A 52,708-nucleotide genomic window follows, 5' to 3' on the forward strand; every position below is an offset into this window, starting at 1 on the left:
GGGATGGTTGAAAAATTAGAGAGAATATCGATTCTGTTCAGCTTTGCGGATCAAGCTCCAATATCGGCATTAGATTTGTCGTCGTTTATTTATGACATCAATCGCCTATATGTAATGAGTGTAAATTCGCCGGGATATGAGGACGCGAGGAAATTTGTAAACTTTGGAAGGAATAGCTTTAAAGTACAAAAAAGTAACCAACTAACAATTAAACGCATTCGATTTGAGTCGCCAGGTTTAATCGAAGTCATAGCGGCAGTTTCGGTGGGTGCGGGCGGACTTTGGGCATTTATACAAGCTCTGGAGCGCATAGCTTCATGGCCAATGAACCGGGAGAAGCTTCGGCTCGAAATCGAAAAACTTAAGCGTGATGTGGGCACGCCGCCTCAAACACCGCAGCAAACCAGAGTCGAGCCCTACTTAGAGCAACCGCAGGTCCGGAGCGCGGTGAGGCAGTTGGAGGCCAATCCTATCAAACCTCTCGACATTCAATTGCGGCCAAGCCCTGACCGGTAGCGTAGATAATGACATCTTGCCAATCATTAAACGCGCCGGAAATCCGTGGGATACGTTAGCCCAAGTTCAATGGTGGGGGCCGCTCCCCTCCCGGCTCGGTCCAACCGCCTCAGCCTGCCGGTGTCAGCATCCGCCCCAGCGGCCGGCCGCCCAGGATGTGCACGTGGAAATGCGGCACTTCCTGGCCGGAATGCGGGCCCATATTCGTGATCAGCCGGTGGCCGGGCTGCTCCAGGCCGAGCGACTTCGCGACCGCGCCGACGGCGCGCCAGAAGCCCGCGATCTCCTCCGTCGTCGCACCCGCGTGGAAATCGGCGGCGCTGACATAGGGGCCTTTGGGGATCACCAGGACGTGGGTCGGCGCCAGCGGGTTGATGTCGTGGAAGGCGAGGGCGAACTCGTCCTCATGCACCTTCTTGCAGGGAATCTCCCCGCGCAGGATGCGCGCGAAGATGTTTTGCGGATCATAGGGGGGAAGGCCGGTGACGCTCATGCGGCGCAGGTTAATGCAGGAAGCGCGCCGATGGAATCAGCCGTGATTCACCCCTCCCCCGCCTGGGCCAGGATGCGGCGGGCGCGGATGAGGATGGGCTCATCCACCATCAGCCCATCCACCACGAAGGAGCCGCGGCCCTCGCGTGCCGCCTCTTCGCCGGCGGCGAGCTGGCGGCGGGCCAAGTCGAGTTCGGCCGCGCTCGGTGAAAACCCCTCATTCAGGATGGGCACGAGCGAGGGGTGGATGCAGCTCGCCCCCACCAGCCCGGCGCGCTTGGAGCGGGCGACGAGGGCGCGCACCTTCTCGGCGTCCTTGTAGTCGGCGACGGTGCCGAGCGTGCCGAGCGGGGCCACGCCCGCCGCCACCGCCGCCAGCACCATCTGCCGCTTGGCCATGGCGATGATCTCGTCATCCGCCGCGGCGCCACATTCGGCGGCGAGGTCCTCGGCACCGATGAGCAGGCCCGCCACACGCGGTGAGGCACGGGCGATTTCGTGCAGCGAGCGCAGCGCGGCCGCGGTCTCGACCATGGGGATGATGCGCATATGGCCGGTCAGCAATTCGCAGGCGAGCTGGACGTGGTCCGGGCCCAGCACCTTGGTGAGCAGGATGCCGTCCGCACCGGCGGCCACCGCGGCCTCGATATCCCCCACAGCGAGGCGCAGCGGGCGGTTCACGCGGACCAGCACCTCGGAGCCGCCGGAGCGCGCGATGGGGATGGCGGTGGCGAGCGCGGCGCGGGCCTCGGCCTTGCGCTCATGCGGGATGCTGTCCTCGAGGTCGAGCAGGATGGCATCCGCGCCGGCGGTCGCGGATTTCTCCACAAAGCGCGGCACATTGGCCGGCACGTAGAGCATGGAACGCCAGATGCGGGCCATCACTTGGTCTCCCCGTCGAGCACGATGCGCGCGGCGCGCAGGCGTGCGAGTTCCTCGGCACCCAGCAGCGGGGCGAGCAATGCGTCATTGTCCTGGCCCAGGCTCGGAGCCGGGTTGCGGAGGATGCCGGGTGTCGCGGAAAGGCGCGGCACCTCGCCATGCATGGGCAGCCAGCCGCCGGGTATCTCGGCATCCGGCACTTCGATCAGCGCCTCGCGGCCGGCGACGTAGTGGTCCTGCTCCAGGCCGGCCACGTCCATGATGGGGCCGATGGTGACGCCGTCGCGGTCGAACTGCGCCAGCGCCTCCTCCATGGTGAGCTGCGCCACGGCGTCACGCACCACGGCGTCGATCTCCTCGATGTGGCGGATGCGGTCGCTGTTGGTGCGGAAGCGTGGGTCCTCCACCAGCTCGGGGCGGCCGATGCTCTTCATCAGCTTCACGAAGATCGCCTGGGTGGAGCTGGAGAGGCCGACCCAGCCGCCATCCTTGGTCTGGTAGGCGTTGCGCGGCGCCGTGTTGGTGCTGCGGCTGCCGGTGCGCGGCTTGAGCTTCCGGGTGATGCGGTAATTCGCCATCTGCGGCTCGAGCACGGAGAAGATCGGCTCGAAGAGCGAGAGGTCCACCACCTGGCCCTGGCCGGTGCGCTCGGCATGGCGCAGCGCGATGAGGGTGGATGCCGAGCCCATCAGGCCCGCATAGGCGTCGGCCATGAACATGGGCGGCAGGACGGGCGGGCGGTCCGCATAGCCGTTGATGGCGGCGAAGCCGGAATAGCCTTCCACCAGCGTGCCGAAGCCCGGCTTATGCGCGAAGGGGCCGGTCTGCCCCCAGCCGGAGACGCGCACGATGACAAGGCGCGGGTTGAGCGCGTGCAGGGTCGCGGGGGAGAGGCCCATCTCCTCCAGCACGCCGGGCCGGAAACTCTCGACGAAGATGGCGGCGGTCTCTGTGAGGCGCTTCACCACGGCGATCGCGTCGGGCTGGCGGAGGTCGAGGCAGATGCTGCGCTTGTTGCGGCACCAGGTCTTCCAGGACGTCTCGACGCCGCCGACCTTCCAGGCGCGCAGCGAATCGCCGGCGGGAGGTTCGACCTTGATGACCTCGGCGCCCTGGTCGCTCAGCATCTTGGTGAGCATGTTGCCGGCGACGAGGCGGGAGAGATCCACCACGCGCAGGCCATCCAGCGCGCCTGTCGCCGCCGCGTCGAATTCGCGCCGCGTGAGCATTTCTTCCCCGTTTCCCCACTGCATTGATCGCGGCCGACGCTATGGGCCAGTCTGGATCGGGTCAATGCGGAGGCGGCACAGGTGGCATACGAGGCGAAGCGCGATTTCATCGGATATGGCGCAAACCCGCCCGACCCGCGCTGGCCGGGGGGCGCGAAGCTCGCACTGAACTTCGTGCTGAATGTGGAGGAGGGCTCTGAGCCCTCGGTGCAGGATGGCGAGGGGTTTTCGGAGACGAATCTGAGCGAGGCGCATGGGCGCAACCAGATCCCGAAGGGCCGGGATCTGGCGGCGGAGACGCTGTTCGAATACGGCAGCCGCGTGGGCTTCTGGCGCGTCACGCGGATGTTCGCCGAGCGCGGCCTGCCGCTCACCATGTTCGCCTGCGCCCAGGCGCTGGAGCGCAATCCGGAGATCGCGGCGGCGATCCGCGCGTCGGGCAATGATGTCTGCTCGCATGGCTGGCGCTGGATCAAGCATTTCGAGCTGGATGAGGCGACGGAGCGCGAGCACATCGCGCGCGCCGTCGCCTCGCTGGAGCAGACCACGGGGCAGAGGCCTTCGGGCTGGTATTGCCGCTATGGACCCTCGGTGAACACGCGGCGGCTGGTGGCCGAGCATGGCGGCTTTCTCTACGACAGCGACCATTACGGCGACGAACTGCCCTTCTGGGTGACCATCGAGGGCCAGGGCCACCTGATCGTCCCCTATTCGATGGCGACGAATGACGCGAAGTATTTTGGCTCCATCGGCAATGGCGAGCAGTGGTTCGGCTACATCCGCGACGCCTTCGACACCATGCTGGATGAGGGGCGGCGCGGACGGCCGGCGATGATGTCAGTCGGGCTGCATCCGCGCATCACCGGCCAACCGGCGCGGGCGGCGGGGCTGCGGCGCCTGCTGGACCATGTGATGGCCCAACCGGATGTCTGGGTGGCGCGGCGCGAGGACATCGCGCGGCATTGGGTGGACACGCACCCCTATCCGGGGCGTGGTCTGAACGAGTGAGAATGGCGGCGCTGGGGATATGGCCTCGAACGCCGGGCGCCTGCCCGGCGTTCGACGGCAGCCGAGCTAATCCGCCCGGATGCCCGCCTCGCGCACCAGGCGGCCCCAACGTTGCACCTCTGCCTCCATGAAGCTGCGGGAGCGGTCGGGCTCCCAGCCCAGCATGTCGAAGCCGCCCTCCTCGCCGCGGCGGCGCAGTTCACCGTCGCGCATGGCAAGCTGCGTGGCGCGACTGATCTCCGCCAGCACGGGGCGCGGCACGGCGGTGTTGGTGAGCATGGCCGTCCAGTTGGTCATCTGCAGGTCGGGCGCGTTCGCCTCCAGCACGGTCGGGATGTCGGGCACCAGGCGGTGGCGCGTGGGGCTGGTCACGGCAAGGCCGCGCAGGCGCCCACCCTGAATCTGCGCGAGGCACTCGGGCAGGTTGGAGACCATGAAGTCGAGATTGCCGGCGACGAGGTCGGTCACGCCCGGCGCGCCGCCGCGATAGGGCACATGGGTGATGTTGCCGCCGGCGCCGGAGACGCGGCGGAAGAGTTCGAGGCCCAGATGCGGCGGCGAGCCATTGCCGGAGGAGCCGCCATTGAGCACGCGCGAGCGGGACTGGGCGATCAGGTCGGCGAGGCTGCGCGCCGGATTGTTGGCGTTCACCACGACGACGAGCGGCAGAGAGCCGAGCACCGAGACGGGAACGAAATCCCGCATCAGGTCATAGGGCGCGTTGGGGAAGAGGCTGACATTCACCGCATGCGTCAGCGTGATGGCGAGCAGGGTATGGCCATCGGGCGGGGATTTGGCAGCGGCGTCGGCGCCGATCAGCGCATTGCCGCCGGCCCGGTTCTCGACCACCACGGGCCGGCTCCAGATCTCGGAGAGCTTCTGGGCCACGAGGCGCGCCATGATGTCGGTGAGGCCGGCCGGGGTGAAGGGGACGATGTAGCGCACGGCGCGGTCGGGGAAGGCGGGCGCGGGCTGCGCCTGGGCGAGCATGGGAAGGCCGAAGGGCAGGCCGAAAGCCGCCCGGCGGGTGATGGACATGGATGTTCCTCCGATGGGCGATCCTTGCATTCCGGGGGCGCCCTTATCCCCGAGTGTAGGCGAAGCGAGGGGCTGTTTGGCAAGCTGCGGCGCCTCTGGCGTAATGACCGCGAACGAAGAGGAACCGCCCGATGACCGACGCCTTCCCGCTGCCCAGCGCCAGCCCTGCCGAACTGGGCCTTGATCCCGCCAAGCTCGATCTCCTCTGCGCCCGGATCGAGGCGGACATCGCGGCCGGGCATCACCCGGGCGCGCAGGTGGCGCTGGCGCGTCACGGGAAGCTCGGCTTCTTCCGCAGCTTCGGCGCGGCGCGCCACGGCGTACCGGCGAACGACGCCACGCTCTGGCTGCTCTACTCCAACACCAAGGTGATCACGGCCGCCGGCCTCTGGGCGCTGGCGGAGGAGGGACGGCTGCGGCTGAGCGACACGATCGCGCAGTATCTCCCGGGCTTCGAGGCCGGCGGCAAGGGAGGCATCACCTTCGTCCAGCTCCTGACCCATCAGGCCGGTTTCCCAAGCGCGGAGGTGCCCGCCGCCGCCTGGGAGGATGCGGCCCTGCTGCGTGAGGTGGTCTGCGGCTTCCAGCTGGAGTGGGAGCCCGGCAGCAGCGTGCGCTACCACCCGGCTTCGGCGCATTGGGTGGCGGCCGCGGTGATCCGCGCTGTGACCGGCGAGGACCATCGCGCCTATCTGCGGCGCCGCATCATCGCGCCGCTGGGGTTGGAGGGGGAGCTTTTCGTCGGCGTACCGCCGGAGGTGCAGCCGCGCACCGTGGACATGCATGATGTGGACGGCTCGGTCCGCATGCCGGAGGGGACGGCGGCGCATCGCGCCGCCGGCATTCCGGGCGGCGGCGGCTATGGCACCGCGCGGGCGATGGCGGCCTTCTACCAGGCGCTGCTGAACGGCGGCGCGGTGGCGGGGCGGCGCATCCTCTCACCGCGGATGCTGGGCTATGCCATCCGCAACTACACGGGCGACCGGCCGGATGAGTACAACGGGATGCCGATGCATCGAGGGCTCGGGCCACATCTGCGCGGCGAGACGGCGGGCATTCGCGGGCTGGGCGACATCGCGCATCCCGGTACCTTCGGGCATGGCGGCGTCGGCTCCTCCTATTGCTGGGCCGATCCTGCTTCGGGCGTGTCCTTCGCCTTCCTCTCGAACACGCGCCAGGCGGAGGAATTCCATGGGGCGCGGATGAACACGTTGAGCGACCTCGCCCACGCGGCCATCATTTCGTGAGGAGGCGCACCAGCCCGTCGAGCTGGTCCAGGTCCTTGTAGGCCAGCATCACCTGGCCGCCACGCCGGCCGTGGCGGATCGTCACCTTGAGGCCAAGATGGCCGCTGATCTGCCGCTCCAGCGCGCGTGTCTCGGCGTCGGATTTTGGCTGGCGCGGCGCGGGGCCGACATTCTTCGCCGCCGCCAGGGCTTCGGCCTGGCGCACGTTCAGCCCGCGATCCACCACCTGGAGGGCGAGGGCCACGGGATCCTTCGCCGTGAGCAGGGCGCGGGCATGGCCGGCGGTCAGCGCGCCCTCGCGCAGCAGGTCCCGCACGCGCTCGGGCAGGTTCAGCAGGCGCAGGGTGTTGGCGACGTGCGGGCGGCTCTTGCCCACGGCGCGGGCCAGGGCTTCCTGCGTGAGGCCGAACTGCTCGGTGAGGCGACCATAGCCCTCGGCCTCCTCGAGCGGGTTGAGGTCCTGCCGCTGGAGATTCTCGACGAGGCCAGCGGCCATCGCTTCGCGGTCGGAGAATTCGCGCACCAGGGCCGGCACTTCGTGCAGGCCCGCCGCCTGGGCGGCGCGCCAGCGGCGCTCACCGCCGATGATCTGGTAACGGTTGGATTTGGACTTGGCGGGGCGGACCAGGATGGGCTGCAGCACGCCGTGCTCGCGGATCGAGGCGGCGAGTTCGGCCAGGGCGGCCTCGTCCATTGCCTCGCGCGGCTGGAAGGGGCCGGGCTCGATGGCGCTGACCTGCAGGGTCCGCAGGCCGGGCGCGCTGGCGCTGACGGCGGCGGCATCGCCCAAGAGGGCGGAGAGGCCGCGGCCGAGGGCGGGGGGTTTGGTCATCGGGCGGCCTCCTCGGCCATCCTGGGGTTCAGCCCCGGATGGTCACACTCAACACGGATCAGGATTCGCGCTCCAGATCATTCTTCGCCAGCTCGCGCAGCCGGGCACGGTGGCGGCGCAGGAATTCGGCGGCAAGGCGGGTATAGGCCTCGGCGCCGGGGGAGCGGGGGTCGTAGAAGGTGACGGGCAGGCCGTGCGACGGTGCCTCGGAGACGCGGACATTGCGCGGGATCACCGTGTCGTACACCTGGGACTTGAAGAAGCCCCGCACATCCTGCGCCACGGCCTCGGCCAGGTTGTTCCGGCGGTCGAACATGGTGAGGACGATGCCGTCGAGTCGCAGCTTCGGGTTGAAGCCGGCGCGGACGCGATCCAGTGTCTGGATGATCTGCGAAACGCCTTCGAGGGCGTAGAACTCGGCCTGGAGCGGAACCATGACCGATTCCGCCGCCACCAGCGCGTTGAGGGTGAGCAGGCCGAGCGACGGCGGGCAGTCGAGCAGGATCCACTCGACGCCCTTGAGCGCGGCGGCCCCTTTCTCGAGCGCGTCGCGCAGGCGGGTCTCGCGCTGGGCGAGGTCCACCAGCTCCAGCTCGCCGCCGGCGAGATTCGGGTCGGCCGGGATGATGGAGAGATTGGGGATGGCCGTGGGGCGCAGCACCTCGGCCAGCGGGCGGCCTTCGACCAGCATGGCGTAGCTGCCGGCGCCGCGGGCGGCGCGGGCGATGCCGAGGCCGGTGGAGGCGTTGCCCTGGGGATCGAGGTCAATGAGCACGACGCGCTGGCGAGCGGCGAGGGCCGCGGCCAGATTCACGGCCGTCGTGGTCTTGCCGACGCCACCCTTCTGGTTGGCGAGGGCCAGGATGCGGAAGGTGGCGGGGTCAGACACCGGCAGGGCGTATCTCGCTGAGGCGGAGGATGGTCGCTTGTGCGTCGGTGCGGCTTTGGAACCGCTCCGTCCGCATAAGCCAACGCGGCGCGGCAGCCGTCAACTCCGCCTCGGCATTCCGGCCCTTCAAAAACACCGCGACGCCGCCTGGCGCCAGGATTCGCGCGGCATGGCCGAGCAGATCGTTCAGTGGGGCGAGGGCGCGGGCCGTCAGCACCTGGATCTTCGGCAGGCGCGCGGCCTCGATTCGCGAAGGGTGAACGCGCACATGGTTGAGGCCGAGCGTGCGGGCCGCCTCCATCAGGAAGGCGCATTTGCGCCGGTCGGATTCGACCAGGTGGGTCTCCTCCTCTCGCCCTATGGCGATGACCAAGCCGGGCAGGCCGCCGCCAGAGCCGATATCCGCCAGCGGGCCGGGCGGCAGGAGGGGGAGCATCTGCCACGAATCCAGGATGTGGCGGTGCCAGGCCTCTTCCTCCGGCACGGCGGCGATCAGGTTGATCCGCGCGTTCCAGGCGAGCAGCAGGCGCAGATACGCCCGGAGCTGCGCCTCTGTTTCACGTGGAACATCGAGGCTGGGCAGGTCAGGCTGTTTCACGTGAAACACCTCGCCGCAGATGCACCGCGAGTGCGGCGATGGCCGCCGGGGTGACGCCAGGGATCCGCCCGGCGCCGCCCAGGGTGGCGGGGCGGGCGCGCTGCAGGCGGTCCTTCATCTCGTTGGAGAGGCCGGCGATCTCGGCGAAGTCCACATCGGGCGGGATGGCGAGCGCTTCCTCGCGCTCCAGCAGGGCACGCTCTCCCTCCTGGCGGGCGAGGTAGGGGCCGTAGAGCGCTTCGGCCTCGACATAGGCGCGAACCCGGCGCGGCAGGTCGCGCAGCCACGGGAAAAGACGCTCCGCCGCCTCGCCGGACATGGCGGGCAGGGCCAGCGTATCCAGGGCGCTGCGCCAGCGGCCATCCTGGTTCACCGCGACACCCGCGGCGGCATAGGCGGCAGGCGTCGCGCCCTCGGTCCGGGCCCGGTGCAGCGCCTCCGCCACATCGGTCGCGAAGGCGCGGTGCAGGGTGGAGCGTGCCGGACCGACACAGCCCCAGCCGATGCCCTTCTCCGTCAGGCGCATCCCGGCATTGTCGGCGCGCAGGCTGAGGCGGTACTCGGACCGCGCGGTGAGCATGCGGTAGGGCTCGCTCACGCCCTGCAAGGTCAGGTCATCCAGCAGTACGCCCAGATAGGCCTCCGCACGGCTGAGCGTGGCGGGCGCGGCGCCACCGCCCGCGACATGCGCGGCGTTGACCCCAGCGAGCAGTCCCTGCGCGGCTGCCTCTTCATAGCCGGTCGTGCCGTTGATCTGCCCGGCCAGGAACAGGCCGGCCAGCGCCTTGCACTCCAGCGTCGGGCCGAGCGCGCGCGGGTCCACGTGGTCGTATTCGATCGCGTAGCCGGGCCGCAGGATCACGGCCTGCTCCAGCCCCGGGATGCTCGCGATCATCGCGCGCTGCACATCCTCGGGCAGGCTGGTCGAGATGCCATTGGGATAGACCGTCGGGTCATCCAGCCCCTCTGGTTCCAGGAAGATCTGGTGCCGCTCCCGCGATGCGAAGCGCACCACCTTGTCCTCGACCGAGGGGCAGTAGCGCGGGCCCACACCCTCGATGCGCCCGCCATAGACGGCGGAGAGGTGCAGGCTGCCGCGAATAATCTCATGCGTGCGGGCAGTGGTGTGGGTGATGCCGCATTCCACCTGGCGGTTGGCGATGCGCTCGGTCATCCAGGAGAGCGGTTCGGGCTCCGCGTCGCCCGGCTGCATCTCCAGGCTGGCCCAGTCGATCGTCCGGCCATCGAGGCGTGGCGGCGTGCCGGTCTTCAGCCGGGCCAGCGGCAGGCCAAGGCGCTCCAGCGCCAGGGCCAAGCCCACTGCCGGCGCCTCGCCCACGCGGCCGGCCGGAATGCGCTGCTCCCCGATATGGATCACGCCGCGCAGGAAGGTGCCGGTAGTGATGACCAGCGCGCCGCAGGCGATGCGCCGTCCCGTGCCGGTCACGAGACCCTGCAGGCGGCCGCCCTCGATCACCAGATCTTCGGCCGGATCGCCGAGGATGGTCAGGCCGTCCGTCTCCGCCAGCAGCGCCTGCACCGCCTCACGGTAGAGCCGCCGGTCGGCCTGGGCGCGCGGGCCGCGCACGGCGGGGCCCTTGCTGCGGTTCAGCAGCTTGAAATGGATGCCGGCCGCATCGGCCGCGCGGCCCATCAGCCCATCCAGCGCATCCACCTCGCGCACGAGATGCCCCTTGCCGACGCCGCCGATGGCCGGGTTGCACGACATCTCGCCGAGCTTCGCCGGATCATGCGTCAGCAGCAGGGTGCGCGCGCCACACCGGGCCGATGCCGCCGCCGCCTCGCAGCCGGCATGGCCACCGCCCACCACGATCACATCGAAGCGCATGTCCCACATGGCGCGGCCTATAGCAGCGCCAGCGCGACAGCGCGATTCACCGCGTGCTCACTTGCCGATGCAGAATTCGCCGAACACCACGTCCAGCACCTGCTCGACATCCACGCGGCCGGTGAGGCGCCCCAAGGCGCGCAGCGCGCGCCGCAGCGCCTCCGCGCGGAGCTCGGGCAGCGCAGCATCGGGCAGGCGGGAAAGCTCCTCCACCGCCTCGCCCAGCGCGGCCCGGTGGCGTGGGCGGGTCAGCACGGCGCCATCGGCCAGCCCCGCCCGGGCCGCCGCCGCTTCCTCCAGGCGTTGCCGCAGCGTTGCCAAGCCCTCGCCGGACCGCGCCGAGACGGGCAGGGCGCCTTCCAGCCCCGCATGCGGCAGGTCGGCCTTGTTCAGCACCACCAGCGCATCCGGGCCGCGCAGCGCCCGGGTGGCCTCGTCCGGCGGCGCATCGGCCGCGAAAACCAGCAGGCGCAGATCGGCCGTCTCCGCTCGCGCCAGGGCGCGGCGGATGCCCTCGGCCTCGATCTCGTCGGACGCCTCGCGCAGGCCCGCCGTATCGGCCAGTGTCACCGGCACGCCCGCCAGGATCATCCGCACCTCCACCACATCCCGCGTGGTGCCCGCGCGTGCCGAGACGATGGCCGCCTCACGCCCGGCCAGTGCATTGAGCAGCGAGGACTTGCCCGCATTGGGCGCGCCCAGGATGGCGATGGTCAGGCCCTCGCGCAGCTTCTCGCCACGATCGCCCTCGGCCAGCAGCGTCGCCATCTCGGCGCGCAGTGTGGCCGCATCCGCCTCCACCCGCGCGTCGAGGTCGCCCGGCAAGTCTTCCTCCTCGAATTCGATGAAGGCCTCCTGCCGCGCCAGCAGCTGCGTCAGGCGGGTGGCCCAGGCGGCATGGCGCGCCGCCAGCCCGCCTTCCGCCTGGCGCAGCGCCTGGCGCCGCTGCGCCTCCGTCTCGGCCGAGATCAGGTCGGCGATGCCCTCGGCCGCCGTCAGGTCCATGCGGCCATGCAGGAAGGCGCGGCGGGTGAATTCGCCGGGCTCCGCCGGGCGGGCGCCCAGCGCCGCCAGCGCCTCGGCCACCGCCGCGATCACGGCCGGGCCGCCATGCAGGTGCAGCTCCGCGCTGTCCTCGCCGGTATAGCTGCCAGGTGCGGGGAGCCAGAGCACCAGGGCCCTGTCCAGCGCCACCCCCGCATGGCGCAGCAATCGCAGGCTGGCCCGGCGCGGCGCCGGCAGCGGGCCGGCCAGTGTCGCCAGCACCTCGCCCGTGCCCGCCCCCGAAAGACGCATCACCGCGACCGCGGAGCGCCCGGCCCCGGTGGCGAGTGCGAAGATCACGCTCACGGCTTGGCCGGGAGCACGTCTTTCTCGGTCAGCATCAGCCGTCGCGCGCGGCCCCCGGCCACGAGATGCGCCGCAAGCACCTCATCCACATCCTCGCGGGTGCGGACCTGGTACCAGATGCCCTCCGGGTAGATCACCAGCGTCGGCCCGAACTCGCAGCGGTCCAGGCAGCCCGCCTGGTTGACGCGCACGCCCTTGAGGCCGAGCTCCTTGGCGCGAGCCTTCATGTAGTCGCGCAGCGCCTCGCTGCCGCTGGCCGCGCAGCTGCCGCGCTTGTGGCCGTCCGGCCGGCGGTTGCAGCAGACGAAGACATGCGCCTCGAAATAGGGCGGGGGGTCTGCCTCGGCCATGCGGCCTCCTTCGGGTGATGTTCGGCTCCCATGTAGCAAGCCCGGCCCAGGGGGGAAGGGAGGGGATGCTTGACGCCGCCCCCCTCCGGGTGCTGCATCCCGTCACGCGCGCAACATAGGGAAACATGCCGCAACTCTCGCTCCACACCCCGCTTGGCGAGGTCACCCTCTCGGAAGAGGACGGGGCCATCGTCGCGCTCGACTGGGGCCGCGGCAGCGAGCAGGAGGCGACACCCCTGCTGCGCGAGGCGCGGGACCAGCTGCACGACTATTTCGACGGCAGGCGCGTGCAGTTCCAGCTGCCGCTGGCGCCCCACGGAACGCCCTACCAGCGCCGCGTCTGGTCCGCCCTGCGCGCCATCCCGGCCGGGGAAACCCGCAGCTATGCCGAGATCGCGCGCGAGGTCGCCTCGCACCCGCGCGCCGTGGGGCAGGCCAATGGGCGCAACCCCATTCCCATCCTCATCCCCTGCCACCGGGTGGTCGCGGCCAATGGTGCGCTGGGCGGGTATTCGGGCCTGGATGGGCCTGAGACGAAGCGCTATCTCCTCGCGCTTGAGGCGCGAAGCCTGAACCTGCCCTTCCCCTCATCTTTCTGAACCAGGAACTCCTCCATGAACCACGCCATCCGCGTCCATGAATACGGCGGCCCCGAGAAATTGCTGTGGGAGGAGGTGCCCCTGCCGCACCCCAAGGCGGGCGAGGTGCTGATCCGCCAGAAGGCGGTGGGGCTCAACTACATCGACGTCTATTTCCGCACCGGCCTCTACAAGGCCCCCTCGCTGCCCTTCACCATGGGCATGGAGGGCGCGGGCATCGTCGAGGCGATCGGCGAGGGCGTGACCGAGGTCGCGGTCGGGGATCGCGTCGCCTATGCCTCCGGCCCCATGGGCGCCTATGCCGAGGCCCGCACCAACAAAGCCGACCGCCTGGTGAAGATCCCCGAGGGCATCAGCTTCGAGCAGGCCGCCTCGATGATGCTGCAAGGCATGACGGCCCAGTACCTGCTGCGCAGCACCTACCGCGTGAAGTCGGGCGAGACGATCCTGATCCATGCGGCGGCCGGCGGCGTCGGTCTCATCATGGTGCAATGGGCCAAGGCGCTCGGCTGCACCGTCATCGGCACCGTCAGCACCGAGGCCAAGGCCGAGCTGGCCCGCGCCAATGGCTGCGATCATGTGGTCCTGGCCGGCGAGGACCTGCCCGCCGCGGTCAAGCGCATCACCGGCGGCGCCATGCTGCCCGTCGTCTATGACAGCGTGGGCCGCGACACCTTCACCGCCTCGCTCGACTGCCTGGCGCCGCTCGGCATGATGGTCAGCTACGGCAATGCCTCGGGCGCCGTGCCGCCGATCGACATCGGCATCCTCGCGGCCAAGGGCTCGCTCTACCTGACGCGGCCGACGCTCGGCTCCTACACGATGAAGCGCAGCGACCTCGAGCATGTCGCGGCCGAGCTCTTCGACGTGGTGAAGTCCGGCGCGGTGAAGCTGCAGATCAACCAGCGCTACGCGCTGAAGGACGCGGCCCAGGCCCATCGCGACCTGGAAGCCCGCAAGACCACCGGCAGCACCGTCCTGCTGCCCTGAGGCGGGTGGTGCTGCGCCCTCAGCGCAGCACGAAGTAGCGGTAGCGATAGGCCTCCGTGAGTCCCAGCCCCGCCTGGAGCGCCACGGAGGCCGTGTTCGTAATGGCCACCTGCGCAAAGCAGGTCTTCGCGCCCAGCCCCTCTCCCCAGGCCGCAGCCGCGCGGATCATCCGCTGCGCCAGGCCGCGCCGCCGGAATTCCGGCCGCACCGCGAGGTCGAAGATCCCGGTGAAGCGGCCATCGCAGGTGGCCGACATGGCGGCGGCCGCCCGCCCCTCCTCCTCCAGCACGAGCCAGGTGGCGGGAATGGCGAAGAGCGGTACCGCCTCCTGCTTCTCCGCCTTTCGCGCGGCGGATTGGTATTCCACCGTGCCCAGCACATCGAACCAGGTGGCATCCGGCGCGGTGAGGATCCGGACAGCCGGATCGGCCTGTGCCGCCACCCGGCCATGGGTGACATGGCTCTCATCCGCCTCGGCCCAGCCGCCCGCGCGCAGCAGCGCCTCCAGCCCCGGCGGATCGAGCGGCGCGGAGCGGAAGCGCGGCGTCATGCCGAGGCGCCGGTAATGCGCCGCTACGCGGGTGACGCGCTGCGCCAGTTCGGGATCGGGCGCGGGATCGAGGGAGCAGGCGGCATTCGCCCGCCCCGTCCCGCCCAGGAAGCTGCGCACGACGAAGGGGCCGTCGAAGACGACGCGCGGCGAAGGCAACGCGTTGAGCGTGGCGCGCTCCAGCGCATGCACGAGGGAGAGGTTCATACGGCCTCCCGCGCCAGCTCCGCCATGGCGGTCTGGTAGGTCCGGTCGAACAGCGCCTCGAGGCCAGGATTCACGCCGCGCAGCCCGGCCGCCACGCGCCCCGCCCAGCCGACATACTCGACGCGGCGCGCATGGTTCCAGGAGGCCGGCGGCGCGGAGACGATGGCGCGCAGGTTGGAGATCTTGTCGGCCAGCTTCACCATCTTGGCGGCGGCGGATTTCTTCGGCGCCTGCGAGACCTGCAGCGCCTTGCGCATCTCCTTCGGCAGGCTCTTGTCGTCGGAGACCTCGGCCACGATGCCCGCGACCTCCGCGCCGAAGCGCGCGGCCAGCGCTTCCAGCGTCACCGGCTCGGGGTCATCTGTGCTGTCCTCCACCGTGTCGTGCAGCAGGGCGGCGAGGATGGCGGCCTCCGGCGCATCGTGCTCGGCGAGGATCTGCGCCACTTCCAGCGGGTGGTTGATGTAGGGCTCGGCCGCGGCACCCTTGCGGCGATGCGTGGCATGGACGGCGGCCGCGAAGCTCGCGGCCGCCAATAGCTTCGCGCTCAAGCGCCTACCTGTTGCCCCGCTGCGGCGTCGTGATGACGCCGGTCGCGGCACCCACCGCGCCGCCCGTCAGCGCGCCGATGGCGGCACCCTGGCCGCCGCCGGCGATGGCGCCGATCGCCGCGCCCGCGCCGGCACCGATCAAGCCGCCGCCGGCGGCCCGCTGGGCGGGGTCATTGGGATTGGTGCAGGCGCCCAGGGACAGCAGGGCGCAAAGGCCGAGCGCCGTGAAAGCGTGTCGCATGATGGTCTTCTCCTTGTTTGGCGGAAACCGACCCGCCGGGCGGCGGGTTGAAGCGGCGCCGATGCTTCCCGGTCATCGGATCAATTTCCCGGATGATTGGCAATCTCCCGCTGCCGGAACAGCGGGCCCAGGGGCGGCCAGGCGCCCCGGTAGCCATCGGCCGGCACTCCCCGAGGCGGGGCACAGCCCGCCAGCAGCCCAAGCAGCAGCAAAGGGAGCACGATCTTCGGCATGGCGTGAGCGTGACGGCAAAATGGGGCGGGATCATGCCCGCCCCTGCCCCATTCATGGCCCCATTCTTGGCCCCGTTCCTGGCAGGGCGATGCCCTGCCGGTCCGGCCCTCAGGTGTTCATCGCGTCGAAGAAGTCCTGGTTCGTCTTGCTGTATTTCAGCTTGTCGGTCAGGAATTCCATCGCGTCCTGCGTGCCCATCGGGTTCAGGATGCGGCGCAGCACCCACATCTTGCTGAGCGTGCCGCGATCCACCAGCAGCTCCTCCTTGCGGGTGCCGGACTTGGTGATGTCGATCGCCGGGAAGACGCGCTTGTCGGAGAGCTTGCGGTCCAGGATCAGCTCGGAATTGCCGGTGCCCTTGAACTCTTCGAAGATCACCTCGTCCATGCGGCTGCCGGTGTCGATCAGCGCGGTGGCGATGATGGTGAGCGAACCGCCCTCCTCGATGTTGCGCGCCGCGCCGAAGAAGCGCTTGGGCCGCTGCAGCGCATTGGCGTCCACACCACCCGTCAGCACCTTGCCCGAGGAGGGCACGACGGAGTTGTAGGCGCGGCCGAGGCGGGTGATGGAGTCGAGCAGGATCACGACATCCCGCTTGTGCTCGACAAGGCGCTTGGCCTTCTCCAGCACCATCTCCGTCACCTGCACGTGGCGCGTCGCCGGCTCGTCGAAGGTGGAGGCCACGACCTCGCCGCGCACGGTGCGCGCCATGTCGGTCACTTCCTCGGGCCGCTCGTCGATCAGCAGGACCATGAGGAAGACGTCGGGGTGGTTCGCGGTGATGGACTTCGCGATGGATTGCAGCATCACCGTCTTGCCGGTGCGCGGCGGCGCCACGATCAGCGCGCGCTGGCCCATGCCGATCGGCGCGATCAGGTCGATCACGCGGTGCGTGTTGTCCTTCTGCACGCCCTTCGGCGTCTCCTGCCCCTCGATTTCCATCTTGAGGCGGCGCGTCGGGTAGAGCGGCGTCAGGTTGTCGAAGTTGATGCGGTGGCGCAGCGCCTCGGGCGGCTCGAAATTGACCGCGTTCACCTTGAGCATGGCGAAGTAGCGCTCACCATCCTTGGGCGCGCGGATCTGGCCTTCCACCGTGTCGCCGGTGCGCAGGCCGAAGCGGCGCACCTGGGCGGGGCTGACATAGATGTCGTCGGGGCCGGGCAGGAAGTTCGCCTGCGGGCTGCGGAGATAGCCGAAGCCGTCGCTGAGGATTTCCAGCGTGCCTTCGCCATAGATCGCCTGGTCGTTATCGGCGAAGGTCTTGAGGATGGCGAACATGATGTCCTGCTTGCGCAGGATGGAGGCGTTCTCGACGCCCAGCTCCTCCGCGAATGCGAGGAGTTCGGGCGGCGTCTTCGCCTTGAGTTCAGAGAGGTGCATGCAGCATCCGGAGTGTGGATCGTGGGGAAGACGCCGGGGGCGATGTCATGGGCCCCGCAATTCGTGCCGCGCGCAGGGGCTTCGGCGAATTCGGCGGTCGGGAGGGAGGGATCGGCCCGCGAAGGACCGACCGGACCAAGGTAGGCACCCCTGGCCGCCGCGTCAACGTCTCCCTGCTGCCCCCCCCCATTGGGGGGGCCTCAGCGGGGGCCGCTCAGAAGGGCTTCACGATGACCATGATGACGATGACGATCATCAGCAGCGTCGGCACCTCGTTCATGTAGCGCCAGTGCCGCTGCGGGAAGATCCGCTCGTCGCGCTCGAAGGCCTTGCGGTGCTTCGCCAGGTACATGTGGAACCAGGTCATCGCCAGCACGCAGAGCAGCTTCACGTGCCACCAGCCCGAGGTCCAGGAGACGACGCCCGGCGTCGCCACCAGCATGAGGCCGAGGAGCCAGGTGACGATCATGCTGGGGTTCATGATGGCGCGCAGCAGCAGGCGCTCCATCTTCTTGAAGCGCTCATGCTCCACCCCGCCGCCCTGCGGGATCTCGCAGTGATAGACATAGAGGCGCGGCAGGTAGAACAGCCCTGCCATCCAGGCCATCACGGCCATCAGATGGAAGGATTTGACCCAGAGATAGGCGGGGGCAAGGAAGTCCAAGGTCAGTTCCCCTTGAGGATGGCGGCGACGAAGGCATCCAGATCATCGCCCGGAAAGAGATGGCCGGGAATGCCCGCGGCGGCGGCGGCCTCGAGATCCGTCGCGCGGTCACCGATCAGGAAGCTCCCGTCCCGGCGCAGCGGGAAATGCGCGAGCCAATCCTCGATCATCCCTGGGCCCGGCTTGCGGCGGGGGCTCTCGCGGCGATAGCGCGGCGCCTCGGCCGCCGCGTGGAAGGGGCAATAGGCGAAGCCGTCGAGCCGGGCCCCGGCCGCCCGCGCCTCGTTCGCCATCCAGTGGTGCAGGCGGCCAACCGCCGCCTCGTCATAATAGCCGCGCGCCACGCCCGCCTGGTTGGTGACGATGCAGACGGCGAAGCCCGCCGCGTTCAGCCGCCGCAGGGCCGCCATCACGCCGGGTATCCAGCGCACCTCCTCGATCCGGTGCGGGTAGCCGGTATCCTCGATCAGCACGCCGTCGCGGTCGAGGAAGGCGCCCGGGCGCCGCTGGTCCGTCATCTCCATGCCACGCCGATAGCATGGCGCCCCGGCGGCGGGCAGCGCTGGCCTTCTCGCGCCGGGAGGATTAGAGGTGCGCCCATGCAGCCCGTGACCCGACGCGCCGAGATCGCCCGCAAGACCGCCGAGACGGACATCACCGCCCGGCTCGACCTCGACGGTACCGGCCGCGCCGAGATCGCGACCGGCATCGGCTTCCTCGACCACATGCTGCACGCGCTGACGCGCCACGCCCTGCTCGACCTGGCGCTGAGCGCCAAGGGCGACCTGCACATTGATTTCCACCACACGGCCGAGGATTGCGGCATCGTGCTGGGCCAGGCCATCAAGGCCGCGCTGGGTGAGAAGCGCGGCATCACCCGTTTCGGCCAATGCCTGATGCCGATGGACGAGGCGCTGGCCGAATGCGCCATCGACATCTCGGGCCGCCCCTTCCTCGCCTGGAGCGTGACCTTCACGCGTGACAAGGTGGGCGAGATGGACACGGAACTCTTCGAGGAGTTCTTCCGCGCCCTGGTGATGAATGCGGGCCTGACCTGCCACATCACCCAGAAGGCCGGCACCAACGCGCACCACATCGCCGAGGCCTGCTTCAAATCCTTCGCCCGCGCCCTGCGCATGGCCATCGAGCCCGATCCGCGCCAGCTGGGCGCCATCCCCTCCACCAAGGGCGTGCTGGAGGCCTGATGCGGAGCTGGACCGTCCATCTCCCGCCCGGCGCCGCCCGCGGCTCGGTGCCTGCCACCGGGCTCAAGCAGCCGCCGGTGCTGATTCCGGAGGGGTTCTCCTTCTGGGCCTTCCTCTTCGGCCCCTTCTGGCTGTTCCGGCATCGCGCCTGGCTGGCCGGGTTCGGGGTGCTGGTCGGCCTCGTCGTGCTGAACCTGCTGCCCGACCCCTATGGCATCGCGGCCGCGCTCGCCGCGCATCTGCTGCTCGGCTTCCAGGGCCAGGACCTGCGCCGCTGGGCGCTGGGCCGCCGCGGCTGGACGCTCGCGCATGTCGTCCAGGGGCAGGATGCCGATGGCGCGCTGGCCCGCCTGCTCCAGGCCGAGCCGCGCCTCCTGCCGCTCTACGCGGGTGAGGTGGCGCGATGAGGGTCTCCGTCATTGATCCCGGCTCGGGCAACCTCGCCTCGGTCTGCCGTGCGCTGGAACGCGCCGCCGCCGGGCCCATCACCGTCGAGATCACGCGCGAGCCGGAAACGCTGATCCACGCCGACCGCATCATCCTGCCCGGCCAGGGCGCCTTCGCCGCCTGCCGCGCCGGGCTGGACGCGCTGGAAGGCATGGTCGGCGCGCTCTATGAGCAGGTGCAGGTCCACCGGAAGCCCTTCCTCGGGATTTGCGTCGGGATGCAGTTGCTGGCCGAGCGTGGCCTGGAGCACGGCTCCACCCCCGGCCTCGCCTGGCTGCCCGGCGAGGTGGCCGAGATGGACCCCCGCGCGCCCGACGGCACCCCCCTGCCCCTGCCGCAGATGGGCTGGAACGCGCTCGACTTCACACCCGGCGCGCATCCGCTGCTGGAGGGTCTGGTCCCCGGCGATCACGCCTATTTCGTGCATTCCTACGCCTGGCGCGGCGGCGAGCCGGCGGATGTCCTGGCCACCACCGATTATGGCGGCCCTGTGCCGGCCATCCTGGGCCGCGGCAACATCGTCGGCACGCAGTTCCATGTCGAGAAGAGCGCCGGGGTCGGCCTGCGGATCCTGGCCAATTTCCTGCGATGGACGCCCCGGATGGAGCCGACGTGAGCGCCGACCCCGCCGCCACCGAGGTGCACCGGCTCGAGGTCGAGCGCGTGGACATGCTCGACCCGCATGACCTGGCCGACCTCTGCGAGGCGACCAATGCCGCCATCGTGGAGGGCGGCGGCTTCGGCTGGGTGGAGGCGCAGAGCCGCTCCGCTCTCGAACGCCATTTCCGCGGCGTGATGCTGGTGCCCGAGCGCGAATTCTTCATCGCGCGGCTGGATGGCCAGGTGGTGGGCAGCGCGCAGCTCGTCCGCCCGCCCCGCAACAACGAAGCGCAGGGCTTCGCCGCCCAGCTCACCCACGCCTTCATCGCGCCCTATGCGCGCGGCTTCGGCCTCGCGCGGCTGCTGGTGCGCCGCGTCGAGGAGCGCGCGGCGGCCATGGGCATCCGCGTGCTCAACCTCGATGTGCGCGCTACGCAGGAGAGCGCCATCACGCTGTTCGAGCGGCTGGGCTATGTGCGCTGGGGCAGCCACCCCGCCTATGCGCGCGTGGGCGGCGAGACGGTGGCCGGCTTCTTCTACTACCGCCTGCTGGAGCCGCAGCACGGCCGCAGCACGGCCGATGCCCTGGGACGGATCAAGACGTGAGCGGCTTCACCCTCTACCCCGCCATCGACCTCAAGCAGGGCCGCGTCGTCCGGCTGCAGCGCGGCGACATGGCGCAAGCCACCATCTACGCCGAGGATCCGGCCGAGCAGGCCTGCGTCTTCGCGGCCGATGGCTTTCAGTGGCTGCATGTGGTGGACCTCGACGGCGCCTTCGCCGGCAAGCCCGCCAATGCCGAGGCGGTGGCGCGCATCCTGGCCGCGGCCCCCATGCCGGTGCAGCTGGGTGGCGGCATCCGCAACATGCCGACGGTCGAGGCCTGGCTGGAGGGCGGCGTGACCCGCGTGATCCTCGGTTCCGCCGCCGTGAAGGATCCGCATTTCGTGCGCGAGGCCTGCCGGCATTTCCCGGGCCGCGTCGTCGTCGGCATCGATGCGCGCGGCGGGATGGTGGCGACGGAAGGCTGGGCCGAGACCAGCACGCTCCCCGCGCGCGACCTGGCGCTGCGCCTGGAAGATGCGGGCGCCGCCGCGATCATCTACACCGACATCGACCGCGACGGCATGCTGAGCGGCGTGAATGTCGAGCAGACGCGCGCGCTGGCCGCGGCGCTGGAGACGCCGGTCATCGCCTCGGGCGGCGTCGCCTCGCTGGCGGACCTCGAGGCGCTGAAAGCGGTGGCGGCGGATGGCATCGCCGGCTGCATCCTGGGCCGCGCGCTGTATGACGGCCGGATCGTCCCGGCCGAGGCACTGGCGCTGGCGGCGGGCTGAGCGGCGCCGTCGCGCTTGTCACCAAGCCATCGCTTGACGCACCGCGAAAAACGCCGCAATCGCCTTGCCCCAGGATCATCCGGATACCTGGACAAACCGGGAATTCATCCGTGCTCGCGCTCCGCATCATTCCCTGCCTCGATGTGAAGGAAGGCCGCGTCGTGAAGGGCGTGAACTTCGTCGCGCTGCGCGACGCGGGCGACCCGGTCGAGCAGGCCCGCGCCTATGACGCGCAGGGCGCGGACGAGCTGACCTTCCTCGACATCGGCGCCACGCATGAGAACCGGGATACGATGTATGACGTCGTCTCCCGCACGGCGGCGCAGGTCTTCATCCCGCTCACCGTGGGTGGCGGCGTGCGCAGCGTGGAGGATATCCGCAAGCTGCTGCTGGCTGGCGCCGACAAGGCCAGCATCAACTCCGCGGCGGTGAGCGACCCTGACCTGGTGCGCCGCGCGGCCGAGGCCTTCGGCAGCCAATGCATCGTCGTCGCCGTGGATGCGAAGAAGGTGGCGGAGGGCCGCTGGGAGATCTTCACCCATGGCGGCCGGCGCGAGACCGGGCTGGATGCGGTGGATTGGGCGCGCCGGATGGCGAGCCTGGGCGCCGGCGAGATCCTGCTGACCTCGATGGATCGCGACGGCACGAAGCAGGGCTTCGACCTCGACCTGCTGCGCCGCGTGGTGGGCGCGGTGCGCGTGCCGGTGGTGGCCTCGGGCGGCGTCGGCGCGCTGGATCATTTCGTCGAGGGCGCGCGGGCCGGGGCCACCGGGCTGCTGGCGGCCAGCGTGTTTCATGATGGCGTGTTCCGCATCGAACAGGCCAAGGATGCCTTGGCGGCGGCGGGCCTGCCCGTGCGCCGCGTCCGGGAGATGGCGTGATGGCGAAGGCCACGAAGAAGAAGGCGGCGAGCAAGTCGGCCAAGCCCGCGAAGGCTGGCAAGCTGCCCGTGCCGAAGAACATCCCGGCGAAGAAGGCGCGCATCCCCAAGGCGGTGCTGAAGGCCGAGGCGGCGCATCTCAAGCCGCTCACCTTGCCCGAGGATGGTGACGCCGCGGTGCTGGACCGGCTCTGGGCCACCATCGAATCGCGCCGCCTGGCCGGCGATGCCGCGACCTCGCATTCCGCGCGACTGATCGCGCGCGGCACGCCCAAGGTGGCGCAGAAGCTGGGCGAAGAGGCGGTGGAGCTGGTGATCGAGGCGGTGGCCCGCAACCGGCCCGCCATCATCAGCGAATCGGCCGACGTGCTCTACCACCTGATGCTGCTGCTGGTGGATGCCGGCATCACACCGGCCGAGGTCTGGGCCGAGCTGCGCCGGCGCGAGGGGATTTCCGGCATTGCCGAAAAGGCCTCCCGCCCCCGCCCCAAGGCGCTGCTGGCGATCGCGCAGACGACCAAGCTGCCCTGACGGGTCCGATCCTCCTCGGCGGAACGCTCAAGGTGTGAACGGGCTCCGCCGCATGGCGACCCTCACCTTCGGCTAAGGGTGACGATGTAGCGGCAATCCTCCATGCCGGAGGGGTTGTGGAATTCGCAATCGCGCGGCGTCGTCAGGTCATAGGCCAGCGCATCGCCGGGGCCGAGGGTGGTTTCCTCCTCGCCCTCGCGGATGATGAGCGTGCCGGATTCCAGCCAGACCACCTGGCCGCGCAGGAAGCGGTAGGACGCCGCCGGATAGGCGATGCGCGCGCCGGGCGGCAGTTCCACCTGCACCAATTCGGGCTCCGCGCCGGGCGGCGAGAGGGCGCGGCGGCGATAGCCGGTGCCCGGGTCGGTCCAGAGCTGCTGGCTGGCGGCGCGGGAGACGCGCCCACCCCCCGCATCGCCCTCGGCGCGTGCCAGCAGGGCGGAGATGGTCAGCCCCAGCGCGCCTGAAAGGCGGCCGAGCAGGGCCGCGGTGGGGCTCGCTTCGGCCCGCTCGATCTTGCTGATCATGGCGCGCGAGACGCCGGATTCGGCCGCCAGCGTGGCGATGGACCAACCGCGCGCCTCCCGCTCGCGCCGGATGCGGCGGGCGAGGAGGTCATCCAGGTCTGTCATGATGGTGGACATGTGACCATTTTAGTGGATGATGCGGGACATGACCAGCATCGGCCACAATGGCGGTCCGCCGCTCGAAGATGAAGGGACCGCCTGGCGCGGCTGGGTCTGGCGCCGTGCCCACAAGAAGGCCTGGAAGACCCCGCCACGCGAGATCGCGCTGCGCCGCCTGGCGCGCGCGGAGGAGCTGGGGATGAGCTACAAGGAATACACGCTGGAGATCCTGGAGCGCGGAAAGTTCCTGTGATGCGGGGTCCAGCCCGGACCGTCAGACCAAGCATGGGCCCACCGCGGCCGGCGGCGCCCGGCGCTTGAGGGCGTCAATCACTCCCCGCGCAGGGGGCGGGCCATCAGCGCCGCCAGCGCGCCCTGCACGTCGAGCCGCCCTTCCAGCACCGCCACCACCGCCGCGCAGATCGGCAGTTCCACCCCGGCGGCGCGGGCGCGCTCGAGCAGGGCGGGTGCGGTGGCGATGCCCTCGGTCACGCCCGCGCGGCCGGCCAGCGCCTGCGGCAACGTCATCCCCCGCCCCAGGGCGAAGCCGAGCGAGGCGTTGCGGCTGGAATGGCCCATGGCCGTGAGGATGAGGTCGCCGAGGCCGGAAAGCCCCGCCGCGGTCTCCGCCCGCCCGCCCAGGCCGATGACCAGGCGCGAGAGTTCCGCCAGCCCGCGTGTGATCAGTGCCGCCCGCGCATTCTCGCCGAGCCCCGCGCCGGTTGAGATCCCGGCGGCGATCGCCAGCACGTTCTTCGTCGCGCCGCCCAGCTGCACGCCGAGCACATCCTCGCTGCCATAGAGCCGCAGCGCCTGGCCGGAGAGCAGCCCCTGCGCCGTGGTGACCAGCGCCGGGTCGCGCGCCGCGACCACGCTCGCCGCCGGCAGGCCCGCCGCCACCTCATGCGCGAAATTCGGGCCGGAGAGGATGCCGCCCGCCAGATCGGGTCGCGCCTCGGCCAGCACCTCCAGCGGCAGGCGCAGCGTGTCGGCCTCCAGCCCCTTGCAGACCAGCAGCAGCGGCGGCAGGCCGCGCGGCAGGCGCGCCAGCACGGCGCGCAGCGGCTGCATGGGCACGGCGAGGACGCCGAGTGCTGCGCCCTGTGGCGTCAGGTCATGCGTCACGCGCAGCGCGTCCGGGAAGGGCGCGCCCGGCAGCAGCCGGGCATTGACCCGCGCGCGCTGCATCTCCTCCGCCCGCGCCGCATCGCGCGCCCAGAGCGTCACGCCATGGCCGAGCCGCGCGGCATGGATGGCCAGCGCGGTGCCCCAGGCGCCCGCGCCATAGACGATGACCTCACTCATCGGCGATCCGCGTCAGCGCCCATCCGGCGCCCTCCTCCGCTGACAATGCTGCGCGCAGCGCCGCCAGTATGGCGCGCGCCGCTTCCTCGAAGCCATAGGGCGGATTCACGACGATGAGGCCGCAGCCATTGAGCCGCGCCGCGTCCAGCGGCTCACGCAGGTGCAGCTCGGCCGCCAGCACGTCCCGCACGCCGGATTCGGCCAGCGCGGTGTGGAAGGCGCGGCCCGGCGCGCGGCCCTTGATCGGATACCAGGCGGCCTGCACCAGCCCGCGCGCGCGGCGCGAGACCTCGGTGATGGCCGCTGTCAGCCGTTCATACTCGCCCGGCTGCTCGAAGGGCGGGTCCATCAGGACGAGGCCGCGCTTCTCCGGGAAGGGGGTGAGGGCGCGCACCGCCTCGAAGGCGTCGCGCCGGTGGACGGCCACGCGGGGATCGCGGCGGAACAGCGCGCGCAGCGTGGCGTGGTCCTCCTCATGCAGCTCGACCAGCGCGAGCCGGTCCTGCGGGCGCAGCAGGGCGGCGGCCAGCGCGGGCGAGCCGGGATAGCCGCCATCGGCGCGCACCAGCTCCAGATACTCGGCCAGCGGTCCGTCCGTGATGCCGGAGAGCTGGCCGATTCCCGCCTGCCATTCGCCCGTGCGCTGCGCCTCGTCGCTCGCCAGGTCGTAGCGCCCGATGCCGGCATGGGTGTCCAGCACGCGGAAGGCGGCCGGCTTGCGCGCCAGGGCGCGCAGCAGCCAGACCAGCAGCGCGTGCTTCATGCAATCGGCGAAATTCCCGGCATGGAAGGCGTGGCGATAGTTGATGTTCAGGCCCTCGCGCGGCGGCCGTCAGATCGGCAGGGTCGCGCCATGCGGGAAATCCTGGCCGAGCAGCGCGAGGATGGCGGCGCCCACCTCCTCCGGCTGGCGCAGCTTCGTCGGGTCCTCGCCCGGGAAGCCCGCCGCGCGCAGCTTGGTGGCGACCGGGCCCGGGTCCACCAGCGCGACCTTCAGCGGGGACATCGCGACCTCCGCCGCCCAGCAGCGCACGAGATTGGCCTGGGCGGCCTTGGCGCTGCTGTAAAGGCTCCAATAGGCCGTGGGCTCCTCCACATGCGAATCATGCAGGAAAAGCGCGCGGCCGGCGGGCGCCGCGCGCAGCGGCGGGTCGCAGGCGCGGATCAGGCGATAGGCAGCGGTGGCGTTCACCGCCAGGCTCTCGCCCCAGTCGCGCGGCGGGATGTGCCCGGCCGGCGTCAGCTTCGCCAGCAGGCCCGCCGCATGCACCAGGATGTCCAGCCGGCCGAAGCGCTGCACGATGGAGGGGCCCAGCATGTCGAGCTGGTCGGCCTCCTTGATGAAGTCGAGCGGCAGGAGCGTCGCCGCCCCGCCTGCCGCGCGGACGAGGTCATCCGTCTCCTCCAGCCCGCCCTGGCTGCGCGCCATGAGCACGACATGCGCGCCGGCCGCGGCCAGCGCCAGGGCGGTGGCGCGGCCGATGCCGCGCGAGGCGCCGGTGATGAGCGCGACCTGTCCCCGCATGGTCACGCGCCGGCCTTGAGCAGGCTGCCGCGCGCCTCGGTGTTGTCGGTGCGGTCGGTGAGCGGGATGGCGTAGTCGCCGGTGAAGCAGGCGTCGCAATAGGCCGGCGCCGCCGGGTCCCGCCCCTCGCGGCCAAGCGCGCGGTAGAGGCCGTCGATCGAGATGAAGGCCAGGCTGTCCACGCCGATCAGCTTCGCCATGGCGGCGAGGTCATGCTGCGCGGCGAGCAGCTCGCTGCGCTCCGGCGTGTCGATGCCGTAGAAGCAGGAGTTGATGGTGGGCGGCGAGGAGATGCGCATATGCACTTCGGCCGCGCCGGCCTGGCGCACCATCTCCACGATCTTCTTCGAGGTGGTGCCGCGCACGATGCTGTCATCCACCAGCACCACGCGCTTGCCCTCCAGCATGGCGCGGTTCGCGCTGTGCTTCAGCTTCACGCCGAGGTGGCGGATCTGGTCCGTCGGCTCGATGAAGGTGCGGCCGACATAGTGGTTGCGGATGATGCCGAGCTCGAAGGGAATGCCGGCCTGCACGGCATAGCCCATGGCGGCGGGCACGCCGCTGTCGGGCACCGGCACCACCACATCCGCCGCCACATGGCTCTCGCGCGCGAGTTCGGCGCCGATGCGCTTGCGCGTCTCATAGACCGGCGTGCCCTCGACCACGGAATCGGGGCGCGCGAAATAGATGTACTCGAAGATGCAGAAACGGTTCTCGGCCTTGGGGAAGGGCTTCACCGAGCGGATGCCGGCATCGTCGATGATGACGATCTCGCCCGGCTCGATGTCGCGCACGAATTCGGCGCCGACGATGTCGAGCGCGCAGGTCTCGCTGGCCAGCACCCAGCCATCGCCCAGGCGCCCCAGCACCAGCGGCCGCACGCCCAAGGGGTCACGCGCGCCGATCAGCGCGCCATTGTGCAGCGCCACCAGCGAATAGGCGCCCTGCACCTGCTTCAGCGCGTCGATCAGCCGGTCCAGCACGGTGGAATAGAGGCTGATGGCGATGAGATGGACGAAGACCTCGCTGTCCGTCGTGGACTGGAACAGGCAGCCGCGGCGCACCAGTGCGCGCTTCAGCACGGCGGCGTTGGTCAGGTTGCCGTTGTGACCGACGGCAAAGCCGCCGAACTCGAAATCGGCGAAGAGCGGCTGCACGTTGCGCAGTGCCGTCTCGCCCGTCGTCGCGTAGCGATTGTGGCCGATGGCGGCGCGGCCGGGCAGGCCGGCCATCACCTTGGCATCGCCGAAGATGTCGCCCACCAGGCCGAGGCCCTTGTGGGAATGGAACATGCCCGCGTCATCCAGCGTGACGATGCCCGAGGCCTCCTGCCCGCGATGCTGCAAGGCGTGCAGGCCGAGGGCGGTGAGCGCCGCCGCGTCCTTGTGCCGCCAGATCCCGAAGACCCCGCATTCCTCATGGAACTTGTCGTCATCACCCGGGAGGCCAAACCCAGGGGCGGCTGCGGCGGGAAGGGGCATGGGAGTGACCTTCAGCTTCGGTTTCGGGCAGGCGGACGCATCAGGTCCTCCTGCGTGGGCACGCGGCGTTCCGGCGGTGCAGCGATGCGGGGGCGATACTCCTCCGGCATCAGGCCGACAACCCACCGGGCCCCATCCACCACATAGGGCAGCGCCCGGGCCTCCTGCACGGGTTCGGGCCAGCGCTCGATGGCGGGGACGAAGAGCCCCGCGAGCACATAGGCCAGGACCGCGATGAAGGCGCCACGCGCCAGACCGAATATGGCGCCCAGGGAACGATCCACACCCCCCAGAGGGCTGCGCTGCACGCTGCCCGCCAATGCGTGGATGAGCAGCTTCAGCACCACCAGCACCACCAGGAAGACGCCGCCTACCGCCACGCCATCGGCCAGCCAGTCGGGCTCGATCGTCCCTTCCATGAGGGGCTTGATGTGGTCGAGCAGTGCGAAGCCGGCCAAAGCCGCGCCGATCCAGGCGGCGATGCCCAGGAACTCCCGCACGAAGCCGCGCAGGAAGGACAGGATGGCGGAGGCCACCATCACGAGGAGAAGGATGCCATCCGCCCAGGTCATGCTGCGCTGCCATGTAGCGGGGGCAGCGATTCCTGTCACCTTGGGGTCATTCGCGCGTCCGCTTCAGCGTCCCGGCGGCGAAGGGGGCCACCAGATCGGCCAGGTGGCCCACCTCGGTCAGGCGCAGGCCCTCGATGGCGGCGGGCGGCTTGTTGCCGCGCGCGACCCTCCGCGGCAGCACCGCGGCGGAGAAGCCGAGCTTCTGCGCCTCGCGCAGGCGCTGCTCCGCCTGGGAGACCTGCCGGATCTCGCCCGAAAGGCCGACCTCGCCGAAATACACGGCGTCGGGGTCGGTCGGCCGGTCGGTGATGGCGGAGGTGAGTGCCGCCGCCACGGCCAGGTCCGCCGCCGGCTCATTGATCCGCAGGCCGCCCGCGATGTTCAGATAGACGTCGGATTGCCCGAAGCTGAGCCCGGCGCGGGCCTCCAGCACGGCCAGCAGCATGGAGAGCCGCCCGCCCTCCCAGCCCACCACCTGCCGGCGGGGGGAGCCGCCATTGCTGGGCGAGAGCAGCGCCTGCACCTCCACCAGCACCGGCCGCGTGCCCTCCAGCCCGGCGAAGACGGCCGAGCCCGAGATGTTGCCCCGCCGCTCGGCCAGGAAGAGCGCCGAGGGGTTGGTGACCTCGACCAGGCCGCCCTCGGTCATTTCAAAAACGCCGATCTCGTCGGTCGCGCCGAAGCGGTTCTTGGTGGCCCGCAGGATGCGGAACTGGTGGCCACGGTCGCCTTCGAAATAGAGCGTGGCGTCCACCATGTGCTCCAGCACGCGGGGGCCGGCCAGCGTCCCCTCCTTCGTGACGTGCCCCACCAGCACCAGCGCGAAGCCGCGCGCCTTGGCGCAGCGGATCAGCTCCGCCGCGCAGGTCCGCACCTGCGCCACGGTGCCGGGCGCCGAATCCAGCGCGTCCAGCCACATGGTCTGGATCGAATCGATGACGACGAGGGTCGCCTCCGTCTCGGCCTCCAGGCTTGCCAGGATGTCGCGCAGGGCGGAGGCGGCGGCGAGCGCCATGGGGGCCTCGGCCAGGCCCAGGCGGCGCGCGCGCATCCGCACCTGGGCCACCGCCTCCTCGCCCGAGATATAGAGCACGCGCTTGCCCGCCATCGCCATGCGTGCGGCGGCCTGGAGCAGGATGGTGGATTTGCCGATGCCCGGATCGCCGCCCACCAGCACCGCGGAGGCCGGGACGAAGCCGCCGCCCAGCACGCGGTCCAGCTCGGCGATGCCCGTCAGGTGTCGGGGCGGCGGGGCGCTCTCCCCCGCGAGGCCGACGAAGCTGATGCCCCGCCCGGGCGGGGCCTTGCCGGCGGGCCCCGGCGCGCGGGGGGCCGTGCTCTCCTCGACCAGGGTGTTCCATTCGCCGCAGCCATCGCAACGGCCCTGCCACTTTGGGTGCGTTGCGCCGCAGGATTGGCAGGTGAAGCGGGTGCGGTCCTTGGCCATGCGATGGAACATAAATAGAACGCAACCGCCCCGCAAGGGCGCCGGGCCGATAGGCGGCGCCGATGGGTGGCGTCGCCGGAACAGATTGGCCGCGCCCCCGAATGCGGCCTAGCTTGCGTTCATCGGAGCGGCGGTCCCGCCCACCGAGACGGACCCGAAGGAGCGACTGAGATGAGAAAGCACCTGTTCACCGGCCTGGCCGCCGCCGCGATCGGCATCCTGCCCCTCGGCGAGGCTTCGGCCCAGGGCAACTCCTACTGCAACGGCATGGTCCAGGCGGCGAGCTTCTACAGCACGACCCACGCCACCCCGACGCGCAGCACCGTCTCCTACTTCGTGATCATCCAGAGCATGGTCGAGCAGTCGCTGCAGATCGAGGTGACCTTCCGCGACACGCGGAACATCGTGATCCCCGGCGGTGGTGGCCCGCATGGCCGCCGCCTCGGCCCCTGGGGCACCTCGCAGCCGATCCAGATCGGCGTGGCGACGCTGGCCAATCCCTCGGGCACCGGCGGGCTGAACGTGCCGCATGACCTGGCCGCCGGCACCACGGTCACCTGCCGGGTCCTGCACCGCTCGGGCGCCTGAGTCCGGCCGGCCACCCCTCCTCGGGATGAGTAGCCGCAAGGCGGCTCGTCCGAGCAGGTCGTCGCGCCACTTCCCCATCCCAGGCGCGGCGGCAACCCCGGCGGGGTGATCCCCCCCATTGGCCCCGCCGGGGGCCCTGTTTCCGGGCGGCCTCAACCCATGCGGCACGAGGCGCCGAGGCCGCGCAGCAGCGTCTCGGGCGGCAGGCCGGCGGATTGCTCCTCCGGCAGGCGGAGCGCGAAGACCGTCTGGCCCTGGCGCACCAGCATCAGCGGCAGGCCCATCTGCGGCCGCCCGCCGCCCGTCATCAGCACGGGCTGCAGCAGGATCGCCTCGCCGGTGCGATTGGCGACGGCCACGCTGATGCCCGTCGCGGCGCGGCCCGGCGCGTGCTCATGCCATTTCGGGCTGACGGCCAGCACCTCCACGCGGCCCCCGCACAGGGTGCTCGCGCCCAGGGCGGGGCCGGCGAGAAGGCAGGCGAAGGCCGAGAGGGCCAGAATGCGGCGCATGGGATCGCTCCATCCAACTGAGAACGTTCCCGTCCTATGGGATGAAGGTTAACCGCCGCCTAAGCGCGGCCTGGCCTCAATCGCCGCGCAGCGCCGCCCCGGCGGCGAGCGGCGCGAGCGGGGCCGCCAGCGCCAGGATCGCGGCTTCCAGCAGCAGGTAGGGGCGGGGCGGCAGGCCGCTCGCCGCCGCCTCGATGGCCGCCGCGCCGAAGATCACCGCGGGGATGGAAAGCGGCAGGACCAGCAGCGGCAGCAGTACGCCGCCGCGCCTGGCACCCAGCGTCAGCGCCGCGCCCGCCGCGCCGAAGACCGAGAGGATGGCCGAGGCGAGGCCGAGCGCCAGCATCGCGGCGGGCCAGGCCTCGGTCGGCAGGTTGAGCAGCGCGGCCGCCAGCGGCGTGGCCAGCACCAGGGGGATGCCCGTGGTGATCCAGTGCCCCAGCGCCTTCACCGCCGCGATGCCCGCCGGATGCAGGCCCGAGAGCAGGAGCTGGTCGAGCGAGCCATCCTCCGCCTCCGCGCCGAACAGCCGGTCGAGCGGCAGCAGCGCCGCGAGCAGGGCGGCCGCCAGCAGCACGCCGGGAGCGAGGCGGGCCAGCAGCTCGGGCGAGGGGCCGACGCCGAAGGGGAACATCGCCGCCACCAGTACGAAGAACATCACGGCCGAGAGCGTATCGGCCGGGTGGCGGATGGCGAGGCGCAGCTCGCGGAGCAACAGCGCGATCACAGCCGGAGCTCCCGTGCGTCGGGCAGCGGCAGGGGCAGGTGAGTCGCCGCCAGGATCATGCCGCCCGCGGCGCGATGCGCGGCGAAGAGCGGCCCGAGGCGCGCGACCGAGGCCGCGTCCAGCCCGACCGAGGGCTCGTCCAGCAGCCAGAGCCGGGCGGGCGCCAGGGCCAGCCGCGCCAGCGCCAGCCGCCGCTTCTGGCCGGAGGAGAGCACCCGCGCCGGCAGCTCGGCCAGCGGCGTGAGGTCCAGCGCCTCCAGCGCCGCCGCCACCTCGCCGCCCCAGAGGCGCGCGAAGAAGGAGAGGTTCTCGCGCGCCGTCAGCGCGGGCTTCAGCGCATCCTGGTGGCCGATGTAGCGCGTGCGCGCGCCATGCGCCGGCAGGTCCGCCAGACAATCGGCGCCATCCCAGGCCAGGCTTCCTTCCGCCGCCGGAATCAACCCCGCGAGCAGCCGCAGCAGGGAGGATTTGCCCGCGCCATTGGCGCCGGTCAGCAGCAGGGCCTCGCCTGGGGAAACCGCGAAGGACAGGCCGGCGAAGACAAGGCGTTCCGACCGCCAACAGGCCAATTCTCGCGCTTCGAGCAGGGCGGCCTCCATGGACCTCTCCACAAGGCCATGCTTAAAAGCGCGGCGCAAGAGTGAGGAAGAAAATCATGAACGGGACCGACACCCTGAAGACGGCGCGCCAGCTCTCCGTGGATGGCAAGACCTACCACTACTTCAGCCTGCCTGAAGCGGCCAAGCAGATCGGCGACATCTCGCGCCTGCCCTTCTCGCTGAAGGTGCTGCTCGAGAACGTGCTGCGCTTCGAGAATGGCCGCAGCTACACGGTGGATGACGCGAAGGCGATCGCCGAATGGGTGCAGGCCGGCCATTCCGAAAAGGAAGTCCCGTTCAAGCCGGCCCGCATCCTGCTGCAGGACTTCACCGGCGTCCCCGCCGTGGTGGACCTCGCCGCCATGCGCGACGCGCTGCTGAACCTGGGCGGTGACCCGCGCAAGGTGAACCCGCTGGTCCCCGTGGACCTCGTGATCGACCACTCGGTCATGGTGGACGTCTCGGGCAGCGCCAGCGCGCTGCAGAAGAACGTGGACATCGAGTTCGAGCGCAATGGCGAGCGGTACGAGTTCCTGCGCTGGGGCCAGGAGGCCTTCAACAATTTCCGCGTGGTCCCGCCCGGCACCGGCATCTGCCACCAGGTGAACCTGGAATATCTGGGCCAGGTCGTCTGGACCAACAGCGTGGCGGGCGAGACCTATGTCTATCCCGACAGCTGCTACGGCACGGACAGCCACACGACGATGATCAACGGTCTGGGCGTGCTGGGCTGGGGTGTCGGCGGCATCGAAGCCGAGGCCGCGATGCTCGGCCAGCCCATCGCCATGCTCATCCCCGACGTGATCGGCTTCAAGCTCTCCGGCAAGCTCAAGGAAGGCGTGACCGCCACCGACATGGTGCTGACCGTGACCCAGATGCTCCGCAAGAAGGGCGTGGTCGGCAAGTTCGTCGAATTCTTCGGCCCCGGCCTCGCGCATATGCCGCTGGCCGACCGCGCGACCATCGCGAACATGGCCCCCGAATACGGCGCCACCTGCGGCTTCTTCCCCGTGGACGAGATGACGCTGAGCTACCTCACGCTCTCGGGCCGTGACGAGCACCGCATCAAGCTGGTGCGCGAATACTGCAAGGCGCAGGGCATGTTCCGCGACGAGAACACGCCCGACCCCGTCTTCACCGACACGCTCGAGCTCGACCTCTCCACCGTCGAGCCTTCGATGGCCGGCCCGAAGCGCCCGCAGGACCGCGTGGCGCTGGTCAATGTCGGCGCCTCCTTCGCCAAGGACCTCGCCGCCGGCGCCATGGGCGTGCCGGGCGACGAGGCGAACAAGCGCGTGAAGGTGGCCGACGCGAATTTCGACCTCGGCCATGGCGATGTGGTGATCGCCGCCATCACCTCCTGCACCAACACCTCGAACCCCTATGTGCTGGTCGCCGCCGGGCTCGTGGCACGTAAGGCGCGCGCCAAGGGCCTGAAGCCGAAGCCCTGGGTGAAGACCTCGCTCGCCCCCGGCAGCCAGGTGGTGACGGATTACCTGGACGCCGCCGGCCTCTCGGCCGACCTGGACGCCATCGGCTTCCAGACGGTGGGCTATGGCTGCACCACCTGCATCGGCAATTCCGGCCCGCTGCCGGATGCGATGGTGGACGCCATCGAGGAGAACAAGCTGGTGGTCGCCGGCGTGCTCTCGGGCAACCGCAACTTCGAGGGCCGCGTGCACGCCAATGTGCGCGCGAACTACCTCGCCTCGCCGCCGCTGGTCGTCGCCTATGCGCTGGCCGGCACGGTGAAGCTCGACATGGGCAAGGATCCGATCGGCATCGGCAGCGACGGCAAGCCCGTCATGCTGGCCGACATCTGGCCCACCCAGGAAGAGGTGAACGCCACCGTCCATGAGGTGCTGACGCGCAAGATGTTCATGTCCCGCTACTCGGACGTGTTCAAGGGTCCGAAGCAGTGGCAGGCCATCAAGGTGGATGCGGGCAGCGACACCTATCGCTGGAATGCCGGCTCCACCTACGTGCAGAACCCGCCCTATTTCGAGGGCATGACCATGGATGTGAAGCCGCTCGCCTCCGTGCAGGGCGCGCGGGTGCTGGGCCTGCTGGGTGACAGCATCACGACGGACCACATCTCGCCCGCGGGCAACATCCGCAAGACCAGCCCGGCCGGCGAATATCTGCTGGAGCACCAGGTCCGCCCGGCCGACTTCAACAGCTACGGCGCCCGCCGCGGCAACCACCAGGTCATGATGCGCGGAACCTTCGCCAATATCCGCATCAAGAACGAGATGGTGCCCGGCATCGAGGGCGGCATCAGCAAGCACTACCCCTCGGGCGATGTCGCGCCGATCTATGACGTGGCGATGCGCTACAAGGAGGAGGGCGTTCCGCTCGTGGTCTTCGGCGGCAAGGAATACGGCACCGGCTCCTCCCGCGACTGGGCGGCCAAGGGCACCTTCCTGCTGGGCGTGAAGGCCGTGATCGCCGAGAGCTTCGAGCGCATCCACCGCTCGAACCTGGTGGGCATGGGCGTGCTGCCGCTCGTCTTCAAGGAGGGCGAGAACCGCCAGACGCTCGGCCTCAAGGGCGATGAGAAGGTGGACATCCTCGGCATCGAGAACCTGAAGCCGCGGATGATGCTGGACGTGGTGATCACCCGCGCCGATGGCAGCGTGGTGAAGACGCAGGTGCTGTGCCGCGTGGATACCGCCGACGAGGTGGAATACTACCGCAATGGCGGCATCCTGAACTACGTGCTGCGCGAGATGGCCAAGGCCGCCTGATCGCGCCCTGGCCGGTGGCCGCGCGGCCTTACCGCGCGGCCATCTGCATCCGCGGCAGGATGAAGCCGTGCGCCGCGAAGACGGTGTTCCCGTAGTCGTTGATGCGCGGATACCAGACGCGGATCTGCGTCCAGTCATTGCCGGGCGAGACGTCGATCACCGGCTGGTCCTGCGCGATGCGCCCGCGCGCGGCACCGCTCGCCCAGTTCGCATGGTCCACCCGGATCTCCCGCGCGGAGACGACGCGCGAGACGACGGCCACATGGCCCGTCGGCAGGCGGCGGGTGCGCGCCAGCACGATGACGCTGCCCGGCGAGGGGCGCCGCGCGCGGGTGTAGCGCCCGGCCGCCGCATCCCACCATTGCCAGGCATCGCCACGCAGCTCGATGCCTGAGCGCGCGCGCGCATAGGGCACGCAGGAGAGCTGCATGTCCGGGCCCATCCCCGGCACGCCCGAGGGCGTGGGCGCGCGCGAAGTGCCGCAACCCGCCAGCGCGGATAGCGCGATCAGCCCCAACCAGCGCCGACGGCTGGCGTGGAAGACGCTCGTCACCTGTAGAAACCCCCAAAGCCGCCTCCCCCGAGGCAGCCGGATGATTTTACCGGAAACCGGCGTGCGAAAAAAGCGCGATCATTCGGCTGGCTGGAAGTCGAGCGCGAGGGGGCCGATCCCGGGGCCGATCCACTGCTCGGCATAGCCCACGGCGCCGCTCTCGCGCTCGGCCCAGAAGCGGTTCACCACGGGCGAGAGACCGGGGACGCGGCAGCGCTCCTCCACCAGGATGTAGCCATCCTCCGTCTCGGCCGCGCGCAGCCGGCAATCGAAGGAGAGGCCGAAGCGCATGCTGGCGGGGTCGCGCGAGGCGCCGGAGACATCCACGAGGCGCCGGGTTTCCGCCGTGCGCGTCAGCAGCGCGCGCGGGTCGGTCAGCGGGTCGGGGCCGTCGAAGCGGGTGGCCATCACCATCTGCGGCAGGCCGGCGGTCCCGACCACGCGCGCGCCATCCGTTGCCACCACCACGCCGCCGGGCGCGCGCCACATGCGCCGCGTGCCTTGCTGCTGGATCAGCACCGCGCTGGCGCGCCGCCGGCCGAGCGCGAGGCGCAGCACCTCGCCGCTCTCCTCCGCCTCGGCGCTCTCGATCTCGGCGATGGCCAGGCGGTCTGGCTCGCCGCCCGGCAGGAACCCGCCGAAGGTCGAATCGCTGGTGCAGCCGGCCAGGGCGAGGAGGGCGATGGGCAGGAAAGCGCGCATGCCGGATGATGCGAACACGCCCCGGTTGTGTCGAGGGGATTTCGCCCTGCCGCGGGGAGGCTGGACGCACCGCCGCAAAAGCCGCAGAGAAACGCGCCATGTCGCCCCTGAACACCGCCCGTCGCATCGTCGTGAAGATCGGATCCGCCCTGTTGGTGGAGCAGGCGGAGCCGCGCCGCGCCTGGCTCGAATCGGTCGCCGCCGACATCGCCGCCTTCCGCGCGCGCGGGACGGAGGTGGTGGTGGTCTCCTCCGGCGCCGTCGCCTTGGCGCGCGGCACGCTCGGCCTCACCCGCAAGACGCTGCGCCTGGAGGAGAAGCAGGCTGCCGCCGCGGTCGGCCAGATCCGCCTCGCCGGCGCGTGGGAGCAGGCGCTGGCCGGCCAGGGGCTGCGCGCCGCGCAATTGCTGCTGACGCTGGAGGACAGCGAGGATCGCCGCCGCTACCTCAATGCCCGCGCCACGCTGGCCACGCTCGCCGAGCTCGGCTGCGTGCCCGTCATCAACGAGAATGACACGGTGGCGACGGCGGAGATCCGCTTTGGCGACAATGACCGGCTGGCCGCCCGCGTGGCCGAGATGATCTCGGCCGATGCGCTGATTCTTTTCTCCGACATTGACGGCCTCTACACCGCCGACCCCCGCAAGGACCCCGCGGCCCAGCACCTGCCCGTGGTGGAACGGCTGACGGATGAGATCATGGCCATGGGGGGCGAACCGCCTCCTGGCTATTCCTCCGGCGGCATGCGCACCAAGCTCATCGCGGCGCGCATCGCGACGGGGGCGGGCTGCGCCATGGCGATCGCGATGGGCCATGCGCCGCACCCGCTGAAGCGCCTCTCCGAGGGCGAGCGCTGCACCTGGTTCCTCGCCTCGCCCGAGGGGCGTACGGCGCGCAAGCGCTGGATCGGCGGCAGCCTGCAGCCGCTTGGCGTGCTGGTGGTGGATGCGGGTGCCGCGCGCGCGCTGCAGCGCGGCGGCTCCCTGCTGCCGGCCGGCGTGCGCGCCGTGAGCGGCGATTTCTCCCGCGGCGATCCGCTCAGCGTGCAGGACGAGGCGGGGCGCGAGCTGGCGCGCGGGCTTTCCGCCTATGACGCGGCGGATGCCGTGCGCATCGCCGGGCACCGCAGCGCCGAGATCGAGGCCATCCTCGGCTGGCGCGGCCGGGACGAGCTGATCCACCGCGACGACATGGTGCTGGCCGAGCAGGAGACTCGCTGATGTTCAACGCCTTCCTGATGGGCGTGGTGGAGGGGCTGACCGAGTTCCTTCCCATCTCCTCCACCGGCCACCTGATCCTGCTGGGGGAGTTGCTGGATTTCCAGGGCCCGCCTGGCAAGGTCTTCGAGATCTCGATCCAGCTCGGCGCCATCCTCGCCGTCATCCTCGTCTTCTGGCGCAAGCTGTGGGACGTGGCCCGCGGCATGTGGAAGCCGCGCACGCCCGAGCGCTATTTCGCGGTGAACATCGCGCTCGCCTTCCTGCCGGCAATGGTGATCGGCGCCACGCTGCACGGCACCATCACGGCGCTGCTGTTCAACCCCTGGGTGGTCAGCATCGCGCTGATCGTCGGCGGCATCGCGATCATCGTGATCGAGCGCACCATTCGCGTGCCCACCATTCGCTCCGTGCCGGAGATCGGGCCGCTCGCCGCCATCCTCATCGGCTTCGGCCAGGCGCTGGCGATGATCCCGGGCACCTCGCGCTCGGGGGCGACCATCATCACCGCGCTGCTCTGCGGCGTGGACCGCAAGACGGCGGCGGAGTTCAGCTTCATCCTCGCGATCCCGACCATGCTGGCGGCGGCGGCCTATTCGCTGCTGAAGGCGCGCAACGAGCTCTCCCTGGAGGGAATCGGCCAGATCGGCATCGGCTTCGTCACCGCCTTCGTCGTCGCGCTGGTGACGGTGCGCGCGGTGCTGGCGGTGATCAGCCGCATCGGCTTCACGCCCTTCGGCTGGTACCGCATCGTCATCGGCACGGTGATGTTGGTCGCGCTCAGCCTGGGCTGAGCGCGCCCGCGCAACCGTGGCGGGCCATGCGGCGTTCTCCGTGGGATGGCAGCCAAGGGTGGCTGCCCCGCCGGAGGTTCCGACCATGCGTCTCTCCCTTGCCGCCCTGCTTGCCCTGCCGCTGCTCGCGGCCTGCACCGTCAACAACCCGCCTGCCGCCACGCCCATCGTCGTGCAGGAGCGGCCGGTGCAGCCCCAGGTGGTGATGCCGCCGCCCGTCGTCCTGCAGCGCTACTGAGCGGGTGGGGCGCGCGATGCGAGCCTCCTTCATCCTGGCGGCGGGCCTTCTGGCCCTGCCCGCCGGGGCGCAACCCTGGCCCGGCCCCGGCGCCGCGGCGCCGCCGGACAGCATCGCCGAGCAGCAGCGCGAGATGCGGCGCCTGGGCGAGCCCTCCGTTCCCCTGCAGAACCGCGACAGCCGCCAGATTGACGCGCTGGGCGAGCTGGCCGGCCCGCGTGAATGGCTGAAGGAAGCACAGGTGGCGATCCGCGCGGGCCAGATCGGCCTGGCGAACGAGTTGCTCGAGCGCACGGCCACGCGCCTGTTGACCCGCAGCACCGACCCCGCCCGCGCCGGCGAGCCGATGCGCGACCCGCGCCTCGGCTATATCTCCGACGCCCGCCAGGCGCTGTTCCGGCGGGATCGTCGCGGGGCCGACGGGCTGATCGAGCTGGCGATCCAGGCCCCCTGACGGGGCATGGACCGCCTGCCACAAAACTGTCACTCCCCAAGCGGCCGGGCTGCTTCTATGCGCTGTGACGACCAGCATGGGGATTTCGCGTGGATATCAGCTTCGAGCAGTTGCCCTCGGGCGTCGCCGTCATCCGGCTCAAGGGCCGGCTGGACATCATGGGCGCGATGAAGATCGACGTGCAGTTTTCCGCCGTCACCGCCGCCAACCGGGCCGTGGTGGTGGATCTGGGCGGAGTCGAGTTCCTCGCCTCGATGGGCCTGCGCACGCTGATCATGGGGGCCAAGTCCATGCGCAGCAAATCCGGCCGCATGGTGCTCTACCGCCCGATTCCCCTCGTCGAGGAGGTCCTGGTGACCAGCGGCACCACGACCCTCATCCCCATCGCGCATGACCTGGCCGAAGCGGAGGCCCAGGCCCAGGCCCAGGCGTGACCATCCGCGCGCTGCATCTCCGCGCCGAATTGGCGGAGATGCCGCGCCTCGCGGATTGGGTCGCGGCGCAGGCGCCCGGCCTCGGGCTGACGGAGCGGCAGCTTTACGCCATCCAGCTCTGCCTGGAGGAGGTGGTGGCGAACCTCGTCATGCATGCCCGCCCCGCCACGGCGCGCGGCATCTCGGTCACGGTGCGGATCGAGCCGGCGCCGCTGCGCGTGACGGTGGAGGATGACGCCCTGCCCTTCGACCTGACGGTGGCCGCGCCGGCGGGCCCGCCCCCTTCCCTGGAAGCGGCGACGCCCGGCGGCCTCGGCCTCGGGCTGGTCACGGCCTATACCACCGCGCGCGAATACCGGGCGGAGGCGGGGCGCAACCGGCTCGTGCTGCATTTCGGCTGAGCCGAAGTCAGCCCCAGGCGTCGCGATGGAAGCGATACCCCTCGCCCTCGCGCGCGAGATGCCCGGTGGCCGGGAAGGGGAAATGATAGCCGGTGACGCGGATGCGGTCCGTCGCCGCCATGTCGAGGATGCGCCGCCGGCTGGCCCCTGCCGCCGCGCCGTCGAAGTCGAACAGCGAGGCATAGTCGGGGCGGCGGGCGAAGAGCTCGGGCCGGTGGGTGATGTCGGCCAGCACCAGGAACTGCTCACCGCCATCGCTCACGCGGAACACGGTATGGCCGGGCGAATGGCCGAAGGCCGGCACGCTGGTGATGCCGGGCGAGACCTCGGCGCCCGGGGCGAAGCGGCGGATGCGGCCCTGATAGGGCGCGAAGCGGCGCGCGACATTGGCGAAGTTCACCCGCTGCCCCTGCGGGCTGCGGCTTTCATTCGCCGCATCGCTCCACCAGGCGAATTCCTCGGCGGCGATGGCGATCTCGGCGTTCGGGAAGGCGGCCGCGCCCTCGGCGGTGGTCAGGCCGTGGATATGGTCCTGGTGGCAATGGGTGACGATGACGAGCCCGACGCGCGCGGGATCCAGCCCCGCCGCCGCCATGTTGGCACCAAGCCGCCCGGCGGTGGGCGTGAGCTGCCCGCCCGTGCCGGCATCGAAGGCGATGAGCAGCCGGCCCGTGTCCACGAAGGTGACGTTGTAGGGCCCGATGTAATGATCCGTCGGCAGGAAGGATTCCGCCAGAACGGCGCGCACCGTGTCAGCGGGCGCGTTCAGCACCAACCCCTCGATGTTGCGGCGGGCGAAGCCGTCCGAGATGGTGGTGACGGTGAAGCCGCCCACCCGGAAGCGGAACCAGCCCGGCGCCTGTGCGACCGGCGCGGTCGCTGGCGCCTGGGCCAGGGCGGGGGCCGCCGCGAGCAGGGCGGGCGCGGCGAGCAGGGGGCGGCGGCGCAGGGTCATCATGGTTCCTCCCGTGTTGCGAGGGAGCATGAAACCGCGCGCCGCGCTGGTCCAGCGGTTCAATTCAGCTTCTTTGCCCGCTCCGCCTCGTGCAGATAATCCTCGGTCGTCTTGGTCTTCGGGCGCTCGGTGGTGGCATAGGGGTCGAGCGCGGCGTTTGTCGCCGCTGTCACGCGGCAATCCTCGCAGAGGTCCAGCATCGCGAGGCGCGCCGGGTCCTGGAACATCCAGTGGCCGGAGGCGACGAGCTTCGCCTTCACCCGCTCGACGCTCGACTTCATGCCGAAGAGCTTGCCGCAGGAGGGGCATTCCGCCGGCGGCTCCTCCTTCACCACCATCGGCCGCGCGGCCTCGGGCGCGAAGTTCAGGCGCGGTTCCAGCGTGATCACCTTCTCCGGGCAGGTCACGGCGCAGAGGCCGCATTGCACGCAGGCATCCTCCAGGAAGCGCAGCTGCGGCGTGTCCGGATTGGCGGTGAAGGCCGAGGTCGGGCAGACCATGGTGCAGGAGAGGCAGAGGGTGCAGCCCTCGGTGTCCACCTTGGCGAGGCCGAAGGGCGCCTTCTCCGGCATCGCCACCTGGGTCGCGGTGGCCCCGCTCGCGCCATGCAGGGCGCGGAAGGCCTGGCGCATCACCTCGCGCGGGGCGCCGAGCGGCAGGAAGCTATCCGCCGTCCAGCGGGTGCGCAGCGGCTTCAGCGCGGACAGCGCCTCGCCCAGGGTGAAGGGGTCATCCGTCTCGATCGCGGCGGCGCGGGCGCCCAGGCCCATGCCCTCCAGCGCGGCGTTGAGATAGTCGAGGTTGCGGAACACGCCCTCGGTCCCGTGGCCGCGCCGCGCCGGCATCAGCAGGCGCAGCCCAGCCGCACCCCAGGCGAAGGCGCCGGCCAGCAGCGAGAGATCGAGCTGACTCACCTCATTCACGCGCAGCGGCAGCACGCGGGCGGGCAGGCCTTCGCCATGGCGGGCGAGGGCATCGATCAGCGCCTCGCCATGCGCGTCGTCATGAATGAGCAGGATGGGATCGCGCCCGCCGGCCTCGGCGAAGCCCAGCAGCATGGCGCGCATGCGCCGCGCCAGCGCATCGGCGGTGGGCAGCGCGTATTGGATGGCGCCGGTCGGGCAGACGGCGGCGCAGGCGCCGCAGCCGGCACAGATCTCGTTGGAGACGTTCACCCAATCCTTGCCGGAGGGCGTGATGGCGCCGGTCGGGCAGAGGTCCAGGCACCGCGTGCAGCCGGTCTTCTTGTTGCGGTTATGCGCGCAGAGCCCCTGCTCGAAATTCACGAAACGCGGCTTGTCGAAGGTGCCGACCAGCTCGCCCGCCGCCGCCATGGCCTTGGCCACCGCCACCGCGTCATTCGGATCAGCGCGGAGGTAGCCCTGGCGCGTCTCGTGGAAGAGGGCGGGGCGGCCGGAGAGGTCCAGGATCACGTCGCAGCGGCTCTGCGTGCCGTTTTTGCCCTCGCCCCAGAGATAGGTGCCGCGCGAGGCGGGCGAGGCGGCGGAGGTGTCGTCCACCACCACGGTGAAATCGCCGAGATGCCCGGTGGCCGAGCGCGCGCGGCCACGCAACACCGGGAATTCCACCCGGCGGGCGGGGGTCACCGGCTCCTCGCCGGTCAGCAGCACGGTGATGTCGAGCTTGTCCGAGAGGGCGCGCGCCGCCTCCAGCGCCACCGCATCGCGGCCCAGGATCAGCGCGATGCCCTGGCTGGTCATCGACACCAGCGAGATGCCCGGCAGCGGCACGGCGGCGGCGGCCAGCAGGCCCGCCATCTTCGGCCCCGCCTCGCCGCCCTCGGCGCTCCAGCCGCCATGCTCGCGGACGTTCACGAAGTCGAGCGGGGCGTCGAATCCCACTTCTTCGGCTTCCTGCGCGAAGAGCGGCGCCTCCTGCGTGCAGGCGACGGTGACCGGGCGGTTCTCGCCCAGAGCCTTGAGGAAGCGGTCCATCTGGCTGCGGCAGAGATGCTCGGCGGTGCGCAGCTCGGCCCCCTGGGCGGCGCAGCCCTTGGCGAGGGCCTTGCCGTCCAGCGTCATCGTGTCCTCGCAGGAGCACACAAAGGCGATGCGCGATGCGGTCATCAGGGCTGGCTTCCTTCCCGGCGGCGTTGCGGGCGCTTATATCCTTACACGCAAGTCAGGATAGATGGGGGGACCCCAACCGTGCATACCGGCCACCAGGGAGGGGGCGACACCCTGCCGCCACTGCCCAGCCTCTTCGCGCCCGTGATGCTGCGCGAGGGGGGCGATGCCATGGCCCGCGCGGTGGAACTGGCGCCCGAGGGGGCTTCGCCCATCGCCAGCGGGGCCGGCACGCTGGTCTGGGTCCGCGCCCTGAACCGTGCCGAGGCGGCGGTGGTGCTGGAGCCCGACCGGCCGCTCGGCCCCGCGCGCCTTGCCTATCTCGCCGCCGCCAATGCCCTGGCCGATACGCTCTCGGCCATCGCCCCGCCCGAGCTGCCGGTCACCTGGCGCTGGCCAGGCACGCTGGCCGTGAATGGCGGCGTGGTGGGGCAGATGCGCCTCGCCTTGCCCGAGGGCGCAACCGAGGACGCCATCCCCGACTGGATGGTGGTGGGCTTCGAGCTGCGGCTCGCTTGGCCGGAATCGGTGACGCCGGGCGAGCGCCCGGGCGAAACCTCCCTCCAGGAGGAAGGCTTCGAGGACCTCACTCCCGCCGGGCTGACCGAGGCCTGGGCGCGGCATCTGATGGCCAACATGGATGAGTGGAACGCCCGCGGCCCGCGCCGCGTGGCCGAGAAATACCTGGCCCGGCTGGAGGAAGCGGCGGGCGAGAAGGGCGTGAAGCGCGGCATCGACCCCAACACGGGCGCGCTGGTGATCCACCGCGAGGGGGGGCGCGAGACATGGCCCATCTCCTGAGAACCCTGCGCCTCGACCCCTCCGACACGCTGATCTTCCCCCGCGCGGCGGAGCCTGGCGAATGGGCCGTGCCCGGCGGCTTCCAATTCTGGGATGACGCGCCCGAGGCGCTTTCCGGCAAGCGGCAGCAGGCCTTCCGCAGCGGCTTCCTGGGGCTGTCCAGCTTCGGCTGGTCCACCCTGGTCGAGGTGGCCGAGATCGCGCCCGAAACCCGCGCCGAGGTGCTGGAATCGCTGGCCGCCCATATCCAGGCCGAGCATGGCGCGCCCGACCGCGACGCCGCCCGTGCGGCGGCGGCCGAGGAGCTGGCCTTCGCCGAATCCCTCTGCGACCAGCCGACCGGCACCGTCTTCGCCCTGCACCGCAGCCATGACGAGGGCGGTGAGGTGCGCGAGGCCTTCCGCACCCTGCACCGGCGCGAGACGCCGCATCACGATTTCGGTGCCCTGCCGGTCTTCGCCATCTCCCAGGTGGAGGAGGAGGCGCCACCCGATTCCCCCGACCTCACCGCGCTCATCAAGGCCCGCAAATGACGCTCCTTTCCCCCGGTGATTTCTGGGTCGCCTCCGGCCATCACCTCTGCGACCTCGATGCGGAAGGCCGGCTGCGCGCGACGCCCGATCTCTGGCGTGCCTTCCTCGCCCGGCCCGAACTGGTGCCGCCCGAGGAAGCCTGCGATGCCGAGCGCGCGCTGCATGCGCGGCTGATGGAAAGCCCGCTGGCCGTGGTGGATCCGGCCGGCCTGGCCGACCCCGACGCCGGCGAGAACTGGCAGGTCTTCCTGAATTTCCGCGACAAGGTCGCCGCCGAGCCGACGCTGGAGGCCGCCTGGCTCAAGCTCTTCCGGGGCAATGTCGGCGGCATCCCGCCGCTGTTCCTGCAGATGCTGACCCACCTCGTCGCCCGCGCCGCGATGGAGGGCGAGGGCGACGCCTTCACGCTCCGCGCCGCCGAATGCCTCTTCCGCACCCAGCGCGCCGCCATCACCCAGGGTGCGACCCTGCTGGCCGATGAGGAGGTGGTGGATGCCCGCCACGCCGATGGCGATCTCGGCGCACTTGGCCGCCTGCTGACCGAGGCCGGCGCCCCGCCCCGCGAGGTGGAGCTGGACGTGCTGAGCGAGGAGAATGCGCCCGGCTACAAGGCGCGCTCCGACGCACATGACATGGCGCTGGACATCGCCGAATCGCGCCAGGGCCAGTTCGGCCTGGCCCGCGCTTTGGAGCGCTTCACGCGGCACATGTTCGGCGAGACGGTGCGGATCAAGCCGGTGCCCGTCATCGAGGACCGCAACTGGACCTGGCATGTCGGCCTGGATGCGGAGGCCACGCGCATCGCGAACGCGCTGTGGGACGGCAAGAAGGTGAAGCAGGCGGACCTCGCCCGCATCCTCTGGCTGGGCGTGCTGGAATTCGAGGATCCGACGCGGGTCGTGAAGCGCGCCCAGGGGCGGCCGGTCTATCTGGCGCTGGCCATGGATGCGGCGCAGCGCGTGCGGATGAAGCCGCAGAACCTGGTGAGCGGCCTGCCGCTGGTGGAAGCGGAGAAGGCGGCATGAGCGAAGCGGCACTCCCCTCCGAACTCACCATCCCCGTGGCCATCCTGGCCGAGCGCCGGCCGGGCGTGACCATCTGGCAGTCCCATGTCTGGCGCGCCCTGGCCGTGCTGGAGGAGGCGCCGCCCGTTCCCGCCTGGACCAGATTGCGCGAGGAGAATGGCCGAGAGGTCTTCTTCGCCGGCACGGCGGAGGTGAAGCTCCATCGCACCGACACGCCCAACTACAAGGACAATCTGGAAGCCGCCGAGCCGCGCATCTGGGTGGTGCTGCGCGACACGCCGGAGGGCATGAGCATCCAGGCCGTGACGGTGGATCCCGGCGAGGCCGAGATCTACACCGAAGGCCCCTCCGACCTGATCGAGGCGCTGCCGCTGCCACCCGGCCTCGCCGTGCTGCTGGCGAGCTTCGTCGCGACCCATCACGTCGAGCGCGAATTCCACAAGCGCAAGCGCGACCGGCAGGACATCGATTCGCTGGGCCGGAAGGGCCGCGTGTGATGCCGGAGGAGGCGGAAAAGCTCGGCTTCCTGAGCCGCTGGTCGCGCCGCAAGCGCGGCGAGGAGGTGCCAGAGCCCGAACCACCCGCCCCGCCGGTCCAGGCGCAGCCGGAGCCCGAGCCCGAACCGGTGGCCGAGGCGCCGCCGCCCGAGCCGGAATTCGACATCTCCACCCTGCCGCCCATCGAGACGCTGGATGCGAGCAGCGACTTCACCGTCTTCCTCAAGCCCGGCGTGCCCCAGGCGCTGCGGAATGCCGCGCTGCGCAAGGCCTGGCTCGCTGATCCGCTGATCCGCGACTACATGAGCCCGCTCGACTACGCCTGGGACTTCAACACCCCGGGCGGCCTGCCGCATGGCTTCAGCAATGTGCTGGCCGAGACGGGCGAGGCGCTGCGGAAGCTGGTCAACCAGGCCATCGGCGAGATGGAGGCGGAGGAGGAGAAGCCGGCCGAACCGCCGCCCGGCGCCCTGGCCCTGGCCGAGGCCGGCCAGCCACAGCCGGAAGGCGAGCCGCCGCCGGCGGAAGAGCCCCTGCTGGTGGAAGGACCGTCCGCTTCGGATGACAGCCAGGACATCTTGGCGCTGGACCCGATCCGCCTGAGCGAGGCGCCGCTGCCGGTGCCGCCGCCCACGCTGGAGGAGCCGCCGCCGCCGCCCCGGCGCCGCCATGGCGGCGCCATGCCCGCCTGAAGGCCGGTTTGCGCCTGCCGTCTTTTGAGAATGCTTCGCATTCTCATATAAGTCTTTGAAAACGCGGCCTGTTTTGTTCGTCCCGGTTGACGCCGGTGCAAGATTTCTGCACTGTCATCTCAATGGACCGGGGAACACAGACAGGCGGGCTAGACGCAGCCATCGCCGCGGCTGGGGGCATGGAAGCCTTCCAGTCGGCGCTCAATGTCGCGCGCCGCACGGTCTTCCTCTGGAAACAACAGGGTGTTCCCGCCGAACGCGTGCCCGAGATCGAGGCCGCGACCGGCATCTCGCGCCACGCCCTGCGCCCCGACCTCTGGCCCGCCCCCTCGGCCCAGGCGGCCGATCCGCTGCGCGAGGGCCGCGCCAACCTCTACGCCCTGCTCGGCCATCTGCTGAGCGACGTGCCGGACCCTGCCCTGCTCGCGCGTCTCACCGCCATCCCGGCGGATGACTCGCCCATCGGCCGCGCGCTGGGCGCGCTCGCCGCCGCCGCCCGCGCGGCCGAGCCCGCGGCGCTGGAGCGCGAGTATCACGAGCTCTTCATCGGCCTGGGGCGCGGCGAGTTGCTGCCCTACGCCTCCTACTACCTGACCGGCTTCCTGCATGAGCGCCCGCTCGCCGAGCTGCGCTCCGACCTCAAGCGGCTGGGCATTGCCCGCTCCGCCGGGGTGCATGAGCCCGAGGACCACATCGCCTTCCTCTGTGAGGTGATGGCGGGCCTGCTCCGCGGCGGCGTCCCGGAGGAGGCCGATGCGATGTTCCAGCGGCATATCCGCCCCTGGGCGATGCGCTGCTTCAGCGATTTGTGCGTGGCCCAGGCGGCGGTGTTCTACCGGCCCGTCGGCGAATTGGGCCGCGCGCTGATGGATGTGGAATTGGCCGCGGCCGAGCTGCCGGCCTGACTTTTTTGAAGGGAGAGGAGAATCGCCATGGCGAATGAACAGGAGACGGCCGGCAAGCGCCGTGGGTTCCTCAAGACCTTGGGCTTCGGCACCGCCGCCGCGGCGGCGGCCGTGACGCCGGCGCTGGCGCAGCGCGCCGATTCCGTGCCGGCGCGTGACGCCCGCAAGGAGAACGCGGCCACCCGCGTCGCGGCGCGCTACCAGCCCAACTCGCCCTCGGTGCAGGCCTTCTACCGCACCAACCGCTACGAAACCTGAGCCCGGGAGAGACTCGCACCATGCTCATCAAGCGCTCCGACGGGGTCCGCGCCAAGCAGCGCCTCGCCTCCGCCTATCAGGGCCTCTCCGCCGGCGGTCTCGATCGCCGCGGCTTCCTCAAGCAGGCTGGTCTTGCCGGCGCCGGCGTGGCCGCGCTGGCCGGCATCGCGCCGCGCATGGCCGAGGCCGCAGGTGCGGCCACCGGCGTGATCAACCACGAACAGCCGGTCACCCGCGTCAAGAACATCTGCACCCATTGCTCGGTCGGCTGCACGGTCGTCGCCGAGGTGCAGAACGGCGTCTGGGTCGGTCAGGAGCCCGCCTGGGAATCGCCGATCAACCGCGGCACGCATTGCGCCAAGGGCGCCTCGGTGCGTGAGCTGGTGCATGGCGACCGCCGCATCAAGTTCCCGATGAAGCTCGTGGGCGGCCAGTGGCAGCGCATGAGCTGGGACGCCGCGATGTCCGAGATCGGCGAGAAGATGATGGAGATCCGGCAGAAGTCCGGTCCCGACTCCGTCTTCCTGCTCGGCAGCGCCAAGTTCTCCAATGAGGGCGCCTACCTGTACCGCAAGTTCGCCGCCTTCTGGGGCACGAACAGCGTGGACCACCAGGCGCGCATCTGCCACTCGACCACGGTGGCGGGCGTCGCCAACACCTGGGGCTACGGCGCGCAGACCAACTCCTACAACGACATCCGCAATTCCAAGACCATGATCATCATGGGCGGGAACCCGGCGGAGGCGCACCCCGTCTCGCTGCAGCACGTGCTGTCCGGCAAGGAGACGAACCGCGCCAACCTGATCGTCATCGATCCGCGCTACACGCGCACGGCCGCCCATGCGACCGATTACGTCCGCATCCGCCCGGGCACCGACATCCCCATCATCTGGGGCATGCTCTGGCACATCTTCCAGAACGGCTGGGAGGACAAGGAGTTCATCCGCCAGCGCGTGCACGGCATGGACGACGTGCGTGCGGAAGTCGCCAAGTGGACGCCGCAGGAAGTCGAGCGCGTGACCGGCGTGCCGGGCGCGCAGCTCCGCGCGGTCGCCGAGAAGTTCGCGACGCAGAAGCCCTCGACGCTGATCTGGTGCATGGGCGCCACGCAGAAGACGGTCGGCACCGCCAATGTGCGCGCCTACTCCATCCTGCTGCTGGCCACCGGCAATGTCGGCAAGGAAGGCACGGGCGCCAACATCTTCCGCGGCCACTGCAACGTGCAGGGCGCGTCGGACTTCGGCCTCGATGTCGCGACGCTTCCCGCGTACTACGGCATTGATGAGAACGCCTGGCGCCACTGGTCGCGTGTCTGGGGCGTCTCCTTCGAGAGCATGCGCGCGCGCTTCGACACGCCGCAGATGATGCACACCCCGGGCATCCCGACGACGCGCTACTTCGACGCGATCCTGCTGCCCAAGGACCAGGTGCAGCAGCGCGACAACACCAAGGGCATGATCGTCTTCGGCCATGGCGGCAACACCGTCACCCGCATGCCCGAGGCGGTGAAGGGCCTGGAGGCGCTGGATCTGCTGGTCGTCGCCGACCCGCATCCGACGACCTTCGCCGTGCTCTCCGGCCGCCGCGAGAACACCTATCTGCTGCCCATCTGCACGCAGTTCGAGTGCAATGGCAGCCGCACCAGCTCCAACCGCTCGGTGCAGTGGTGCTCCAAGGTGGTGGATCCGATCTTCGAGAGCCGCACCGACTATCGCGTGATCTATGACCTCGCGAAGTCGCTCGATGCCGCCGCCACGCGCCGCAACATGACCTACCGCATCGCGGAGGAGATGTTCCGGCCTTATGAGATCGTGAACGGCGAACCGACGGCCGAGAGCATCCTGGGCGAGATCAACCGCGGCGCCTGGGGCACGGGTTACTCGGGCATCTCCGCCGCGCGCCTCAAGCTGCACCAGCAGCACCAGGACAAGTTCGACCTGGTGACGCTGCGCGCCGGTGCGAACGCGCCCGCCGAGATTCGCGGCGACTACTACGGCCTGCCCTGGCCCTGCTGGGGCACGCCCGAGATGCGCCACCCCGGCAGCCACATCCTCTACAACACGAACATCGCCGTGAAGGATGGCGGCGGCAGCTTCCGCCCGCGCTTCGGCCTGGAGCGCAACGGCGTCACCATGCTGGCCGAGGGCAGCTGGTCCAAGGATTCCGACATCCAGGACGGCTACCCCGAGTTCACGGTGGCCGTGCTCAAGCGCCTCGGCTGGTTCGATGAACTGACGGCGGCCGAGAAGGAAAGCATCGCCCGTGTGGGTGGCGCCAACCAGGACGCGGTGTCCTGGATGACCGACCTCTCGGGCGGCATCCAGCGCGTGGCCATCGCGCATGGCTGCTCGCCCTTCGGCAATGGCAAGGCCCGCGCCAATGCGTGGAACCTGCCCGACCCGATCCCGGTCCATCGCGAGCCGATCTACACGCCGCGCAACGACCTGATCGCCCAGTATCCGACGCTCCCCGACCGGCGTGGCTTCCGCCTGCCGCATCTGGGCCAGTCGGTGCAGGCGCGCAGCCCGCAACTGGCGGCGGAATTCCCGATCATCCTCACCTCCGGCCGACTGGTGGAGTATGAGGGCGGCGGCGAGGAAACCCGCTCGAACAAGTGGCTGGCCGAGCTGCAGCAGGACATGTTCGTGGAGATCAACCCGCGCGACGCCGCGGCCCGCAACATCCGCGACGGCGGCTGGGTCTGGGTCATGGGCCCCGAGAGCAGCAGCCGCACCCGCGTGAAGGCGCTGGTGACGGAGCGCGTGGGCCCCGGCGTGGCCTTCATGCCCTTCCACTTCGCCGGCTGGTTCCAGGGCACGGACCAGCGCAGCAAGTACCCGCAGGGCACGGACCCGATCGTGCTCGGCGAGTCGGTGAACACGCTCACCAGCTACGGCTATGACCCGGTGACCTTCATGCAGGAAACCAAGGTCACCATCTGCCAGATCCGTGCGGCTTAAGGGAGAAACGACATGGCCCGCATGAAATTCCTCTGCGACGCGGATCGCTGCATCGAGTGCAACGCCTGCGTCACCGCCTGCAAGAACGAGCATGAGGTGCCCTGGGGCATCAACCGCCGCCGCGTCGTCACCATCAATGACGGCAAGCCCGGCGAGCGCTCGATCTCCATGGCCTGCATGCACTGCACCGACGCGCCCTGCGCGGCGGTGTGCCCGACCTCGTGCTTCTACACCACGGCCGATGCCGTGGTGCTGCACGACAAGGACACCTGCATCGGCTGCGGCTACTGCTTCTACGCCTGCCCCTTCGGCGCGCCGCAGTACCCCCGCGTGGGCAACTTCGGCGGCCGCGGCAAGATGGACAAGTGCACCTATTGCGCCGGCGGTCCGCAGCAGGACAACACGCGCGTGGAGTACACGCAGTACGGCAGCAACCGCCTGGCCGAAGGCAAGCTGCCGCTCTGCGCCGAGATGTGCTCCACCAAGGCGCTGCTCGCCGGCGATGGCGAGATGATCGCGACCATCTACCGTGAGCGCGTGCAGCGCCGCGGCTATGGCTCGGGCGCCTGGGGCTGGCGCACCGCCTATCGCGAGAACATCACCACCTGATCGGATACGGCCCCGGCGAGAGCCGGGGCCAAGTTTTTTCGAGGGAGGCGAAACCTCCCGGAGGAATGCACATGAAACGGCTCATTCTCGCACCCTTCCTGGTGCTGCTCCTGGCCTTCTCGACCGCCAGCCTCGCGCCGGCCTTCGCACAGAACGCGCCGACCCAGGCCGGCTCCGGCCGCGGCACGGTCAGCGCGGACGAGATGGAGATGCAGCGCCTGCTGCAGGGCGGCCGCGTCGAGGGTCGCACCTCGATCCCCGACCCGCGCTCGGAAGTCCTCATCCAGCCGCAGGGCAAGGCCTGGCGCGACTTCCACAACGTGACGCTGGCCTGGGTCGGCGGCATCGCGGTGGGCGGCATGGCGCTGATCCTGATCGCGTTCTACGCCACGCGCGGCCGCATCCGGATCGAGGGCGGGCCGGCCGGCCGCACCATCAGCCGCTTCAACATGCTGGAGCGCGCAAACCACTGGATGGTCGCCTCCTCCTTCATCGTGCTGGGCCTGACCGGCCTGAACCTGACCTTCGGCCGGCACATCCTGCTGCCGATCCTCGGCCCCTATACCTTCGCCGAGGTGTCGCTCTGGGGGAAGATCGCGCACAACTTCGTGGCCTTCCCCTTCACGCTCGGCATCGTCGTCATGCTGCTGCTCTGGGTGAAGGACAACATCCCGAACGGCCGTGACATCGAGTGGTTCAAGATGGGCGGTGGCCTGATCGGCAAGGGCCATCCGAAGGCCGGCCGCTTCAACGGCGGCCAGAAGATGGTGTTCTGGATCACCGTGCTGGGCGGCGGCATCGTCGCGGCCTCTGGCTACTTCCTGATCTTCCCCTTCTGGGGCGAGTTCGGCGTGGCCGACATGCAGCTGGCGCACATCATCCACTCCATCCTCTCGGTGCTGATGGTGGCGGCGATGATCGCACACATCTACATCGGCTCGGTCGGCATGGAAGGCGCCTTCGATGCCATGGGCTCGGGCGAGGTGGACCTGAACTGGGCCAAGGAGCACCACGGCCTCTGGGTCGAGCAGGAGATGGCCAAGGCTCGCCAGGTCGTGGCGCCCTCCGGCGTGAAGCCGGCGGAGTAAGGCCGGCGACCCCTTCGCGGGAGGGCGGTTCTGGGTTACAGGACCGCCATCTTTATCGGGGGTTCCCATGCGTCACATTCAACTTGCGGCCATCGCCCCGGCGATGGCCGTTTTCCTCTCCTTCGGCGCCGCCGCGCAGGACCGTTCGGCCTGGCGGCTCGACCTCGAATCCGGCGCGACCTTCCAGACCAAGAACCAGGTCCGCAACCCCGGCAACACCGGCACGCAGTTCAACATGAACGCGCTGCAGGGCGACCCGGTCTCGCCCTTCTTCCGCGCGACCCTCGCCTGGGACCCGTGGGAGCGGCATGGTTTCCTCGTCGCCTACCAGTATCTGCGCAATGAGGGCTCGGGTACGCTGCTGGGCCCCACCAACTTCGCCAACACCACCTTCGCGCCGGGCGTTCGCACCACGGGTGATTACCGCTTCGACACCTGGCGGGCGACCTATCGCTACACGCTGGTGCAGACGCCCGATTTCCGCCTGCGCGTCGGCCTCACCGGCCTGATCCGCGACGCCGAAATCCGGCTCAGCCAGAACGGGATCACGCGCAGCGATTCCAATGTCGGCTTCGTGCCGCTGCTGCATGCGAGCTTCGACTGGCGCGTGGCGCCGCGCCTCAGCCTGATGGGCGAGGTGGATGGGCTCGCCGCCTCCCAAGGCAGCGCGGTGGATCTCG

At 70.3% G+C, this 52,708-nt stretch carries 63 protein-coding genes (1 of these 63 running past the window's edge); 32 read left to right on the forward strand and 31 right to left on the reverse strand.

Features of this window, described 5'->3' with window-relative positions; genetic code table 11:
* The first annotated feature begins 3 nt into the window (after positions 1-3).
* A complete protein-coding gene (locus tag R9Z33_RS01280) occupies positions 4-516 on the forward strand; it encodes a hypothetical protein (protein WP_318649490.1) in 513 nt (170 codons plus the stop codon).
* Positions 517-625: 109 nt separating this feature from the next.
* Here R9Z33_RS01280 and R9Z33_RS01285 read toward each other — a convergent pair whose 3' ends face one another.
* The 3 genes from R9Z33_RS01285 to R9Z33_RS01295 are packed head-to-tail and all read right to left on the reverse strand — an operon-like array spanning position 626 to position 3,119.
* Positions 626-1,009 carry a histidine triad nucleotide-binding protein gene (locus R9Z33_RS01285; RefSeq protein ID WP_318649491.1) on the reverse strand — a complete coding sequence of 128 codons (384 nt, stop codon included), beginning with the start codon at positions 1,007-1,009 and terminating at the stop codon, positions 626-628.
* 47 nt (positions 1,010-1,056) lie between these two features.
* Positions 1,057-1,890: an HpcH/HpaI aldolase/citrate lyase family protein gene (locus R9Z33_RS01290; protein WP_318649492.1), complete on the reverse strand. Its 834-nt coding sequence runs from the start codon at positions 1,888-1,890 to the stop codon at positions 1,057-1,059.
* Positions 1,890-3,119: a CaiB/BaiF CoA transferase family protein gene (locus R9Z33_RS01295; protein WP_318649493.1), complete on the reverse strand. Its 1,230-nt coding sequence runs from the start codon at positions 3,117-3,119 to the stop codon at positions 1,890-1,892. The genes R9Z33_RS01290 and R9Z33_RS01295 overlap by 1 nt, the downstream gene beginning before the upstream one ends.
* 81 nt (positions 3,120-3,200) lie before the next feature.
* Here R9Z33_RS01295 and R9Z33_RS01300 point away from each other — a divergent pair, with 81 nt between their 5' ends.
* Positions 3,201-4,127 carry an allantoinase PuuE gene (locus tag R9Z33_RS01300; RefSeq protein ID WP_318649494.1) on the forward strand — a complete coding sequence of 309 codons (927 nt, stop codon included), beginning with the start codon at positions 3,201-3,203 and terminating at the stop codon, positions 4,125-4,127.
* Between the two features lie 66 nt (positions 4,128-4,193).
* On the opposite strand, the gene R9Z33_RS01305 is transcribed toward R9Z33_RS01300, so the two are convergent.
* Entirely contained in the window at positions 4,194-5,165 is a 972-nt protein-coding gene (locus tag R9Z33_RS01305) for a Bug family tripartite tricarboxylate transporter substrate binding protein (RefSeq protein WP_318649496.1), read from the reverse strand.
* A gap of 131 nt (positions 5,166-5,296) precedes the next feature.
* Here R9Z33_RS01305 and R9Z33_RS01310 point away from each other — a divergent pair, with 131 nt between their 5' ends.
* Complete coding sequence (locus R9Z33_RS01310; RefSeq protein ID WP_318649497.1) at positions 5,297-6,412, forward strand: serine hydrolase domain-containing protein; 1,116 nt, start codon at positions 5,297-5,299, stop codon at positions 6,410-6,412.
* Here the strand turns inward: R9Z33_RS01310 and R9Z33_RS01315 are convergent.
* The 6 genes from R9Z33_RS01315 to R9Z33_RS01340 are packed head-to-tail and all read right to left on the reverse strand — an operon-like array spanning position 6,402 to position 12,280.
* A complete protein-coding gene (locus R9Z33_RS01315; RefSeq protein WP_318649498.1) occupies positions 6,402-7,244 on the reverse strand; it encodes a ParB/RepB/Spo0J family partition protein in 843 nt (280 codons plus the stop codon). The genes R9Z33_RS01310 and R9Z33_RS01315 overlap by 11 nt on opposite strands.
* 58 nt (positions 7,245-7,302) lie before the next feature.
* Positions 7,303-8,139 (reverse strand): ParA family protein, encoded by an 837-nt coding sequence (locus R9Z33_RS01320; RefSeq protein WP_318651596.1) that lies wholly within the window; start codon positions 8,137-8,139, stop codon positions 7,303-7,305.
* Positions 8,126-8,740 (reverse strand): 16S rRNA (guanine(527)-N(7))-methyltransferase RsmG, encoded by a 615-nt coding sequence (gene rsmG / locus R9Z33_RS01325; protein ID WP_404830636.1) that lies wholly within the window; start codon positions 8,738-8,740, stop codon positions 8,126-8,128. Before rsmG ends, R9Z33_RS01320 begins: the two co-directional genes overlap by 14 nt.
* Positions 8,718-10,589, reverse strand: coding sequence for a tRNA uridine-5-carboxymethylaminomethyl(34) synthesis enzyme MnmG (mnmG, locus tag R9Z33_RS01330; protein ID WP_318649500.1), 1,872 nt, complete (start codon positions 10,587-10,589; stop codon positions 8,718-8,720). The genes rsmG and mnmG overlap by 23 nt, the downstream gene beginning before the upstream one ends.
* A 48-nt stretch (positions 10,590-10,637) precedes the next feature.
* Complete coding sequence (mnmE, locus tag R9Z33_RS01335; RefSeq protein WP_318649501.1) at positions 10,638-11,930, reverse strand: tRNA uridine-5-carboxymethylaminomethyl(34) synthesis GTPase MnmE; 1,293 nt, start codon at positions 11,928-11,930, stop codon at positions 10,638-10,640.
* Complete coding sequence (locus R9Z33_RS01340) at positions 11,927-12,280, reverse strand: (2Fe-2S) ferredoxin domain-containing protein (RefSeq protein ID WP_318649502.1); 354 nt, start codon at positions 12,278-12,280, stop codon at positions 11,927-11,929. The genes mnmE and R9Z33_RS01340 overlap by 4 nt, the downstream gene beginning before the upstream one ends.
* 125 nt (positions 12,281-12,405) lie before the next feature.
* On the opposite strand from R9Z33_RS01340, the gene R9Z33_RS01345 reads away from it, so the two are divergent.
* Together R9Z33_RS01345 and R9Z33_RS01350 are read left to right on the forward strand one after the other, a co-directional pair.
* Complete coding sequence (locus R9Z33_RS01345) at positions 12,406-12,879, forward strand: methylated-DNA--[protein]-cysteine S-methyltransferase (protein ID WP_318649503.1); 474 nt, start codon at positions 12,406-12,408, stop codon at positions 12,877-12,879.
* Positions 12,880-12,894: 15 nt separating this feature from the next.
* The gene (locus R9Z33_RS01350; protein ID WP_318649504.1) at positions 12,895-13,869 is read left to right on the forward strand and encodes a quinone oxidoreductase family protein; all 975 of its coding nucleotides are present in this window, start codon (positions 12,895-12,897) and stop codon (positions 13,867-13,869) included.
* Positions 13,870-13,888: 19 nt separating this feature from the next.
* Here R9Z33_RS01350 and R9Z33_RS01355 read toward each other — a convergent pair whose 3' ends face one another.
* The 7 genes from R9Z33_RS01355 to R9Z33_RS01385 all read right to left on the reverse strand — a co-directional run bounded on the left by R9Z33_RS01355 (position 13,889) and on the right by R9Z33_RS01385 (position 18,220).
* A complete protein-coding gene (locus R9Z33_RS01355) occupies positions 13,889-14,626 on the reverse strand; it encodes a GNAT family N-acetyltransferase (protein WP_318649505.1) in 738 nt (245 codons plus the stop codon).
* A complete protein-coding gene (locus tag R9Z33_RS01360) occupies positions 14,623-15,177 on the reverse strand; it encodes an HD domain-containing protein (protein WP_318649506.1) in 555 nt (184 codons plus the stop codon). The genes R9Z33_RS01355 and R9Z33_RS01360 overlap by 4 nt, the downstream gene beginning before the upstream one ends.
* A 4-nt stretch (positions 15,178-15,181) precedes the next feature.
* Positions 15,182-15,418, reverse strand: coding sequence for a YtxH domain-containing protein (locus R9Z33_RS01365; RefSeq protein WP_318649507.1), 237 nt, complete (start codon positions 15,416-15,418; stop codon positions 15,182-15,184).
* A gap of 80 nt (positions 15,419-15,498) precedes the next feature.
* Positions 15,499-15,651, reverse strand: coding sequence for a hypothetical protein (locus tag R9Z33_RS01370; protein WP_318649508.1), 153 nt, complete (start codon positions 15,649-15,651; stop codon positions 15,499-15,501).
* 109 nt (positions 15,652-15,760) lie between these two features.
* Positions 15,761-17,032, reverse strand: coding sequence for a transcription termination factor Rho (gene rho, locus R9Z33_RS01375; protein WP_318649509.1), 1,272 nt, complete (start codon positions 17,030-17,032; stop codon positions 15,761-15,763).
* 214 nt (positions 17,033-17,246) lie between these two features.
* Positions 17,247-17,696: a protoporphyrinogen oxidase HemJ gene (gene hemJ / locus R9Z33_RS01380; RefSeq protein ID WP_404830637.1), complete on the reverse strand. Its 450-nt coding sequence runs from the start codon at positions 17,694-17,696 to the stop codon at positions 17,247-17,249.
* A gap of 2 nt (positions 17,697-17,698) precedes the next feature.
* Positions 17,699-18,220, reverse strand: coding sequence for a D-glycero-alpha-D-manno-heptose-1,7-bisphosphate 7-phosphatase (locus R9Z33_RS01385; protein ID WP_318649510.1), 522 nt, complete (start codon positions 18,218-18,220; stop codon positions 17,699-17,701).
* Between the two features lie 75 nt (positions 18,221-18,295).
* Here R9Z33_RS01385 and hisB point away from each other — a divergent pair, with 75 nt between their 5' ends.
* The 7 genes from hisB (at position 18,296) to R9Z33_RS01420 (ending at position 22,696) form a co-directional block, all read left to right on the forward strand.
* A complete protein-coding gene (gene hisB / locus R9Z33_RS01390) occupies positions 18,296-18,901 on the forward strand; it encodes an imidazoleglycerol-phosphate dehydratase HisB (protein ID WP_318649511.1) in 606 nt (201 codons plus the stop codon).
* A complete protein-coding gene (locus R9Z33_RS01395; protein ID WP_318649512.1) occupies positions 18,901-19,308 on the forward strand; it encodes a DUF2628 domain-containing protein in 408 nt (135 codons plus the stop codon). Before hisB ends, R9Z33_RS01395 begins: the two co-directional genes overlap by 1 nt.
* Positions 19,305-19,964: an imidazole glycerol phosphate synthase subunit HisH gene (hisH, locus tag R9Z33_RS01400; RefSeq protein ID WP_318649513.1), complete on the forward strand. Its 660-nt coding sequence runs from the start codon at positions 19,305-19,307 to the stop codon at positions 19,962-19,964. The genes R9Z33_RS01395 and hisH overlap by 4 nt, the downstream gene beginning before the upstream one ends.
* Complete coding sequence (locus tag R9Z33_RS01405) at positions 19,961-20,554, forward strand: N-acetyltransferase family protein (protein ID WP_450104019.1); 594 nt, start codon at positions 19,961-19,963, stop codon at positions 20,552-20,554. Before hisH ends, R9Z33_RS01405 begins: the two co-directional genes overlap by 4 nt.
* The gene (gene hisA / locus R9Z33_RS01410; protein ID WP_318649514.1) at positions 20,551-21,285 is read left to right on the forward strand and encodes a 1-(5-phosphoribosyl)-5-[(5-phosphoribosylamino)methylideneamino]imidazole-4-carboxamide isomerase; all 735 of its coding nucleotides are present in this window, start codon (positions 20,551-20,553) and stop codon (positions 21,283-21,285) included. Before R9Z33_RS01405 ends, hisA begins: the two co-directional genes overlap by 4 nt.
* Positions 21,286-21,395: 110 nt before the next feature.
* Complete coding sequence (gene hisF, locus R9Z33_RS01415; protein WP_318649515.1) at positions 21,396-22,166, forward strand: imidazole glycerol phosphate synthase subunit HisF; 771 nt, start codon at positions 21,396-21,398, stop codon at positions 22,164-22,166.
* Entirely contained in the window at positions 22,166-22,696 is a 531-nt protein-coding gene (locus tag R9Z33_RS01420) for a phosphoribosyl-ATP diphosphatase (protein WP_318649516.1), read from the forward strand. The genes hisF and R9Z33_RS01420 overlap by 1 nt, the downstream gene beginning before the upstream one ends.
* 62 nt (positions 22,697-22,758) lie before the next feature.
* On the opposite strand, the gene R9Z33_RS01425 is transcribed toward R9Z33_RS01420, so the two are convergent.
* Positions 22,759-23,340 carry a helix-turn-helix domain-containing protein gene (locus R9Z33_RS01425; RefSeq protein ID WP_318649517.1) on the reverse strand — a complete coding sequence of 194 codons (582 nt, stop codon included), beginning with the start codon at positions 23,338-23,340 and terminating at the stop codon, positions 22,759-22,761.
* Positions 23,341-23,368: 28 nt separating this feature from the next.
* Here R9Z33_RS01425 and R9Z33_RS01430 point away from each other — a divergent pair, with 28 nt between their 5' ends.
* Entirely contained in the window at positions 23,369-23,575 is a 207-nt protein-coding gene (locus tag R9Z33_RS01430) for a hypothetical protein (protein ID WP_249732142.1), read from the forward strand.
* Between the two features lie 77 nt (positions 23,576-23,652).
* Here R9Z33_RS01430 and R9Z33_RS01435 read toward each other — a convergent pair whose 3' ends face one another.
* Genes R9Z33_RS01435 through radA form a run of 6 tightly spaced genes read right to left on the reverse strand, consistent with a single transcriptional unit; the run spans position 23,653 to position 29,652 of the window.
* Positions 23,653-24,627, reverse strand: a complete 975-nt coding sequence (locus R9Z33_RS01435; RefSeq protein WP_318649518.1) for an NAD(P)H-dependent glycerol-3-phosphate dehydrogenase — start codon at positions 24,625-24,627, stop codon at positions 23,653-23,655.
* Positions 24,620-25,435, reverse strand: coding sequence for a 23S rRNA (adenine(2030)-N(6))-methyltransferase RlmJ (locus tag R9Z33_RS01440; RefSeq protein ID WP_318651599.1), 816 nt, complete (start codon positions 25,433-25,435; stop codon positions 24,620-24,622). Before R9Z33_RS01440 ends, R9Z33_RS01435 begins: the two co-directional genes overlap by 8 nt.
* A 24-nt stretch (positions 25,436-25,459) precedes the next feature.
* Positions 25,460-26,152: an SDR family NAD(P)-dependent oxidoreductase gene (locus R9Z33_RS01445; protein ID WP_318649519.1), complete on the reverse strand. Its 693-nt coding sequence runs from the start codon at positions 26,150-26,152 to the stop codon at positions 25,460-25,462.
* Between the two features lie 2 nt (positions 26,153-26,154).
* Positions 26,155-27,633, reverse strand: coding sequence for an amidophosphoribosyltransferase (gene purF, locus R9Z33_RS01450; protein ID WP_318649520.1), 1,479 nt, complete (start codon positions 27,631-27,633; stop codon positions 26,155-26,157).
* An 11-nt stretch (positions 27,634-27,644) separates the two neighbouring features.
* A complete protein-coding gene (locus tag R9Z33_RS01455) occupies positions 27,645-28,205 on the reverse strand; it encodes a CvpA family protein (RefSeq protein WP_318649521.1) in 561 nt (186 codons plus the stop codon).
* 46 nt (positions 28,206-28,251) lie between these two features.
* A complete protein-coding gene (gene radA, locus R9Z33_RS01460) occupies positions 28,252-29,652 on the reverse strand; it encodes a DNA repair protein RadA (RefSeq protein WP_318649522.1) in 1,401 nt (466 codons plus the stop codon).
* Between the two features lie 171 nt (positions 29,653-29,823).
* Here radA and R9Z33_RS01465 point away from each other — a divergent pair, with 171 nt between their 5' ends.
* Positions 29,824-30,240: a hypothetical protein gene (locus R9Z33_RS01465; RefSeq protein ID WP_318649523.1), complete on the forward strand. Its 417-nt coding sequence runs from the start codon at positions 29,824-29,826 to the stop codon at positions 30,238-30,240.
* A gap of 152 nt (positions 30,241-30,392) precedes the next feature.
* Here the strand turns inward: R9Z33_RS01465 and R9Z33_RS01470 are convergent, their stop codons facing one another.
* The 3 genes from R9Z33_RS01470 to ccmA form a co-directional block, all read right to left on the reverse strand.
* On the reverse strand, positions 30,393-30,752 hold the full coding sequence (locus R9Z33_RS01470; RefSeq protein ID WP_318649524.1) for a hypothetical protein: 360 nt from the start codon (positions 30,750-30,752) through the stop codon (positions 30,393-30,395).
* Positions 30,753-30,828: 76 nt separating this feature from the next.
* Entirely contained in the window at positions 30,829-31,479 is a 651-nt protein-coding gene (gene ccmB / locus R9Z33_RS01475; RefSeq protein WP_318649525.1) for a heme exporter protein CcmB, read from the reverse strand.
* Complete coding sequence (gene ccmA / locus R9Z33_RS01480) at positions 31,476-32,078, reverse strand: heme ABC exporter ATP-binding protein CcmA (protein WP_318649526.1); 603 nt, start codon at positions 32,076-32,078, stop codon at positions 31,476-31,478. The genes ccmB and ccmA overlap by 4 nt, the downstream gene beginning before the upstream one ends.
* Before the next feature lie 56 nt (positions 32,079-32,134).
* Between ccmA and acnA the strand changes: the two genes are divergently transcribed.
* Positions 32,135-34,825 (forward strand): aconitate hydratase AcnA, encoded by a 2,691-nt coding sequence (acnA, locus tag R9Z33_RS01485; RefSeq protein ID WP_318649527.1) that lies wholly within the window; start codon positions 32,135-32,137, stop codon positions 34,823-34,825.
* A gap of 28 nt (positions 34,826-34,853) precedes the next feature.
* Here the strand turns inward: acnA and R9Z33_RS01490 are convergent, their stop codons facing one another.
* Both R9Z33_RS01490 and R9Z33_RS01495 read right to left on the reverse strand, forming a co-directional pair.
* On the reverse strand, positions 34,854-35,378 hold the full coding sequence (locus R9Z33_RS01490; RefSeq protein WP_318649528.1) for a CHAP domain-containing protein: 525 nt from the start codon (positions 35,376-35,378) through the stop codon (positions 34,854-34,856).
* Between the two features lie 78 nt (positions 35,379-35,456).
* On the reverse strand, positions 35,457-36,080 hold the full coding sequence (locus R9Z33_RS01495) for a YjbF family lipoprotein (RefSeq protein WP_318649529.1): 624 nt from the start codon (positions 36,078-36,080) through the stop codon (positions 35,457-35,459).
* A 98-nt stretch (positions 36,081-36,178) separates the two neighbouring features.
* On the opposite strand from R9Z33_RS01495, the gene proB reads away from it, so the two are divergent.
* From proB to R9Z33_RS01525, 6 genes are all read left to right on the forward strand, one after another.
* A complete protein-coding gene (proB, locus tag R9Z33_RS01500; protein ID WP_318649530.1) occupies positions 36,179-37,300 on the forward strand; it encodes a glutamate 5-kinase in 1,122 nt (373 codons plus the stop codon).
* Positions 37,300-38,091 carry an undecaprenyl-diphosphate phosphatase gene (locus R9Z33_RS01505; protein WP_318649531.1) on the forward strand — a complete coding sequence of 264 codons (792 nt, stop codon included), beginning with the start codon at positions 37,300-37,302 and terminating at the stop codon, positions 38,089-38,091. The genes proB and R9Z33_RS01505 overlap by 1 nt, the downstream gene beginning before the upstream one ends.
* An 85-nt stretch (positions 38,092-38,176) precedes the next feature.
* Positions 38,177-38,329 carry a hypothetical protein gene (locus tag R9Z33_RS01510; RefSeq protein WP_318649532.1) on the forward strand — a complete coding sequence of 51 codons (153 nt, stop codon included), beginning with the start codon at positions 38,177-38,179 and terminating at the stop codon, positions 38,327-38,329.
* A gap of 16 nt (positions 38,330-38,345) precedes the next feature.
* Positions 38,346-38,783, forward strand: coding sequence for a hypothetical protein (locus R9Z33_RS01515; RefSeq protein WP_318649533.1), 438 nt, complete (start codon positions 38,346-38,348; stop codon positions 38,781-38,783).
* A gap of 89 nt (positions 38,784-38,872) precedes the next feature.
* A complete protein-coding gene (locus R9Z33_RS01520; protein ID WP_318649534.1) occupies positions 38,873-39,217 on the forward strand; it encodes an STAS domain-containing protein in 345 nt (114 codons plus the stop codon).
* The gene (locus R9Z33_RS01525) at positions 39,214-39,618 is read left to right on the forward strand and encodes an ATP-binding protein (protein ID WP_318649535.1); all 405 of its coding nucleotides are present in this window, start codon (positions 39,214-39,216) and stop codon (positions 39,616-39,618) included. The genes R9Z33_RS01520 and R9Z33_RS01525 overlap by 4 nt, the downstream gene beginning before the upstream one ends.
* Before the next feature lie 7 nt (positions 39,619-39,625).
* Here the strand turns inward: R9Z33_RS01525 and R9Z33_RS01530 are convergent, their stop codons facing one another.
* Positions 39,626-40,573 carry an MBL fold metallo-hydrolase gene (locus R9Z33_RS01530; RefSeq protein WP_318649536.1) on the reverse strand — a complete coding sequence of 316 codons (948 nt, stop codon included), beginning with the start codon at positions 40,571-40,573 and terminating at the stop codon, positions 39,626-39,628.
* Positions 40,574-40,632: 59 nt separating this feature from the next.
* Positions 40,633-42,660, reverse strand: coding sequence for a 4Fe-4S binding protein (locus tag R9Z33_RS01535; RefSeq protein ID WP_318649537.1), 2,028 nt, complete (start codon positions 42,658-42,660; stop codon positions 40,633-40,635).
* Positions 42,661-42,741: 81 nt separating this feature from the next.
* On the opposite strand from R9Z33_RS01535, the gene R9Z33_RS01540 reads away from it, so the two are divergent.
* From R9Z33_RS01540 to R9Z33_RS01590, 11 genes are all read left to right on the forward strand, one after another.
* On the forward strand, positions 42,742-43,461 hold the full coding sequence (locus R9Z33_RS01540) for a biotin/lipoate--protein ligase family protein (RefSeq protein WP_318649538.1): 720 nt from the start codon (positions 42,742-42,744) through the stop codon (positions 43,459-43,461).
* Positions 43,446-43,994, forward strand: coding sequence for a DUF6505 family protein (locus R9Z33_RS01545; protein WP_318649539.1), 549 nt, complete (start codon positions 43,446-43,448; stop codon positions 43,992-43,994). Before R9Z33_RS01540 ends, R9Z33_RS01545 begins: the two co-directional genes overlap by 16 nt.
* Positions 43,991-45,019: a DUF6352 family protein gene (locus tag R9Z33_RS01550; protein ID WP_318649540.1), complete on the forward strand. Its 1,029-nt coding sequence runs from the start codon at positions 43,991-43,993 to the stop codon at positions 45,017-45,019. The genes R9Z33_RS01545 and R9Z33_RS01550 overlap by 4 nt, the downstream gene beginning before the upstream one ends.
* Positions 45,016-45,516 carry a DUF3305 domain-containing protein gene (locus R9Z33_RS01555; protein ID WP_318649541.1) on the forward strand — a complete coding sequence of 167 codons (501 nt, stop codon included), beginning with the start codon at positions 45,016-45,018 and terminating at the stop codon, positions 45,514-45,516. The genes R9Z33_RS01550 and R9Z33_RS01555 overlap by 4 nt, the downstream gene beginning before the upstream one ends.
* Positions 45,516-46,208, forward strand: coding sequence for a DUF3306 domain-containing protein (locus tag R9Z33_RS01560; RefSeq protein ID WP_318649542.1), 693 nt, complete (start codon positions 45,516-45,518; stop codon positions 46,206-46,208). The genes R9Z33_RS01555 and R9Z33_RS01560 overlap by 1 nt, the downstream gene beginning before the upstream one ends.
* 122 nt (positions 46,209-46,330) lie before the next feature.
* The gene (locus R9Z33_RS01565) at positions 46,331-47,113 is read left to right on the forward strand and encodes a molecular chaperone TorD family protein (protein ID WP_318649543.1); all 783 of its coding nucleotides are present in this window, start codon (positions 46,331-46,333) and stop codon (positions 47,111-47,113) included.
* Positions 47,114-47,140: 27 nt separating this feature from the next.
* Positions 47,141-47,371 (forward strand): twin-arginine translocation signal domain-containing protein, encoded by a 231-nt coding sequence (locus tag R9Z33_RS01570; protein ID WP_318649544.1) that lies wholly within the window; start codon positions 47,141-47,143, stop codon positions 47,369-47,371.
* Between the two features lie 20 nt (positions 47,372-47,391).
* Positions 47,392-50,331 (forward strand): formate dehydrogenase subunit alpha, encoded by a 2,940-nt coding sequence (locus R9Z33_RS01575; protein WP_318649545.1) that lies wholly within the window; start codon positions 47,392-47,394, stop codon positions 50,329-50,331.
* A 12-nt stretch (positions 50,332-50,343) separates the two neighbouring features.
* Positions 50,344-50,940, forward strand: a complete 597-nt coding sequence (fdh3B, locus tag R9Z33_RS01580) for a formate dehydrogenase FDH3 subunit beta (protein WP_213613736.1) — start codon at positions 50,344-50,346, stop codon at positions 50,938-50,940.
* A 71-nt stretch (positions 50,941-51,011) separates the two neighbouring features.
* A complete protein-coding gene (locus tag R9Z33_RS01585; protein WP_318649546.1) occupies positions 51,012-52,028 on the forward strand; it encodes a formate dehydrogenase subunit gamma in 1,017 nt (338 codons plus the stop codon).
* A 103-nt stretch (positions 52,029-52,131) separates the two neighbouring features.
* On the forward strand, positions 52,132-52,708 hold the 5' portion of the coding sequence (locus R9Z33_RS01590) for a hypothetical protein (RefSeq protein WP_318649547.1). The gene runs 143 nt beyond the window's last position; 577 of the gene's 720 nt are visible here — the first part of the coding sequence; it begins with the start codon at positions 52,132-52,134; its stop codon lies off the right edge, out of view.

Source organism: Sediminicoccus rosea (genome assembly GCF_033547095.1).
Lineage (GTDB): Bacteria > Pseudomonadota > Alphaproteobacteria > Acetobacterales > Acetobacteraceae > Roseococcus > Roseococcus rosea.

Excerpts from the sequence above, each read along its gene's own strand:
- R9Z33_RS01280 (WP_318649490.1), top strand. The coding sequence starts at position 4 with ATGGTTGAAAAATTAGAGAGAATATCGATTCTGTTCAGCTTTGCGGAT.
- R9Z33_RS01285 (WP_318649491.1), bottom strand. The coding sequence starts at position 1,009 with ATGAGCGTCACCGGCCTTCCCCCCTATGATCCGCAAAACATCTTCGCG.
- R9Z33_RS01290 (WP_318649492.1), bottom strand. The coding sequence starts at position 1,890 with ATGGCCCGCATCTGGCGTTCCATGCTCTACGTGCCGGCCAATGTGCCG.
- R9Z33_RS01295 (WP_318649493.1), bottom strand. The coding sequence starts at position 3,119 with ATGCTCACGCGGCGCGAATTCGACGCGGCGGCGACAGGCGCGCTGGAT.
- R9Z33_RS01305 (WP_318649496.1), bottom strand. The coding sequence starts at position 5,165 with ATGTCCATCACCCGCCGGGCGGCTTTCGGCCTGCCCTTCGGCCTTCCC.
- R9Z33_RS01310 (WP_318649497.1), top strand. The coding sequence starts at position 5,297 with ATGACCGACGCCTTCCCGCTGCCCAGCGCCAGCCCTGCCGAACTGGGC.
- R9Z33_RS01315 (WP_318649498.1), bottom strand. The coding sequence starts at position 7,244 with ATGACCAAACCCCCCGCCCTCGGCCGCGGCCTCTCCGCCCTCTTGGGC.
- mnmG (WP_318649500.1), bottom strand. The coding sequence starts at position 10,589 with ATGTGGGACATGCGCTTCGATGTGATCGTGGTGGGCGGTGGCCATGCC.
- R9Z33_RS01340 (WP_318649502.1), bottom strand. The coding sequence starts at position 12,280 with ATGGCCGAGGCAGACCCCCCGCCCTATTTCGAGGCGCATGTCTTCGTC.
- R9Z33_RS01345 (WP_318649503.1), top strand. The coding sequence starts at position 12,406 with ATGCCGCAACTCTCGCTCCACACCCCGCTTGGCGAGGTCACCCTCTCG.
- R9Z33_RS01350 (WP_318649504.1), top strand. The coding sequence starts at position 12,895 with ATGAACCACGCCATCCGCGTCCATGAATACGGCGGCCCCGAGAAATTG.
- R9Z33_RS01355 (WP_318649505.1), bottom strand. The coding sequence starts at position 14,626 with ATGAACCTCTCCCTCGTGCATGCGCTGGAGCGCGCCACGCTCAACGCG.
- R9Z33_RS01365 (WP_318649507.1), bottom strand. The coding sequence starts at position 15,418 with ATGCGACACGCTTTCACGGCGCTCGGCCTTTGCGCCCTGCTGTCCCTG.
- R9Z33_RS01370 (WP_318649508.1), bottom strand. The coding sequence starts at position 15,651 with ATGCCGAAGATCGTGCTCCCTTTGCTGCTGCTTGGGCTGCTGGCGGGC.
- rho (WP_318649509.1), bottom strand. The coding sequence starts at position 17,032 with ATGCACCTCTCTGAACTCAAGGCGAAGACGCCGCCCGAACTCCTCGCA.
- R9Z33_RS01385 (WP_318649510.1), bottom strand. The coding sequence starts at position 18,220 with ATGGAGATGACGGACCAGCGGCGCCCGGGCGCCTTCCTCGACCGCGAC.
- hisB (WP_318649511.1), top strand. The coding sequence starts at position 18,296 with ATGCAGCCCGTGACCCGACGCGCCGAGATCGCCCGCAAGACCGCCGAG.
- R9Z33_RS01395 (WP_318649512.1), top strand. The coding sequence starts at position 18,901 with ATGCGGAGCTGGACCGTCCATCTCCCGCCCGGCGCCGCCCGCGGCTCG.
- hisH (WP_318649513.1), top strand. The coding sequence starts at position 19,305 with ATGAGGGTCTCCGTCATTGATCCCGGCTCGGGCAACCTCGCCTCGGTC.
- R9Z33_RS01420 (WP_318649516.1), top strand. The coding sequence starts at position 22,166 with ATGGCGAAGGCCACGAAGAAGAAGGCGGCGAGCAAGTCGGCCAAGCCC.
- R9Z33_RS01425 (WP_318649517.1), bottom strand. The coding sequence starts at position 23,340 with ATGTCCACCATCATGACAGACCTGGATGACCTCCTCGCCCGCCGCATC.
- R9Z33_RS01430 (WP_249732142.1), top strand. The coding sequence starts at position 23,369 with ATGACCAGCATCGGCCACAATGGCGGTCCGCCGCTCGAAGATGAAGGG.
- R9Z33_RS01435 (WP_318649518.1), bottom strand. The coding sequence starts at position 24,627 with ATGAGTGAGGTCATCGTCTATGGCGCGGGCGCCTGGGGCACCGCGCTG.
- R9Z33_RS01445 (WP_318649519.1), bottom strand. The coding sequence starts at position 26,152 with ATGCGGGGACAGGTCGCGCTCATCACCGGCGCCTCGCGCGGCATCGGC.
- purF (WP_318649520.1), bottom strand. The coding sequence starts at position 27,633 with ATGCCCCTTCCCGCCGCAGCCGCCCCTGGGTTTGGCCTCCCGGGTGAT.
- R9Z33_RS01455 (WP_318649521.1), bottom strand. The coding sequence starts at position 28,205 with ATGACCTGGGCGGATGGCATCCTTCTCCTCGTGATGGTGGCCTCCGCC.
- radA (WP_318649522.1), bottom strand. The coding sequence starts at position 29,652 with ATGGCCAAGGACCGCACCCGCTTCACCTGCCAATCCTGCGGCGCAACG.
- R9Z33_RS01465 (WP_318649523.1), top strand. The coding sequence starts at position 29,824 with ATGAGAAAGCACCTGTTCACCGGCCTGGCCGCCGCCGCGATCGGCATC.
- R9Z33_RS01470 (WP_318649524.1), bottom strand. The coding sequence starts at position 30,752 with ATGCGCCGCATTCTGGCCCTCTCGGCCTTCGCCTGCCTTCTCGCCGGC.
- ccmA (WP_318649526.1), bottom strand. The coding sequence starts at position 32,078 with ATGGAGGCCGCCCTGCTCGAAGCGCGAGAATTGGCCTGTTGGCGGTCG.
- acnA (WP_318649527.1), top strand. The coding sequence starts at position 32,135 with ATGAACGGGACCGACACCCTGAAGACGGCGCGCCAGCTCTCCGTGGAT.
- R9Z33_RS01495 (WP_318649529.1), bottom strand. The coding sequence starts at position 36,080 with ATGCGCGCTTTCCTGCCCATCGCCCTCCTCGCCCTGGCCGGCTGCACC.
- proB (WP_318649530.1), top strand. The coding sequence starts at position 36,179 with ATGTCGCCCCTGAACACCGCCCGTCGCATCGTCGTGAAGATCGGATCC.
- R9Z33_RS01505 (WP_318649531.1), top strand. The coding sequence starts at position 37,300 with ATGTTCAACGCCTTCCTGATGGGCGTGGTGGAGGGGCTGACCGAGTTC.
- R9Z33_RS01510 (WP_318649532.1), top strand. The coding sequence starts at position 38,177 with ATGCGTCTCTCCCTTGCCGCCCTGCTTGCCCTGCCGCTGCTCGCGGCC.
- R9Z33_RS01515 (WP_318649533.1), top strand. The coding sequence starts at position 38,346 with ATGCGAGCCTCCTTCATCCTGGCGGCGGGCCTTCTGGCCCTGCCCGCC.
- R9Z33_RS01530 (WP_318649536.1), bottom strand. The coding sequence starts at position 40,573 with ATGACCCTGCGCCGCCGCCCCCTGCTCGCCGCGCCCGCCCTGCTCGCG.
- R9Z33_RS01535 (WP_318649537.1), bottom strand. The coding sequence starts at position 42,660 with ATGACCGCATCGCGCATCGCCTTTGTGTGCTCCTGCGAGGACACGATG.
- R9Z33_RS01545 (WP_318649539.1), top strand. The coding sequence starts at position 43,446 with ATGGCCCATCTCCTGAGAACCCTGCGCCTCGACCCCTCCGACACGCTG.
- R9Z33_RS01550 (WP_318649540.1), top strand. The coding sequence starts at position 43,991 with ATGACGCTCCTTTCCCCCGGTGATTTCTGGGTCGCCTCCGGCCATCAC.
- R9Z33_RS01555 (WP_318649541.1), top strand. The coding sequence starts at position 45,016 with ATGAGCGAAGCGGCACTCCCCTCCGAACTCACCATCCCCGTGGCCATC.
- R9Z33_RS01560 (WP_318649542.1), top strand. The coding sequence starts at position 45,516 with ATGCCGGAGGAGGCGGAAAAGCTCGGCTTCCTGAGCCGCTGGTCGCGC.
- R9Z33_RS01565 (WP_318649543.1), top strand. The coding sequence starts at position 46,331 with ATGGACCGGGGAACACAGACAGGCGGGCTAGACGCAGCCATCGCCGCG.
- R9Z33_RS01570 (WP_318649544.1), top strand. The coding sequence starts at position 47,141 with ATGGCGAATGAACAGGAGACGGCCGGCAAGCGCCGTGGGTTCCTCAAG.
- R9Z33_RS01575 (WP_318649545.1), top strand. The coding sequence starts at position 47,392 with ATGCTCATCAAGCGCTCCGACGGGGTCCGCGCCAAGCAGCGCCTCGCC.
- fdh3B (WP_213613736.1), top strand. The coding sequence starts at position 50,344 with ATGGCCCGCATGAAATTCCTCTGCGACGCGGATCGCTGCATCGAGTGC.
- R9Z33_RS01585 (WP_318649546.1), top strand. The coding sequence starts at position 51,012 with ATGAAACGGCTCATTCTCGCACCCTTCCTGGTGCTGCTCCTGGCCTTC.